Source organism: Methylobacterium sp. 37f (assembly GCF_023093475.1).
GTDB lineage: Bacteria > Pseudomonadota > Alphaproteobacteria > Rhizobiales > Beijerinckiaceae > Methylobacterium.
In genome coordinates, this window is the sequence record NZ_JAGHKN010000008.1 from 1 (window position 1) to 57,493 (window position 57,493).

The following is a 57,493-nucleotide window of genomic DNA, read 5'->3' on the forward strand; positions in this document are numbered from 1 at the left end:
CCCCACCGATCCCCGCCAAGGCCTCTTCGAACCGGCGTCGGTTCGGCAACCCGGTCAGGGCGTCGGTGCGCGACAGGCGGACCAGTTCCTCCTGCATCCGGGCGCGCCGCCGCAATTCGCGCCCGAACAGCAGCGACAGACCGGCGGTGAGCCCACACAGGATCAGCAGCACGCCGCCCAGCACCGCCGCCCGCCCGCGCCACTCGGCCTCGATCTCCTCCGGCGCCAGGGTCACGTCGAGGGTGAGGGGCAGGTCGCCGATCCGCATGAAGGTGTGGAGCCGCGACCCCATGTTCTGGATCGTGGGGCCGACGAAGCTGCCGTGCCCCACCCGGACGAGGTGCTGGAAGACGGGCGAATCGGCAACGCTCTTCCCCAGCGTTCCGTCCCAGGGGGGATACCGCACCAGGCGCGTGCCGTCCGCCCGGTAGAGGTTGATCGCCCCCTTGGTCCCGAGCGCGAGGTTTTCGAACAGGCTGCTGAAATAGGTGAGCTTCAGAGAGGCCTGCACCACGCCGCCGAAGCTGCCATCCGGCTTGGCGATCCGTCGGCTCAGCACCACCACCGGAACGCCGAGGAACCGGGAGACCACCGGCTCGCTGATGTCGAGCCCGATATCGGGATGTTCGCGATGGATGCGGAAATAGGAGCGATCGGCGTTGTTGAGTTGGCGCGCCGGCACGGCGTTGGCGTCGTAGAGGGTGTTGCCCGCCTCGTCGATCACCAGGATCACGCCCATGTCGCGGGTGGTGACCGCGCGGTCGAACAGGATGAGCTGGCGCAGCTCCGGGCTGAGGGCGGCAAAGCCCGGCGCCGACAGGTTCTCGACCGCGCCGCGCAGGGCCAGGTCGATCACCTCGATGTTGCGGGCAATGTCGCGCTCGATCACCTGAAGCAGGTTGCGCGACGTCTGCTGCGCCTTCTCCCACGCGTCGTCGCGCAGGTTGAGCAGCATCGTCCCGGAGACGACGAGCATGCCGAGGGGCGCGAGAATGCCGAGGCCGATCCAGGCGCTGGTCGCATCGAGACGACGCCAAAAGCCGGCCACCAGGCGCATCGTCGGAATCATCCCCTGGTTGTAAAGCCCAGAAGGCGATACCACGCACAGAACGATTCCAGCCTGCGCTCAGGCCGGCCCACCACCCCTTTTGGTAACGACAACCTCAGCGTGTCTCACGACACCCTTCCCCGTGTCGCGCCGTGCCAGCGTCCGGGGGATCGTAGCCCGGGGATCGCCCGAACCGCGCTCCAGGCCCCGCGCTATCGCCGGCCCGCGCGCGTGGTCTCATCCCGGCAGGGCCGGATCGAAGCCGGGTCCGGCCTGTCCTCGGGTCGCGGCGCCGCGAAGATCGCGAGGTAGCCGACGCCGCCCTCGAGCACGGAAAACCCGGTCTGGCGGTATCCGGCGGCGGCCAGTTCGCAGGCCAGCAGCTTCGGCGGCGTTCCATGGCGCGCGGGAACGTCGTCCGCATCGACGATGCCGACCTTGCCACCCAGCTTCATCATGGGGCCGAGATTGTGCAACAGGCCGAAGGGCTGGGCGATCTCGTGATACATGTGGACCAGCACGGCGGCATCGAGGGAGCCCGCCGGCAGGCGCGGATCGTGCGGCTCGCCGCGCACAACCGTCACGTTGGTCAGGGCGCCCTTGGCGATCCGGGTCTCGAGCCCCGCCAGGTAGCGTGGCGTGACATCCTCGGCATAGACCTGCCCCTGGGGGCCGACCCGCTCGGCCATCCGCACCGTGTAATAGCCGCTGCCCGCCCCGATATCGCCGACGCTCTGGCCAGGGGCGATGCCCATCAGCCGCATCACCTGCCCGACCTCGTCGACCGAATCGCGCTGCGATTCGGAGGCCCAGAGCGGCGCCACGATCTCGGCGACGGGCCGGTCGGGCTTGGGAAACGCGGTCGCGGGCGCGCCGGGCGGCGCCAGCGGTTCGGCCGCCTGCGTCGTATCCGGTGTGATCACGCCGGCCCCGGAGAGCGCCGCCGCCAGGGCGAGCGATCGGACGAGGGGAGAGCGGAGATGGGCAATGCCGGACAGGACCATGGCGGGACAACCCACCCCGAACGGTTCGGTGCCACGTTGACCGGGCGCATCTCCGCGCGCCATCAAGCGGCATGACCGTCCCCTCCCCCGTCGCCGGGTCCAGCCGACCCTGGACCGCCACGATCCTCACCCTCTACCCGGAGATGTTTCCCGGTCCGCTCGGGCTGTCCCTGTCCGGCGAGGCGCTTGCGCGGGGCACCTGGAGCCTGGAGGCGCGCGACATCCGCGAGCACGGCCTGGGGCGCCACCGGGCGGTGGACGACACCCCGGCCGGGGGCGGCGCCGGCATGGTGCTGCGCTGCGACGTGCTGGCATCGGCCATCGACGCCGCCGCCCCACCCGACGACCCGCGCCCGCGCCTGCTCATGAGTCCCCGAGGGCGACCGCTGACCCAGGCACGGGTCCGGGCCTTGAGCGAAGGCCCCGGCCTCGTCGTCGTCTGCGGCCGGTTCGAGGGCGTCGACGAGCGGGTCATCGCCGGTCGCGGCCTGGAGGAGGTGTCGATCGGCGACTACATCCTCTCCGGCGGGGAGATCGCCGCCTTGGTGGTGCTCGATGCCTGCGTGCGCCTGCTGCCCGGCGTGATGGGCAAGCTCGCCTCGGGGGTCGAGGAAAGCTTCGAGACCGGGCAGCTCGAATATCCGCACTACACCCGCCCCCGCGACTGGGAGGGCCGGGCCATTCCCGACGTGCTGACCGGGGGCAACCACGGCGCCATCGCCCGCTGGCGTCAGGCCGAGGCCCTGCGCCTCACACGCGAGCGCCGGCCGGATCTGCTCCGGCCGGCGAAGGGCTGACGTCCCGCTCGGACCCGTCCGCCTGCGGCGGGACCCGACGCGGATCGAACCGCGTCGGGCCGGGGGATCAGAAGCGCCAGACGAAGTTCCCCTTGACGGCCTGGTCCTGAGCCCGGCTGCCAGTCTGGCCGGTATAGGCCACGCCCAGGCTGGCATTCGGTGCCACCGCGACGTCCAGGCCGACTTCGGCCACGAACGCGTCCCGGTCGATCGGCACGCCCGCGCTGAGGAAGGCCGGACCGGTGGCGAAGGTCAGCAGCGCCTTCGGCACCACGTCCCCGAACGCCCGCCGGTAGCCCGCGAGACCCCGCACCGTCACCGGCAAGCCCAGCCCGAGATCCAGGCCCGTCTGTCCCCGCACGCCCACCGTGGTGGCGCCGACGCCGTAATCCGCCGCCGCGCCCGCCAGTGCGGCCGCGCCGCCCGTCTCCGCGAAGGCATCGCGCCGGACGCCCACATAGGCTCCGCCCACGAAGGGCTCGACATAGGTCGCCACCAGCGGCACGCCGGCACCGGTCCCGCCATCCTTCGACACCAGCACCGCCGCGATCGGCGCTCCCAGCGCAATCTTCCAGCCGATCTCGCCAAAACCCTGGACCGTGTAGCCGCCGCCGTGGCCGCCCAGCGTGCTCGACAGCCCGTACGGCACCGCCCGTCGGGTGCGCGTGTCGGTGCCGGCATAGATCGCGCCCAACCGCAGCGAGAGCGGGCCGACCGCGTAGCCGCCATAGACGCCGCCGAACCCGCTCTTGAGCGCGGCGCTCTCCGCGTCCCTGGTGCCGCCGGCTCGTCCGGCGCTGTCCAGGTAGGCCTCGGTGTAGCCGCCAACCACGCCCAGGCGCAGGCCGCTCGGCAGTTGCAGGTCCGCACCGGTGGCGAAGCCGGCGATCTGCCGGTTCATATCGAAGGCGTTGCCGCCGCCCTTCGCGCTGCCGAACGCGCCGAAGCCCTGGCCCCAGAGCCCGACCACCTGCGGGTCCAGGATCCGCATGGGCACGCTCGCCACCGCCGGCGAGCGGCCCGGCAGATCGGCCGTGTAGGCGGACGGCAGGGTGCCGTAATCCAGGCCGGTGCCGGGGTTGCCCCAGCGCAGGCGGTCGAGGACCGCTTCACGCACGAAGAAGGCGGTCTCGTAGGCGGTGGAGACGGTGCTGGCATGGATGCCGCCCGCGAGGGCACGGAAGCCGCCCGCGGCCTCCGAGGCGGTGAACCCTACGGCAGCGTCGTAGATCCGGCCCGTCCCGGCCGCCTGGATCGCGTTGGCGACCGCCATGCCGTTGCGGGAGGTGGCGCTCGCGGCGAACGGCACGTCGTTGCGGGTGAGCGTCAGGTCGACGTCGGACAGGCTGTAACGAAGGGTCGGGGTTAGGAAGGCGAGGTTGGAAGTCACCCCGGCGAACTGGCCCGAGACGCCGCCCGTGGCGGTGAGGATCGTGTAGGTGGTGCGGGGGTTGTAGGCACCGGAGGCGGCCAGCACCTGAACGGTGCCGCCCGACAGCGTCGCCTGACCTCCGGCAGCGATCCGGTCCGCCTGCCCGGCGGCATTGGCCTCGACCTGATAGGTGGCGCCGGCCGCGAAGGCGACGTTTCCGGCCACGGACAGAGTCCCGATGGAATTGCCCGGCGCGACGGTACCGCCCGACAGCGCCGTCACGGTCCCGATCGTCCCCGTGCCTCCGAGGCTCGCCCCGGACCCGACCATGACGGGCGCGTTCGCGAACGATCCGTTGACCGCGAGACCACCTTCCAGCACCGAGAGGGGACCGGAAAGGGTGCCGCTTCCGGTGAGGGTCAGCCGACCGGCATTGATCTTGGTCAGGCGGCCGGTGCCGTTGATGGTGTTGGCCATGGTGGCATCCGCGGCCTGATCGAGGATGACGACGGCGTTGTCGGTGATCGTCCCCGTACCGAAGGCGCGGGCCTGTCCGATGAGCGTACCCCCGAGGACGGTCGTCCCGCCCGCGTAGGTGTTGTTGCCGCTCAGCGCGAGCGTGCCGGTGCCGTCCTTGGTCAATGAGCCGGACCCGCCGATATCATTGCCCCAGTTGTCATAAGCCGAGAACCCGCCCTTGGCCGCATCCATGACGACCCGGATCGGGCCGTTGAACGCACCGTATCCGTCGGCGGCCGCAAACAGGTTCAGCCGGGCCCAGCCGCTGCCGTCATCGAGGGGTTGACCCGAGGCGAGTTCGGTGGTCGCGAGCACGTCGCGGCGCTGTTCGGCGCTGAGATAGGGAAAACGGGTGGCCAGGAGGACCTCGGCGCCCACCGGGACCACCGGCGCGAGGTCGGTGGGGCCGACCGGACTCAGGCCATAGGTCAGCGTGTTTTCGTAGAAAGCCTTGTTCTTCGCCTTGTCGCTGTACTCGTTCGGGCTCTGCGCGGCGCACTCCCCGGCGCCGAGGCCGCATTGCGCCCGGATATAGCTGTTCAGCGCCTGGGCAGATTGCGCGACGGTTGCCGCAAAATCTTCGCCGGGCTGCAGATAGCCGGGCGTATTGTTCAGGAGCTTCGTGGTTTCCTGGAAGGCGAGAATCCGGCCGCCGATGACGTCGAGGGCATAGTGCACGCCGAGCACGAGGCGGCTGTTCTGGAACTCGGCCGCTTTCGTCAACGAACGCTGGTAGAGTTCCGGTACCATCACCGCGTAGAGGAGGGCGTTGGTGTTGGCGGCGGTCGAGTGTCCGCTGGGAAAGGCCGCCGAATTGCTGCTCTGAACCAGGCCGTAGCGCGGGTCGAGCTTGATCTCGCTGCTGACCTGGAACGGCCTCGGATTGCCCTGGGAATTGGGAACGCCCGGCTGAGTCAGGCCGAAGACCGTGCCGTAGGTGTTGATGGCTCCATAGTACAATTTGAGCACGCCGCTGTCACCGCCGACGCGGCCGTTGGCGGTCTTCGAGATGAAGTCGAGCGCGTTGCCGACCGGGGTCGGGCTGCCGCTCGGGACCGCCTGCAGGAAATTGGCGGCCTTCGTCCCGAAGAAGCGGAGATCGTAGCTGTTGGCATCGATCACCGCCTTGTCGAATCGCGCCGGGCTGGCGCTACGATTGAACTCGATCGTGCGCTGCAAGCTCTCCAGATAGGTCTTCCGCGGAAGGCTCAAGATGCCGTTCAGCACCTGGGCCCCCTCCCGCTGCGGTAGCGTGTTCAAGCTTTGCGCTTGCGCCGGACTGAAGGAAGCAGCCAGCACAAGTGCGGACACGCCAGACATACGAAGAAGCATTGTAGTCTCTTTCTCAGATCGAGTTTTATTCTGTTTCCGGGGATGGCGTGCAGCGTTTGGAGATATTTTCTGATCGTAAAATATTTTATACTGATATAGATTTGGCTATAAGAAAATCTTGGTATGGAATTTGTCTAGCGAACATTTGTGAAACGCTGGTGACGGTCGACAAAAGACCGTGGAGGCTCGGGCGCCGAAAGTACCGTCTGGGCGATAGTCTGGCGTTTGTGGCCGCTTGAACCGTGGGCTTCGGCGCCCGTATCGCCTCGCGGGCGCGGCAAACGTCGCGGCTGGAGAATGCGCGCAGGAATTGCCGCGCGGGTCCGGCATCCGAGCCATGCCGAGCGCGCATCGATCATGCGATCAAGCGGGATCGAACGAAGGTTTGGCGCAGGCCCATCGCCACAATCTCCACACGCCTGTCGAACGGCGCAGGCATTCCTAACGCCGTGATCTTTCCTTCGGTGACGCTGTCACCAGAAATGATCAAACAGAACATCGAAAGACAAACCCGACACTTGGTTCGACGATCGATTGTCGACGATCTTTGATCAGGCGTCTGGTTTGTGACTCGACCCGGACGAACCCGAGAGCGGCAGAGCGCACAACAGGACGGATACGCGCGGAATTGCTGAACCAGGATCAATAGAACGCGGCCGAGTCGAGAACACGACAATCCTCGCCCCCTTCGAGCGGCCTATTTCTCACGTGCAAACCTGCTATACACATGACAGTTCAGCCTATAGTCATGGCCGGAACGGCGATGCATCCGGACCGCTCTGCGCAATCCGATCTCGCGGATTCTCGATGTCGGATAGCCCTCACCGACTGTGCGGCCCCGATTCCATGATGGGTTTCCCACCCCAACGGCGCGCCAATCGGGACGACATCGCATCCGTCGGTTCCGCATATCGAGCAGGACAAGGTGGGGATGCCTGAAGGACCGGAAAGCGAGCGCCGTTTCTGGCTGCTCCTGCTCGTATCGACCGGCGCGTTCATGCAAGCCGTCGATGCCACGATCGTCAATGCCGCGATTCCGATCATCGCGTCCGCGTTTTCGACCGTCCCGCTGGAACTGCATCCGGTCCTCACGGCCTATGTTCTGACGCTGGCCGTCTGTATTCCGGCGACACCGTGGCTGTGCGAGCGCTACGGAACGAAGCGCATCTTCGGCGGCGCGATCGTCGTCTTCACCGCCGCCTCCCTTCTCTGCGGGCTCGCCACGAGCGTGTCACAGCTGGTCGCCGCTCGGGTCCTTCAGGGGATCGGTGGCGCCGCCCTCCTTCCCGTCGGCCGATATGTCATGGTCCGCAGCATCGATCCGAAGAGGCTGATCGCGTCGATCAGCACCGTCGCGACGGTGGGACTGGTCGGAGCCACGATCGGACCGTTCGCGGGCGGGTTTCTGGCGCAGTACATCTCCTGGCGCATGGTGTTCTTCATCAATGTCCCGATCGGGATCTTCGCGCTGATCGTCAACAATCGGCACATGATCGACGTCCGGGCGGTCGCGTGGAAACGGTTCGACACCCTTGGCTTCGCTCTCTACGGAGCGGGATCGGTCCTGCTCCTCGACAGTTCCGAGACCGTGGTGGCGTCCCGGTGGCAAGGGGTGACCGGCTTGGCCGGCGCGATCGTCCTGTTCGCGATCTACATCGCCTGGAGCCGACACTGTCGGCATCCTCTGGTCGACCTCGCACTGTTCCGGGTGCGCAGCGTCGCCGTCGCGATGGCGGGAAACCTGCTCGCACGGCTCGGAATCTCCGGCCTGTTCTTGATACAGGTGATCTTCCTTCAGGTCGGTTGCGCATGGTCGCCCGCGGAAGCGGGCCTGATGCTTGTTCCGCAAGCGATCGGATCGATCGTTGCCAAACGGTTGGTTGATCGACTGCTGGTCCGCTACGGATACAAACCGTTCCTGCTGGTGAACACGACGCTCGTGGCCTTATCGGTCGGCGGATTCGCAGCATTGAGCCCAAGCACGGGCGCCCTGGTTCTCACCGTTTACATGTTTCTCTACGGCTGCCTCACAGGGCTTCAATACACCGTGATGAACACGCTGATTTATACCGATATTCGTGAGCACGATATCGCCATGGCGTCTTCCATGGCATCGACGATGCAGTATTTTTCGATGAGCTTTGGAATCGCCATCGCAACGCTGCTGATGAATGCCTTCCTGCTCGACGAAACGCCGCTGGGTTACGTTCATGCCTTTCGCGAGACCGTCGTCATTCTAGGAATTGTCACGTTTCTGGCGGGCGGCATCTTCGCGACCTTGCCCAACCGGGCTGCACAGCCTTGAGGCGGGCGCGAAGTCGGGGCGGCCTCGTCTCGGCCCGGGCCGCCGGCACTCCCCGGCGCTGCGGTGCCGCCCGGCCCTGGTCGAGTGTCGGTTCGCCCATCGGCGGTCCGGCGAGCGCTTGCGTCCGGTGCGACGCGGGTCCATTGGCGTCTCCGGGCCACTCCTCCCCGCCTAGGAGCTCTCATCTGGAAGGATGACGTCCGTGACCAACCGACCCGCCACGCGCCCCCGCGTGCCGAACTTCTCCTCCGGCCCCTGCACCAAGCGTCCCGGCTGGAGCCTCGACGCCCTCTCGGACGCGCCGCTCGGCCGCTCGCATCGTTCGGCCGTCGGCAAGGCCAAGCTCGCCGAGGCGATCGACCTGACCCGCACCGTGCTGCAGGTGCCGGCCGATTACCGGATCGGCATCGTGCCGGCCTCCGACACCGGCGCCGTGGAGATGGCGATGTGGTCGATGCTCGGTCCGAAGACCGTCGAGGTCGTGGCCTGGGAGGCGTTCGGCCTGGAATGGGTCACCGACGCCCTGAAGGAACTCAAGATCGCGCCGCGCGTCCATGTCGGCGCCTACGGAATCCTGCCCGACCTGTCGGCGGTGGATACGCGGCACAACGACGTCATCTTCACCTGGAACGGCACCGCCGCCGGCGTTCGCGTGCCGAACGGCGACTGGATCGCCGCCGACCGCGAGGGCATCACCATCTGCGACGCCACCTCGGCGGCCTTCGCGATGCCGCTCGACTGGGCCAAGCTCGATGTCGTCACCTTCTCCTGGCAGAAGGTCATGGGCGGCGAGGCCGCGCACGGCATGATCGTGCTCTCCCCCCGCGCCGTCGCCCGCATCGAGGGCAACGTCCCGGCCTGGCCCGTGCCGAAGGTGTTCCGCCTGGCCAAGGACGGCAAGCTCATCGAGGGGATCTTCAAGGGCGACACCATCAACACGCCCTCGATGCTGGCGGTCGAGGATTATCTCGACACCCTGAAATGGGCCGAGCGAATCGGCGGCCTCCCGGCGCTGCATGCCCGGGCCGACGCCAACGCCCGAATCATCCACGACTGGGTGGCACGCACGCCCTGGATCGACCACCTCGCGGCCGATGCCGGCACCTACAGCAACACGGGCGTCTGCCTCGTCATCGCCGATCCCGACGTGCTGGCGCTCGGTGATGCCGCCGTCGGCGCCGTCGCCAAGGGCATCGCCGACACCCTCGACCGGGACGGCATCGCGTACGACATCGGCGCCTATCGCGACGCCCCCGCCGGCTTGCGGATCTGGTGCGGCGGCACGGTCGAGCGCTCGGATCTCGAGGCCCTGACGCCGTGGCTTGATTGGGCCTTTGCCCAGGAGAAAGCGAAGCTGCTCGCGCGGGCGGCGTAGACCCCGCGACCGCGACGCGACGCTCGTGTATACCACGCCCCTGAAAGGCGCTGGTATACAGGCGACGGATTCCTCGTGAACCTCCGTCGCCCGCCTCTCTCGATAGGGCGGCTCGGCCCGGCCCACCCGCACCCGGACACGCTGCATGAAGATCGACGGCAAGCCCTACCGCACCATCTTCCCCGCCGAGGACGCCGCCTCCGTGGCGGTGATCGATCAGACCCGCCTCCCTTTCGCCTTTGAGCTGAAGACCTTAGCGACCCTGGACGACGCCGCCGTGGCGATCCGCACCATGGTGGTGCGCGGCGCGCCGCTGATCGGCGTCACCGCCGCCTACGGTCTCGCCCTCGGCTTGCGGGCCGACGCCACCGAGGCAGGCCTCGACCATGCGGTCGACCGTCTCGCCGCGACCCGCCCCACCGCGATCAACCTGCGCTGGGCCCTCGACCGGGTCGCCGCCAAGCTCCGCACCGTGCCGGAAGCCGACCGCGCCGCCTTCGCCTATGCCGAAGCCGGGCGCATCGCGGAGGAAGATGTCGCGAGCTGCCACGCCATCGGGGTGCACGGCGCCGTGATCCTGAGCGATCTGCATCGCGAAAAAGGCAGGCCGATCAACGTGTTGACCCATTGCAACGCGGGCTGGCTCGCGACGGTGGATTGGGGCACCGCTCTGGCGCCGATCTATGTGGCGCACGATGCCGGTGTGCCGATCCATGTCTTCGTCGACGAAACACGCCCCCGCAACCAAGGTGCGGCGCTCACCGCCTTCGAACTCAACGGCCACGGCGTCCCGCATACCGTCATCGCCGACAATGCCGGCGGGCATCTGATGCAGCACGGCGCGATCGACATCTGCATCGTCGGTTCGGATCGCACGACCTCATCGGGCGACGTCTGCAACAAGATCGGCACGTACTTGAAGGCGCTCGCCGCCAGCGACAATCACGTGCCGTTCTACGCGGCCCTGCCCTTCTCGACCATCGACTGGACCCTCGATGACGGCGTGCGGGAGATCCCGATCGAGGAACGCGATGGTCGCGAGGTCACCCACCTGACGGGCCGTCTGGCCGATGGCGGCTTCGCCACCATCGAAGTGGTCTCGCCCGGAAGCCCGGTCGCCAATCCGGCCTTCGACGTGACGCCGGGCCGCCTCGTCACCGGGATCATCACCGAGCGCGGCGTCGCGTCGGCCGATTCCGAGGGCCTGCTGTCGCTCTATCCGGAGCGCCGCAAGGCCGCCTGAGGCGTCACGCCCCAGGCGCCCACTGCCAGAAAACCGAGCCGGTGAAGGAAAAAACCGTTTCACCGCGCTGGTTTACGCCGACGTTCTGGTGGGTCGCGAGCCCCCAGCCCGGTCGTGAGGCGGTGGCCCGCTTGTCCACCAGGGTGCAGGTGTAGCGGATCGTGTCGCCGGCATAGACCGGAGCGAGCCAGCGCATATCGCGAAACCCCGGGGACGGCCCGAGTTGCGGCACCGGGCCGGTGCGGGCGGTATGGACGACGTCGCGGCCACGGGTGATGTGGAGACGCTTCATCCAGGCGGCCGCCGTATGCCAACCGGAGGCGCAGAGCCCCCCGAAATGCGTCTGCCGGGCCGCCTCGGGGTCGAGGTGGAAGGCTTGAGGGTCGTAGGTCCGGGCAAAGGCCATGACGGCCTCCGGCGTGAACCGATGCGCCCCAAGTTCCCGGGCCGCGCCAAGGGGCGCCGTTTCCAGGAAGCACAAGGGTTCGGCGTCAACGGACTCGATGAGAGGTGCGTCGTCTGGCGCTTCGACCCTGCGTGGCGGCAGTGGTGTCGCTCCGCGACGGGCAAACATCACCGTGAAGTTCTGGGTCATCACCGGCTCGCCATCCTGGTTCAGGATGGTCATCGCAAAGACGACGAAGCCGCGATCCGGCTTGGTGTTGGATGCCCGGCACGACTCGACGCGAACCGATATGCTGAGGGCGTCCCCCGGCAGGACAGGCCGGAGCCAGCGAAGTTCGGCGATCCCGGGCGAGCCCATCGAGGTCGCTCCGCGGAACGCATGCCGCTGAAGGAGCTGCATGCCGAACCCGGCGGTCTGCCATCCAGAGCCGATCAGCCGACCCACGAACGTCGCCTGGGCCGCCTCGGCATCGAGATGGAACGGCTGCGGATCGAATTCCGCCGCGAAAGCGACAATCTCGGCCTCGGTGACCGTCAAAGGGCCACCGTCGATCGCCATCCCGGAGGTGAAGTCTTCGAAGGTGATGCCGGGCATGCGGGGCCTCTCTGGCTTTGAACGTCTTCGCACCTGGACGACGCGAAACCGATGCCGCCCCGCAGAGTGGCACCCGTTTCACGCGCGATCCGGCCCGGATTGGCTCAGTTGGCGAAGCGGAAGTGCAGGACGTCACCGTCCTGGACCACGTACTCCTTGCCCTCGAGGCGGAACTTACCGGCTTCCTTCGCACCGCTCTCACCCTTCAGGGTGGTGTAATCGTTGAAGGCGATGGTCTCGGCCCGGATGAAGCCCTTCTCGAAATCCGTGTGGATCACGCCGGCAGCCGCGGGCGCACGGGTGCCCTTTTCGATGGTCCAGGCGCGCGCTTCCTTCGGACCCACCGTGAAGTAGGTGATGAGTCCGAGAAGTTCGTAGCCGGCGCGGATCACGCGATTCAGCCCGGGCTCCGCGAGGCCGACCGCCTCCAGAAAATCTCCCTGGTCGGCCAGCGGCATCACCGCGATCTCACTCTCGATCTTGGCCGAAACCACCACCGCCTTGGCGCCCTCCGCCTTCGCGCGGGCCATCACCGCTTCAGAATAGGCATTGCCCTTGTCGGCATCGCCCTCGTCGACATTGCAGACGTAGAGGACAGGCTTGGCTGTCATCAGACCGAGGCTCTGGAAAAGCTTCTCCTCGTCGGGCTTGCGCTGGACCAGACGGGCCGGCTTGCCCTCGCGCAGCAGCGGCAGGGCGCGCTGGACGAGGTCGAGTGTTTCCTTGGCCTCCTTGTCGGCACCCTTGGCCTTCTTCTCCAGAGCGATGACGCGCTTTTCCAGGCTATCGAGGTCGGCAAGCATCAACTCGGTCTCGATGGTCTCGATATCGGCAGCCGGATCGACCTTGCCCTCGACATGGGTCACGTCGCCGTCGGTGAAGCAGCGAACGACATGGGCGATGGCATCGACCTCGCGGATATTGGCTAGGAACTGGTTGCCGAGGCCCTCGCCCTTCGATGCGCCGCGCACGAGGCCGGCGATGTCCACGAAGGTGAGACGCGTCGGGATGATCTCCTTCGAGGCGGCGATCTTGGCCAGATCATCCAGACGCGCGTCCGGCACCGCTACCTCGCCGACATTCGGCTCGATGGTGCAGAACGGGTAGTTCGCCGCCTGAGCGGCGGCCGTCTGCGTCAGCGCGTTGAAGAGGGTCGACTTGCCGACGTTCGGCAGGCCGACGATGCCGCATTTGAAGCCCATGGGTCACCTGTCCGTTCGCGAAGCCGACCGCAGCCTGCCCGCGTGAAATTTGATGTCGCGGCCGCGGTCAATCGCGGGCGTTGACCTGCTTGACGTCGTCCCAGCCCCGCCCCGCCATGGCGAGGTGGACCTTGTTCTGGAAGCTCGCGTCCTCGCCGGCCGCCAGGAGCGGCGCCTGGTCTGCCACCGCCCTGCAGAGGTCGTCGACCCAGGCTTCCTCGCCCTTACCGAAGTCGTTGAGCACATAGGCGTGTACGAGGGCCTTGTCTCCTGGGTGACCGATGCCGAGGCGGACACGCCGGTAATCGTTGCCGCATTGCGCGGTGATCGAGCGCAGGCCGTTATGACCCGCATTGCCGCCACCGGTCTTCACCCGCAGCTTGGCCGGAGCGAGGTCGAGTTCGTCATGGAGCACGATCACCTCGGAGAGCGCGATCTTGTAGAAGCGCTGAGCCTCCTGAACCGCGCGACCGGACTCGTTCATGAACGTCAGCGGTTTGAGGAGGATCGCACGCTCCGGCCCGAGCGCTACTTCGGCGATCTCACCCTGGAATTTGCGCCGCCACGGACCGGCCCGGTGGATACGGGCGACTTCGTCGAGGGCCAGGAAGCCGATGTTGTGTCGGTTCTTCGCGTAGCGAGGGCCGGGATTGCCGAGACCGACGATCAGGCGCATGGCGCGAATGGATCCCTGCGAGTTTGCGGCCGGACCCGCGAGAGTGAGCGGATGCCGGCGTAGGCCTCGAAATAGAGATGCCCCAGCCTGCTGGCCGGGGCACTGTCATGGATGACGTGAAGCCGGGCGCGAGCCCAGATTTCAGTCTTCCTTCTTCTCGTCTTCGGCAACGGCCTCGGCGGCCTCTTCCTCGGCCTTCTCGTCGGCAGCTTCGGCGGACTGCGCTTCGGCGATTGCAGCCTCCTCGGCCTCGACCTCGGCGCCGAGGACGGTCGGCGGTACGATGTTGGCGACGGTGGCGTCGGGCTCACCCGTGAAGGTCGCGCCAGCAGGGAGCTTCACATCGGTGATGTGGATCGCATCGCCGATCTCCCGACCCGTCAGGTCGATTTCGATGGCATCCGGAATCGCGTCAGGGGCGACTTCGAGGGCCAGGGTGTGGAGGACGACGTTGAGCGTACCACCCTTCTGCTTGATGCCGGGCGCCGCATCTTCGTTGGCGAAGTGCACCGGGACCTCGACCGTAATCGACTGACCGGCGACGACGCGTAGGAAGTCGACATGGATCGGCACGCCGGTCACGGGATCGAGGTGGAAATCGCGCGGGATCGCACGGGTCTTCTTTCCGCCGGCGTTGATCTCGAACAGGGTGGTCTTGAAGCCACCAGCGTAGATCAGCGTGCGGATGCGGATGAGGTCGACCGCGATCGATTGCGGGGCCTGGCCGCCTCCGTAGATGACGGCGGGAACGTGACCCTGGCGACGAACGGCCCGGGCGGCCCCCTTGCCGACCCGGTCGCGTGCCACGGCCTCAAGCGTCTTGACTGCGCTCATGGCGTGATCCTTTTGCGTATGAGAATGAACGGAAAACGCGAAAGGCCGCCCGAAACGGACGGCCAAGCCCCGAATCCCGAAGCGCCCGTGCCTCCAAGGGTGTCTGGCGGGCGCTGGCGCGGCCTATACCCGCAAGTGCTTCCCGGCGCAACCGCAGGAGCAACACAGGTCATTCCATCCTGAAGGCAAGCGCCGGTCGCGCTTCCGTTGATCCATCGGGTAGCAATCCGCTCGCAAGAGCGTGGCCGCGCTCGTTCGAGGAAAGCGCGACATAATTCGGCGCCGGGAGAGACCGCTGACCAGGATTATGGTCAGAGGATCAGCTGATAAGATCGTGACCGCCGACTGTGAATAGGCTTTCCGGCGAAGCATCGTCCGCCGGAGCGCAGCCCTTCTCGATTGCCGGCATATTCGAGCGAGATCGAGACTAGCGAACCGATGCCTCGGCCGTCTTCGCAACGAGCTGCCGAGTTGCCGGTGCACGCGGTGTGATGAACGGCGTGGTGATCAGTTCAGAAGCCGGACGCACGGTTGCCGTGGCGCGCGCCTGCTCACGATACAGGGGAGGGGTGAGGTAGGTCCGGTCATCCGCCAACGCAGTGGTGATCAGGGTCAGAGATGCGAGTGCGCTTAGGACGATGGTACGGGTGGTCATCGTGAGCTTCCTTCGGAATTTTCGGGGCGACAGCCCCGTTCGATGATCCGAAGATATTTTGCACCGCATCATGATTCAAACAAATGGATTCAATATCGCATATTGATTCTATCGATTTCAATTTTGGTGTTGAACCCGCCTCGGTATAGGCAAACCCTCCGAAAACGCTGTGAGAATACGAAAAGGGCGATGCTGGCTGTCGATTGTACACGATTGCCGCAGTCACGAACGCTCGCCCCTCACGACTGGGTTGAAAGCTATCCCAGCGCTGTATGCCGGCGTTTCGTGCCCCGATCACAAGAGGCCGAATAGCCGAAACGGGTGGGATCTCTGGAACTCGCTTCGCCACGAGGCACGGAACAATGGGCGCCGTATGAACAGGTCTTTGCAGGTCGCCGATACTTTTTGCAAAACCTCCGACGTCGCTTTCTCAATCTGACGAACTCCCGCTCGGGCCGCCTATCCCGATCCCCATGCGCGAACGGGAGCGGCGTCAATGCGGTCCGCTGCCGACGGCCTTGAGGCGGTACAAGGCCTCCAAAGCTTCGCGTGGCGTCAGCGTGTCCGGGTCGATCGCATCGAGGGCTGAACGCAAGGCATCATCCGAAACCTCCGGAACGGGCTCCGGCATCGGCGGAGGAGCAAGGTTGGCGAAGAGTGGCAAGTCGTCGATCCGGGGGCGGGACGGCCGGTCCCGCTCCGCCTTCTCCAAGTGCTTCAGGATCGACCCTGCCCGCGCGATCACCCCGGCCGGAAGGCCAGCGAGGCGGGCAACCTGCAACCCATAGGAGCGTTCGGCCACACCCGACACCACCTCGTGCAGGAAGACGACCTCGCCCTTGTGTTCGGCAACCCGAAGGGTCGCATTGTCGAGGTGCGAGAGGCGTTGCCCAAGAGCGGTCAGTTCATGGAAGTGGGTGGCAAACAGGGCCCGGCAACCATTCTGTTCGTGCAGGTGCTCAAGACAGGCCCACGCGATCGAAAGCCCGTCGAAGGTCGCCGTACCACGACCGATTTCGTCCAGGATGACGAGGGAGCGACGGGTCGCCTGATTCAGGATCGCAGCGGTCTCGACCATCTCGACCATGAACGTCGATTGACCACGGGCAAGATCGTCGGCGGCACCGACACGCGAAAACAGGCGGTCGACAAGCCCGAGCCGGACGCGGGCCGCCGGCACGAAGGCTCCGATCTGCGCCAGGACGGCGATGAGGGCGTTCTGGCGCAGGAAGGTGGACTTACCGCCCATGTTCGGACCAGTGATCAACCGGATGCGTCCACGCCCCTCCCCTGACAAGTCACAGTCGTTGGCAATGAACGGCGCTCCCGACGCGCGCAGGGCAGCCTCGACAACCGGATGTCTCCCACCCTCAACCACGAAGGCGTAGCTTTCATCCACGATTGGCCTGCGCCAGTCGCGCTCGACGGCCAACTCGGCATGCGAGGCCGCCACATCGAGGCGCGCCAGCGCCTCAGCCACATCCGCGATAGCGCTCGCCTGCTCCAGGACGCGCCCTGACAGGGCATCGAACACCGCATTCTCCAGGGTCAGCGCGCGGTCGGATGCGCCGGAAATGCGGCTCTCCAACTGCCCGAGTTCGACACTGGTGAACCGCATGGCGTCGACCATGGTCTGGCGATGGATGAAGGTCTCGCGCATTACCCCTTTGAGGCAGGCCTCGCCCACCCCCTGTGGGACTTCGATGTAGTACCCAAGCATGTTGTTATGCTTGATCCGAAGCGTACGGCAGCCCGTTTCTTCGGCGTAGCGCGTCTGCAAGACAGCGATGACTTTGCGCGAATCCTGGCCGAGGAGGCGGTTCTCGTCGATCTCTGCGTCATAGCCGGCGCGGACGAAGCCGCCGTCCTGGCGCTTCAGTGGAAGATCCTCGGCGAGGGCCGCCCGCAATGTCTGCACAAGCTCGCTATCGACGGAAGCAAGACAGGTGGCTAGGGCCTTCAAATCCTCGGGAAGCCTCTCCAAGCCGTCGCAGCGGGTCGCGAGCTCCTGGGCAGCGTCCAGACCATCACGCAAGGCTGCCAAATCCCGCGGGCCACCCCGGCCGAGCCCGAGGCGCGACAAGGCGCGGGCAAGGTCAGGGGCACGGGCGAGGCTAGCGCGGAAGGCGGACCGGGTCGGCCCGTCCTCAACCAGAAACTCGACAGCGGCGTGACGATGCCGGATCGCCTCAAGATCGGTCAACGGACCCGCCAGATGCTCGGCGAGCATCCGGGCGCCGCCCGCGGAGACGGTTCGATCGATGGCGTCGAGGAGGCTGCCCTTGCGCTCGCCCGACAGGGTCCGGGTGAGTTCGAGATTGGCCCGGGTCGAGGCATCGATGGACAGGGTCGCGCCAGCGCTTTCGCGCGACGGCGGCGACAAGGTCGGGCGAGCGCCGATCTGCGTACGCTCGATGTAAAGCAGGACCGCTCCTGCCGCTGCGATCTCGGCGCGGCCGAACTGCCCGAAGCCCTCGAGCGTCGAGACTCCGAATTGTGCCTTGATCCGCCGCTCCGCCGAAGAGGGCTCGAGTTCAGCTTGTGCGAGCGGCGTGACGGGAGCGGAGCATTCGCGCCAGAACCGGGTCAGAGCCGGATCGGCATGGATCGCTTCCGACATAACGATCTCGCGCGGATCGTGTCGGGCAATTGCGGAGGCAAGCTCGGCAGCCGGGACTTCACTGAGGGAAAACCGCCCGGTCGAGATATCGACTGCAGCCAACCCGTAAACCAAAGCAGTCTCACCAGCCTTGCGTCGGCCGATCGCCAACAGAACGTTGGCACGGGCGGGGTCAAGAAGACGATCCTCGGTGATGGTACCGGGCGTGACCAGGCGGACAACTTCCCGGCGAACCACGGATTTCGGGCCGCGCTTCTTCGCTTCGGCGGGATCTTCCGTCTGTGCGCAGACAGCCACGCGGTGGCCGAGCGCGATCAGGCGGCTAAGATAGTCGTCGGCGCGGTCCACCGGAACGCCGCACATCGGAATGTCGGCACCGCCATGCTTGCCGCGCTTTGTCAGAACGATGCCGAGCGCGCGCGAGGCGATCTCGGCATCTTCGAAGAACAACTCGTAGAAGTCGCCCATACGGTAGAACAGGAGGCAATCGGTATTGGCCGCCTTGATCTCGATATACTGCGCCATCATCGGCGTGGCACCGGTCGTGTCGAGAACGGCAGCGCTCGTCGTGTAGTCCGAGGGGGCGGAGCCGGTCTTGGCGACGGATCGAGCGGGGCGCTGTGACATGGTCCCAGCATAGCAGACCTAGCTGGCAAGAATCAGCGCGGTAGCCCGTCTGGCCTGGGGAGAAAGCTGATACGTCTACGACCAGTGAGAACGCAGAGCCACGCATCGCCACATGAAAAGGGTCGGCCTGCCTGCGCAGACCGACCCTCGTCGAAGCCGATTGAAGGGACTGAAAGGGAACTCAGTAGCGCGGACCGCCCGTGGTGCTGCCCTTCTGCTGCTGGTAGCCGGGCTGCGAGGGGTTGCGTGAATTCGGATCGCTCATCATCCGCGAACGCGGCATGCGATGCATCCGGCGGTGATGACGATGATGGCGCATCCCATGGTGATGGCGCCGATAGGCGACCTGATCGAGCGCCTGATCACCTGCGACAGCAACGGCCGGAGCCGGCATAACGGGGGCGGCCGATGCGGACGTGAGCCCGAATGCACCGAGCAGAGTGCTGGCAGCCAAAGCGATCGCAAGCTTGTTCATGAATTCCATCTTCCGTCGAAGCGCCACTTGCGCTGCGAGCGATCAAGTCCTTCGAAGTGAATCCGTTCCCATGTGATCCAACAGAATGATGGAATTGGCCCCGGTCATGGCAAGTATGGTGGAACATTCGTGACTCGACCTGAACCGCAGCGGGTTGCGGATCGTCCGCGATCGCGTCACCAGCATTGGAATGGTCCACCCTGCACCCGCGCCTCTCGTCTCCACCCTCCCCATCGAGGTCGTCCTTCCAGCACTTCGTGACGCTCTTGCGGTCCGTCCGTCGGTTGTCCTCGTGGCACCGCCCGGCGCCGGTAAAACCACCCGGGTGCCGCTCGCCCTCCTCGAAGCACCCTGGTTACGGCCGGCGGACAAGATCATCCTGCTGGAGCCTCGCCGTCTTGCAGCCCGCGGCGCTGCCGAGCGTATGGCCGCGACGCTCGGTGAGAACGTGGGTGAAACCATCGGACTGCGTGTCCGCCTCGGCTCGAAGGTTTCGAGCCGCACCCGAATCGAGGTCGTCACCGAGGGCGTCTTCACCCGAATGATTCTGGAGGATCCGGAACTCACCGGCGTCGGCGCCGTCCTGTTCGACGAGTTCCACGAGCGCTCGCTGGATGCGGATTTCGGTTTGGCCTTGGCCCTCGAAAGCCAAGGTGCTTTGCGGGAGGATCTTCGCATCCTCGTCATGTCGGCGACGCTTGATGGCGCCCGTGTCGCCACGCTTCTCGGCGGAGCGCCGGTGATCGAATCCGAGGGGCGCGCCTACCCGGTCGAGACCCGATACTCGGATCGAGACCCGAGCCGACGGATCGAGGACGTCGTGGCGGAGGCGATCTTACGGGCACTGCGGGCAGACCCGGGTTCGGTGCTCGCCTTCCTGCCGGGTCAAGGCGAGATCCGTCGCGTGGCATCTCTTCTGGCCGACCGAGTCGATGCATCCATCGAGGTGGCTCCCCTGTATGGCGCTCTTACGCCTGTCGAGCAGGACCGTGCCATCGGCCCCGCGCCGCTTGGCCGGCGCAAAGTGGTGCTCGCCACCAGTATCGCCGAGACTTCGCTGACCATTCAGGGCGTGCGGATCGTCGTGGATTCCGGTTTGTCGCGGGTGCCGATCTACGAGCCTGGCCTTGGACTGACTCGTCTGGTCACCGCCCGTGCCTCACGCGCCTCGGTCGATCAGCGCCGAGGCCGTGCCGGCCGAACTGAGCCGGGCATCTGTCACCGACTGTGGTCCGAAGCTGCAACAAACGCCCTGGAGCCCTTTACCAGTCCCGAGATTCTGGCGGCCGACCTCTCGGCCCTACTTCTGGATTGCGCAGCCTGGGGTGTCACGGACCCGACGACCCTGGCATTTCTCGACACGCCTCCTGCCCCAGCCCTCGCCGAAGCCCGAGCGATGCTGAGCCACCTTGAAGCGATCGACCCGGATGGTCGCCTGACCAGAACTGGGCACGCTCTGCGCGCACTTCCTCTGCCTCCACGACTCGCCCGTATGGTTGTCGAGGCAGCAGGCTACGACAGGGCTCGCGAGGCGGCAGACCTTGCAGCCGTGCTGGTAGAGCGGGGGCTCGGTGGCGACGACACCGACGTTAGGTCCCGGCTCGACCGCTACACGCGGGACCGGGGGCAAAGGGCGAGCGACATGCGCCGGCTCGCACAGAGCTGGGTACGACAAGCCAATGCGTTCGCGGGAACCCGTGACCATGCTTCGGTTGGCCTCGACATGAGCGAGGCCGGAACGCTGCTCGCCCTGGCCTATCCCGATCGGGTTGCCCGAGCCCGTGGCCGCGATGGCGAATTCGTCATGGCCAACGGACGAGCTGGACGGGTCGATCCGAGCTCTGCGCTGGCCCGCGAGCCGTTCCTCGTCGTAGCGGAAATCACCGGGACAGCGGCCCAGGCTCGCATTCTTGCTGCGGCTCCGATCTCCCTGGGGGCGATCGAAGCGCTGTTTGGGACTGCAATCGAGGCGAAGACAGAGATCACCTTCGACCGGACGGCACGTGCCCTACGCGTGCGGTCGATGCGACGACTTGGATCAGTGACGCTGGGCGACCACCCGCTGCCTGTGCCGGTGGAGATTGCCGCGGCCGAGATACTCGCCAATGGCGTCGTCGAGATTGGGCTACACGCCCTGCCATGGACGCCGCAACTAACCCAATGGCGCGCACGCCTACGCTTCCTGCGAGAGGCTGACCCCGCGAACTGGCCCGACGTGTCAGACACTCAGCTGCTGGCAGACATCCAGCATTGGTTGGCACCGGAAATCATCGGGCGCACGAGCCTCGACGCCATCACCGCCGACGATCTCGCGCGCGCCCTTCAAGCGTTGCTGCCCTGGGATCGGCGCGCCCGCCTCGACGCGGATGCGCCCACCCATTTCGAAGTGCCAACCGGATCGCGCATCGCACTCGACTATGAGTCCGAGACCGGGCCGGTGCTGGCCGTCCGAGTGCAGGAGCTTTTCGGTCTGGAACGCCATCCGAGTATCGCCGGTGGGCGAATCGCCCTCGTGTTGCATCTGCTCTCACCAGCCTCGCGACCCATCCAGATCACCCGTGACCTTCCAGGCTTCTGGCGTGGATCGTGGAGCGCCGTACGCTCGGAGATGCGCGGGCGCTACCCACGCCATCCCTGGCCGGAAGATCCTGTGGCCGAGCCTCCGACGCGGCGTGTCAAGCCGAGGGGGACATGAGCAAGGAACTTCGTCGCGCCTGGGCTCTGTTGGATCCAAGCGGTCGCCTCTCGGCCCCGGCCTATCGCGGCTTTCTGATGCGTATGATCGTCCTCGGGTTTGGCCTGCTCTGCCTGGGGATCTGGCTCGCCGCCCTTGGCCTCCGCTGGTCGGGTATTCTCGTGGCCGCCGGCACGCTCCCCGTCATCCTGGCAACCTCGATCCAGACGGTCCGACGGCTACATGACCGCAACCGCAGTGGCTGGTGGTTGGGGGCATACATTCTCGCGGAGGCAACCAGCCTTCTGCCGCTCGAGGGGATGGTCGACAGCTATCCCATCCCGGTCATTGGGCTCGTCCTGGCAATGCTAGGCTTCTTCGTTTGGTTCTTTCTCGAGACGGTCTTTCGATCCGGAAGCCCGGAGGCCAACCGCTACGGCGCAGTCCCATTGGATTGCAAACGGCTCACGCTGCACGCTTCGCTTTGAGGACAATGCGCGCTGCGCTTCGGCTCGGCAGATCATCGTCCGGCAAGCGCATGAGGCTGTCGATCTGCGCCAGAGCCGCCACCTGCGCATCGCGCTCCGAAGCGCCGGCCAGCAAGGGCTCGAGGGCTGCGGCGAGCCGTGGCGCAGTACAATCGCTCTGAATGAACTCCGGCATCGCGTTGTGGCCCAGGATCAGATTCGGAAGCACGATGGTCGGGACCTGGATCAGGCGTCGCGCGACGGCCTCCTCGATTCGCGAGACCTTGTAGGCAACCACCATCGGAACGCCGGCCAATGCCAGTTCGAGCGTGACCGTACCCGACGCGGCCAGCGCTGCCCGGGCCCGGCGAAACGCGGTATGCTTGGCCGCTTCGCCGTGAACGAGCGTGACGGGATTATCCCAGGCGAGCACCGACCGCTCGATCAAGGCTCGGTGCCGCGTCACCGCCGGCAGCACCGCCTCGATCGGTCCGAAGCGCGCCGTGAGACGCGCCAGCGTGGCCCCGAAGACCGGCATCAGACGCTCGATTTCCGATCGGCGGGAGCCGGGCAGGATCGCCAGGACCGGTGATCCTACGAGGCGTGCCTCGGCTTCGGTGCGGGACGGGCGCAATTCCGAGAGTCGCTCGATCAGCGGATGACCGACATAGGTACAGGCAGGGCCATTCAGGCGTCGGTGTGCCTCTGGTTCGAAGGGCAGAAGGGCGAGGACGTGATCGATGAAGGGGCGCATCTTCGCGGCCCGCCAGGGGCGCCAAGCCCAGACGCTCGGCGACACATAGTCGACGATGGGAAGGTCTGGCATTCTCTTACGGACGCGTGCAGCCACGGCATGCGTGAAACCGGGACTGTCGATGATGACAAGCACATCGGGCCGAGCTTCGATGACGTCACGCACCGTCTGGCGAATACGGCGCAGGAGGGTCCGCAGCCGCGCGGCGACGGGCAGGTAGCCCATGACCGCCACGTCATCGATGGGGAAGAGGGACCGAAAGCCTTCTGCCGCCATCGCCTCGCCGCCGACCCCTCCGAAACGAATCGGGCGATCCGACAACTCACGCAGTCCGCGCATCAGCTTCGATCCGAGTTGATCCCCCGAGTCTTCGCCTGCCACCAGCCAGATGACTCGCTCAGGATGGGGCTCGTTCATGCGTCCGGTCCCGTTCTGGCATCGAGATTCAGCCCGACGACGAAGAGTCCTATCCGATCCGCCGCCGCAATCGTCGCTTGGCGATCGATGATCAGCGTGTGGCCAGCCTGGACGGCCACACCTGCGCAACCGGCCGCAGCGGCATTCACCACGGTACGGGGTCCAATTGCCGGCAGGTCGACGCGAAGATCCTGTCCGATCTTGGCGCACTTCACCAGCACGGTGCCGGGCTGCGCGTTGCCGTAACCGAAGGGGCGGCGGCCGAGTCCCCGGGCGCGGGACAGCATTCGGTCGGTGCCTTCAGGTCCCTCGATGGCGAGCGCCCGTTGACCCACCACAACCGTTGCCTGCCCGACATCGTATCGAGAAAGCGTAGACAGCAGAGCCTGGCCGGTTTCGATCGACTCGCGTGCAGCAGTGTCGGGCGCATGCAGACCGAGCACTCCTTCGGGGCTGAGAAGATCGGGCGCGACTTCGTGGACGCCCATCACACCATGGCCGTGCTCCTCCAGAAGCAGAAGAGCGCTGCGCAGCAGCCGGTCGTCGCCGCCGGCAGAGATCGCCCTCAGGGCGTCGCGGTTCCGTAACGCCGCCGCGGCATTCAGAATCGCGGCGGGGTTCGGCCGGGACACGCCGCCGGCCGGGATGACACAAGCGGGTCCCCATGCCTCAAGGACGGACAGGATACCGGCGATGTCGAGGAGATCGACCGTCGCTTCGGCCCGTCTTCGCATCGCCCGCTCGGCGAACCCGCGAATTGCCAGAACGCGAAATGGGCGCCCGGCGCGGTCGAGCGATGCCGCCACCAATTCTGGCAGGTGACCGGCGCCCGCCACCAGGACCAGTAACGGTGCCCCGGTGATCCGCGCAGCGGGCGCTGGGTTCGCGTTCAAGAGGTGCTCGGCGTCTCGCGCGGGGTGCAGAGGGAGCGCTTGCCGCCAGCGCGGATGAAAGCAACGATTTCGGCGACGGCGCGGTGGCTCTCGAACTCCGCGGCCACGTCTTCCAGACGCTCCATCAGCGTCCCCTCATTGGCAAAGAGAAGGCGATAGGCTCGCCGCAACGTGTGAATATCCTCACGGGCGAAACCGCGCCGCTGCAATCCAATGATGTTCAGGCCGGAGAGGTAGGCGCGGTTCCCGAGCGCCATGCCATAAGGAATGCAGTCATTCTCCAACCCGGAAAGCCCGCCGACGAAGGCATGGGCCCCAACGCGGGCGAATTGGATCACGGCTGCACCACCGCCGAGGATCGCGTAATCGCCAACGCTGCAATGCCCGGCCAGCATGACGTTGTTGGAGAACACGACTCCGTCACCGACGCGGCAATCATGGCCGACATGGGAGTTGGCGAGAAACGTGCACTTGTCGCCCACCGTCGTCTCCAACCCCCCCCCGGCGGTTCCGGGGTTCATGGTCACGCCTTCGCGGATCACGCAATCGGCGCCGATGGTCAGAACGGAGGCCTCACCCCTGAACTTGAGGTCCTGGGGTGGATGTCCGATCGAGGCGAAGGGATAGAGCTGTGTCCGTTGGCCGATCGTTGTCCGGCCGGCCACCACGACGTGGCTCACGAGTTCGCACCCATCACCGAGAGCGACGGACGGCCCGACATGGCAGAACGGCCCGACCCGGACGCCTTCCCCGAGGATCGCGCCGTCCTCGATCACAGCGCTCGGATGGATCTCGCCGACAGTGCTCACTCGGTCACCAGCATGGCGCCGATCTCGGCCTCGGCCACCAGGGTACCATCCACCCGCGCCTCGCCCCGGAACCACCACATGGTCTTTCGGTGATTGATCTTCGTCATGTGATAGCGAACGGTGTCGCCCGGAACGACGGGTTTGCGAAACTTGCATTTGTCGATGGTCATGAAGAAGACCTGCTTGGCACGCAGTTCGTCGCTCATGATGTGGCGGCAGCAGATGGCCCCCGCGGTCTGAGCCATACCTTCGATAAGAAGGACCCCGGGGAACACTGGCAGTCCGGGGAAGTGTCCTGTGAATTGCGGCTCGTTAATCGTGACATTCTTGATGCCGACGCAGCTGCGGTCTCCGTCGATCTCCACGATCCGGTCGATCATCAGGAAGGGATAGCGGTGCGGCAGCAGTTCCAGGACCTTCTGGATGTCAGCCGAGCCGAGCTCACGCGGCATGTCGTTCATCGATTCGATTACCTCACTGCGCGTCGACGCCCCCGCCGCCCCGCCTCGTTCCTATCAGCCGCCAACTTGGAGGATGCGCCTTCATTCGGCAGAAGCGGACGGGATGCAAGCCCTGCGGATCGAATGGGATACAGGGAAGGATCGCCGGCCTTCGGATCGAGGCGGTAGTCCTCTACGGCCTCAATCAGGCACGTAGCGATCAAAAGATCCCCGATTTGGACGGGGTCGTGCACCGGCTCAGGCTGCGATCATCCAGCTTTGTCGACACATTATCGGCTGGGATCAGGCCGCTCGCATGGCGTGTGAACGCTGTGGACGAGAGCCGTATCGTCGGGCTTTTCCCAGAGCGCTCGGATCCGCTCTCGCTACGCGCTCTTAGTCCAGTTTGTACCCGCGGAACAGACGCCGTCAGCTCCCCGGTTCGTCGCCGGACGTCGAACGCTCGGCGAGACGTGCCAGGGTCGTGAGTTCACGGAACCACGCTCGGACCGGCTTTGCGGGTGTCCCCCCCCATCGACTTCCAGGAGGAACGTCCCGGTTCACATTGGACGAACCGGCGATCTGCGATCCCATTCCGATTCGAAGGTGGCCGACGACGCCCACCTGTCCGCCAAGGACAACATAATCCTCAAGGGTGGTCGAACCGGAGATTCCCACGCCCGAGACGATGACGCAGTGCCGACCGATGACGACGTTGTGGGCGATCTGTACAAGGTTATCGATCTTCGTCCCCTCCCCGATGATTGTATCCCGGCTGGCCCCCCGGTCGATCGTCGTATTGGCACCGATTTCGACATCATCCTGGACAATGACCCGGCCAATCTGCGGCACCTTCAGGTGTCCCCCCGGGCCCATCGCGAATCCAAATCCGTCCTGGCCCAAACGTGCGCCGGGATGGATAATCACCCGATTTCCGATCAGCGCATGGGTCAACGTCGCACCGGCCCCGATGGCGCAGTCCCGTCCAATGCGAACGGACTGTCCGATGCTCGCATTAGCGCCGATGATCGTGCCCGAGCCAATCTCTGCACCCGGGCCAATGACCGCACCGGGATCGATTTGTACGCCGGGCTCGAGGCGTGCCTCAGGGTGGATGTGAGCGCCGGGGGCGACACCGGCAACACCGAAGAGTGAGCCGGGACGAATCGCATCCGGGTGGAGCCGCGCCAATAACCCTGCATAGACCCGATAGGGATCTTTAAGAACCAAACTGATCGTGCCGGAAGGAACACGCGGCGCAAAACGTGGGGAAACGAGGCAGAGCCCTGCACGTGTCTTCGCGAGCGCATCGCCGTAACGGGCATTGTCCATATAGGCGACATCAGACGGCGACGCGGATTCGAGCGGTGCGGCGCCGGTAATCAGGGCATTGGAGTCAGCCGTCGCTGGCAATGAAACGCCAGCAGCCTCGGCGATGGCGCCGAGGCTGAGGGTGGAGGTCGCGGAGAAGAAGATCGGATCTGACATTCGGTCACAACGCGCCGCCTCCCGAAAAGGAGACGGCGCTCTGACTTAGAAGCGTGAGCCGCCGGAGAAGCGGAAGGCCTGGAGCTGATCTTTTCCGACCCGTCCCAGATAGCTGCCGTTCGCGTCGTAGGCCTTCACGCCTTCGTCCTTCGAGAGCGCATAAGCATAATCGAAGCGGATCGGTCCGAGTGGCGAATTCCACAGAATCGAAGCACCGACGGATGAGCGGATCGTCATCTTGTCACGAACGTTCACGCACTCGGGCTCAACGCCGATGGTAAGCTGGTTGAAGTTACAGGCACCACCGGGAGCGATACCGTTGATGAAGCTATCGCCGTTCACGTTAAACTGCGTTCGACCGTTATAGCCGAACAGCGTACCGGCATCAGCAAAGACCGCGCCCTTCAAGCCGAGATCACGCGGCACTCCGGGAAGCGGGAACTGAACTTCGACGGTTCCGCCGAAGTAGGTCGAACCACCGATCGCGTTGGAGCGGCTGTCGCTGATGCCGACGTCACGCGGCCCGATGCCGTTCGGCGCGAAGCCGCGGACGAGCGACGGTCCAAGGAAGAACTGGTCGGTGATCCGCAGCGGCTGGTCATTCAGAGCTGAGATGTGACCGCCCTGGAACCGGACGAAGCCGACCACGTCCTCGTAGAACTCCTTGTAATAGCGGGCATCGCCCGTCACGCGGAAGAACTTCGAGTCGCCACCGAGACCCGCGAGATCAGGCTTCAGTTCGGCGTAGAGGCCGTTCCGCGGCGAACCGAGGTTGTCGAGGGTCGAGTAGGCGAGCGTAAGTCCAGCCAGCGAGGTCAGGGTGTTGCCCTGCGATCCCTTCAACGCGATCGAGGCTTCACCGTCGAGGGCGCAAGCCGGATAGATCGACTGTCCGCCGACATTCCGCGTCGGATCCCCCGGGTTAAGACCAGGCAGCGTTGCATTTGCGGCGTAAGTCGCCGTGTAACCCGCGATGGGGTTCGAGCAGTCGTTATACGGCCGCTTGACGGTATTCGGAACCTTGAGTTCGGTATTGTAGACCGAGTAGCGGAGCGTAATGCCGAACTCTTCGGTGATCGGGAGGCCGACACGAAGCTGCCCACCATAAACCGTGGTCTCGTAACGCGAGTAACGGGTCTGGTCGCTGTACTTGTAGAAGGCATCGAAGCCTGCAGCGAGACGATAGCCGAGGAAGTACGGTTCCGTGAACGAGAAGTCGAAACCGCGCGAGTACTGACCGCCGGTACCAGCGACACGGACGTACTGACCACGACCCAGGAAGTTCGATTCGGAGACCGAGACCTCACCGATGATACCGTCCTGGGTGGAGTAGCCGCCAGCCACCGAGAACGAACCCGTGGGCTGATCCTCGACATCAATGTTGATGATCACGCGGTCGGCCGAGGAACCTGGCTCGTTCGAGAAGCGAACCTTCTTGAAGAAGCCCAGACCGTTCAGGCGGCGCTCGGCGCGATCGGTGAGCACCCGGTTATAGGCGTCACCTTCGGTGATATCGAGCTCGCGGCGAATGACGTAGTCGCGGGTCCGAGTGTTACCGCGGATGTTGATGCGCTCGACATAGACGCGCGGACCATCCTCCACCACGAAGCCAAGAGCCACGGTGTGGGTTGCACGGTCGCGCTGGCCAGTGGGGCGCACCTGCGCGAAGGGATAGCCCTGGCGGCCGACCTGATTGGTCACGCCGTTGAGAGTCCGCTCCACGTCCTCGGCATTGTAGACGTCGCCGACCTGGGACCGGATCTCGCCGTCCAATGTCTGCGTATCCAGACCCGGCAGACGGGAATCGATCGCTACCGCACCGACGCGATACTGCTCGCCTTCGTCGACAGTGACGGTGATGACCCAACCGGCATCTCCCTCGCCCTCGACATAGCGCGCATCGGCGTTGACGACCCGGAAATCGGCGTAGCCATTCTTCAGGTAGTAGCGCCGGACAATGTCGAGGTCGTTGGTGATACGGTCCGGATCGTAAACGTCAGATGTCTTGATGAAGCTGAGGAAGTTCATCTCGGACGACGACATCAGCTCCCGGAGCTTGGATTCCGAGTAGGCACTATTCCCAACGAAATTGATCGCCTTGATACCAGTCTTGTCACCTTCCTCGATGACGTAGATCACGTCGAGCCGACCATTCGGCAGGTCGACGGTCCGATAGGTCACCTTGGCCGTACCGCGACCGGCGCGACGATAGACTTCCTTGATGCGCTGAATATCGGCCTGAACAACAGCCTCGCTGAAAGCGCCGCGCGCTTTGGCCTCGACCTCGCCCTCAAGGGTCGCTTTCTCGATCTTCTTATTACCCTCGAACACAACCCGATTGATGAGGTTGTTCTCACGGACGCTGACGACGGTGCTGGCGCCGCTACGAGAGACCTTCACATCGGAGAACATGCCGCTCGCCAGCAGGTTGCGGCGGGCTTCCTCGGGGGAGCCGGAGGCGGTGCCGGTCACATAGGACCGGATGGTGTCGGCATCGACACGCTTGTTTCCCTGAACGACGATCTGCTGCGCCTGGGCGGTTCCACCGAGAACGAGGCCAGCGGCCGCCGCGGCGACTAGGACGATGGTCTGTTCCACCGACTTACGCCGGCGCTTCCCCGTCATCGACATCATGTAATCGCCCGTCTCTTTATATCTTCAGCGCGAGTTTGCACCCGCAGTCAGGCGTCCGTTTTCCGGACGTCCTGACACCTGGTCCCAAGCTCAGCTTCTATCGGGATTCCGGCGTTAAGGAAACGCCGGCAGGTCCCGCACTCTGGGGATTTTGGGGAGACGTGGCCTTCCGGTCACTTAACGCCCCGGACCGATCGTCGAATAGGGTCAACAAACGGTTGCACGCGAAACGCAAGGTTCCGCGCGCAATGGGGATTGTGGTTAAGATCGAGGCGTTTGCGTGTCTCGCAACGGGACGGCCGTCATAGTCCTCAGGTCAGGCGCAAGATCAGGTGGACAAGCTCAGGTCCCACGTGCGCCCCAGGATGCACCGAGGTTGAGGATATCGTTCCACGCAGCGAACAGCATGAGGAACAAAACCAGAGCCAGGCCGATCCGGAAACCGATTTCCTGTGCCCTCTCGCTCAAGGGCCGGCCGCGAATCGCTTCGAAGGCGTAAAACAACAGATGCCCCCCATCCAGCAAGGGTACGGGGAACAGGTTCAGCAGCCCGATCGAGACGGAGAGCAGCGCGATCAGGCCGATCAGACCGCCGATACCACCGACCTTTGCGACTTCGCCCGAGACCCGCGCGATCCCGATGGGGCCCGATAGCTGGTCGGGGGATTCTCGTCCGGTCACGAGCTTGCCGATATAGTCTATGGTGCGGTCAACGACGAAATAGGTCTCGTAGACGCCCAGGCCCACCGACTGCAGAGGGCCGTAGTGCACAAGTTTCGCCTCTGTCCCCTTCGGCCCCTGGATGCCGAGCCGCCCGAAACGATGACGCCCGAACGGGGTCACGTCCTCCTTGCTCTCCGGCACGGCGACCAGTTCCCTGGTCTCACTGCCACGTTCGACCGTGAAGGTCAGGCTCGAACCTGCGGCACCCGAAACCGTGCGCTGCATGTCGGTGAAGCTATCGATCTTTGATCCGCCGATGGCCCGGATCACGTCGCCGGGTTCGAATCCGGCGCGGGCCGCGGCACTGTCTGGGATCACGGCCTCGACACGGGCAGGGGTCTCGTAACGGCCACCGAAATAGATCGCGCCGGAGAACAGGACGATGGCGAGGATGAAATTAGCGATGGGCCCAGCCGCTACGATCGCGGCCCGCTTCGGCAACGGTTGGGTCGGAAAGCTGATGGCACGCTCCCGTGCCGTCATCCGTGCCACCGCTTCCGGGTCGGGAACGCTGGCGCCGTTGGCATCACCGTGAAACTTGACGTAACCGCCGAGGGGAATGGCTGAGAGTTTCCATCGCGTCCCATGGCGATCGTTAATGCCGAACAGTTCCGGTCCGAAGCCGAGGGAGAACGCGTGAACGCCGACCCCGCACCAGCGGCCGACCAGGAAATGCCCCATCTCGTGGACGAACACGACGATGCTCAGCACGATCAGGAAGGGAATCACCGCACCTAAGAAACCGGTTGCCGTGCCGCCCATGGCATTCAGGAAATCCATACGTCGATCCTCTCGGCCTCTCGCGGGGCCGTCGTCCCGCTGTAGCAGATCGGATGCGTCGAACGCGAACGCAAACCCGGCGGACGTGATTCGAGGTCGCAGCAGAACACTTTCGTCGGTCTATCCCCGCATTCCCAGCCCGTTGGTAAAGGGCATCTGCCTCAATGGCCGCCCCCTGCCCCCGCTGCCGCACGCGGCCGCCGAATAAACGGTACGGCACAAGCCATCGCCACGAACAGGAAGGTCAGCACCAGGAACACGTCGGCGAAGCCCATCACCAATCCCTGGAGACGAACCGTGTTCATCATCGCTTTCAGAGCCATCGCGTCCGCACTGCCACCGAACCCCTCGAATTGCCGGCGCGTCATCTCAAGTCGTTCAAGGACAGCGGTGTTCGTCCAGGTGAAGCGTTCGTGCAGCCGGGCGAGGTGGAGGTCCCAGCGGTCGTTCAACACGGTGTTGATCAGCGCGAGGCCAACGGCGCCACCGAGGTTGCGGGTGAGATTGTAGAGCCCGGACGCGTTCTTCATCCGCGCCGGCGGCAGCGTTCCAAGAGCGATGTTGTTGATCGGAATCATGCACAGCATCAGCGAGCAACCGCGCAGGACCTGCGGCACCAGCAATTCCCAGAAGTCCCAGTCCTTGGTCAAGCCGGTGACCATCCAGGTTCCGGTGGCGAAGCCGAGGAAGCCGAGACCCATCATGATGCGGGGATCGACCTTCCCCGAGAAACGGCCCGCGATGGGAGCTGTCGCAAACATGCACAGCCCTGAGACGAACATCGTCTCGCCGATCTGCAGTGCGGAGTAACCGCGCACTCGTCCGAGATAGACCGGGTAGAGGTAGGTCAGACCGTAGAGGCCGATGCCGAGGACGAAGCTGAAGATGCAGCCGGCGGTAAAATTGCGGTCGGAGAAAGCGCGCAGATCGACAATCGGCTCGGCGGCCGTGAAGGCGCGCCAGAAGAAGGCCGGCCCCGCGATGAGACAGACCACGGCGCTCGCGAACACTGCCTCGTCGGCCAACCAGTCGTGGTTCGGCCCTTCTTCCAGTACGTATTCGAGGCAGCCGAGCATCAGCGCCATGAAGACGAGGCCGAACCAGTCGAAGCGCTTAAACAAGGCAAGGTTCGGTTCATCGAAATCAACCAGTAGATAGGTCGAGACCGTTACGAAGATGCCTGGCACGACGTTGACGAGGAAAAGCCAGTGCCAGTCGAACAGATCGGTGAGGTAGCCGCCGACTGTCGGCCCGATCGTGGGAGCAAGCGTCGCAACCAGTCCGATCATCGGGGAGAAGATGGAGCGCTTCGAGGGCGGAAAGATCGTAAAGGCCGACGCGAAGACCGTCGGAATCATACCGCCGCCAATGAAGCCTTGAGCGGCGCGCCAAATGATCATCTCGTTGATCGAGGTCGATGTCGCGCACATCAGGCTCATCAGCGTGAAGCCACCGGCCGAGATCACGAACATCCACCGCGTGGACACCACCCGCGACAAGAAGCCGGAGAGTGGGATCGAAATCACCTCGGCGATGAGGTAACTGGTCTGGACCCAGGGAATTTCATCACCCGAGGCCGAGAGACCAGCCTGGATCTCAGCCAGGGAAGCCGAGACGATCTGAATGTCCAGGATCGCCATGAACATCCCGAACACCATGCTTACGAATGCCACCATTCGGCGGCGATCGAGCGGCGGCTCGGTGGCCATCGCGGACGGCCCCGGGACGGCATCAGCGGTCATGGGCGTCTCTAGCGCCGTGAAGCCCTGCGCACGGGATTGTCCCCGCCAGCCGATCCACTACCCTCTCGAGTATCCACCCGAACGGTGACCGACAGGCCGGGACGCAGAATTCCCTCGCTCGCGACCTCCGCCGGTACGTGCACCCGCACTGGCAGGCGCTGGACGATCTTCGTAAAATTGCCGGTGGCGTTGTCGGGAGGCAGCAGGCTGAAAACCGAACCGGAAGCGGGCGAAAGCGACTCGACCTCGCCCAGGATGTCGCGATCGGGATAGGCATCCACTGCGATATGGACGCGCTGGCCCGGGTGCATACGCTCGACCTGCGTCTCCTTGAAATTGGCGTCGATGCGAACGCTCTCGAGGGGGACCAGGGCAGCGATGCGAGAGCCTGGCGCGACATAGGCGCCAGCCTCCACGGCCTTGTTGCCGACGACGCCGTCGAAGGGCGCTCGAATCGTCGTGAATGCGAGATCGCGAGCCGCCCGCGCCTCGGCCGTGTGCAGTTCGGCGGCCAGCCCTTCAGCCTCCTGGGCCTGCGCTCGAAGCACCTCGACATTGGCGCGCATCGCAACCAGCGAGGCTTCGGCTCCCTTCACCGCGGCGTCGGTCCGGTCGCGGTCGGCTCGCGCCTGCTCGATGCGTGCCTTAGCGACGAAGTCGACCTTCTCGAGCTGTTGCTGGCGGGCGTAATCGGCCGCTGCTCGTACCGCATCGGCCTTGCTCGCGTCGATTTGAGCCGAGGCCTGGAGCATTTGCGCCTGCGCGGCTTCGACCTGCCGGCCGATGCGGACGATGGCTGCTTGCTGGGTCACCAGCTTGTCATGCGCCGCCTGGGCGGCAAGGCGGTAGTCGCCGTCGTCGATCCGCGCGATCACATCACCCTTGTGCATCATCTGCCCATTCACGACCGGCACTGCCGCAAGATAGCCGGGGACCTTGGCGGCAAGCACCGAAATGTCGGCCTGCACGTAGGCGTCGTCGGTCGTCACAAAGAAGCGTCCCACCGTCCACCAATGATGCGCCTTGTAGGCTGCGCCACCGAGGCCGGCGAGCAACAGGGTGGCAAATACCAGCTTGCGCGCGCGCCGCACCCTGTCTGTCGGCTCCGTCGCGATCAGTGCTGGCGTCTTTGGCACAAGCGGGACGGCCGCTGAGAGCTTCCCAGTCATCCCGCCGGCATCGAGCTCAGGCGGCTGAGGCGAATATGTGTCGTCTTCGCGCAAGCTCATGGCGAAAATCCTGACCTCCGCGGCAATGACCGAACCGTTCGGTCATTGCTGAGACTGCGCATGCTGAGCTGAGACTGCGCATGCTGGCGCTTTCCAAGAAATTTAGATATTGTGACTGAACCGTTCGGTCAATCAGGATCAGCTTCATGGCGACCGTAGAAGCCCCCATGAATGGGCGTGAGCGCACCATGCCGGAAACCGACAAGCGTCGGCAGATCCTCAATGGCGCCCGTGCGGTCTTCATGGCCTCCGGCTTCGACGGAGCAAGCATGGGCGAGATCGCCAAAGCGGCTGGCGTCTCAAAGGGAACGCTCTACGTCTACTTCGACAGCAAGGAAGCTCTATTCGAGGCGCTGGCGCTGGCCGAAAAGCGCGGGCTTGCCGAGGTGCTGTTTCGCCTCGATGCCGACGATCCCGATGTGCGAGGCGTGCTCACGCGGCTGGGACTGAGTTATCTCACCGAAATGGTCAGGCCCGAGCACATCACCGTAGTCCGGATGGTCATCGGTGCCTGCGAGAAATTCCCGCGCCTTGGCCAAGCTTTCTTCGAGGCTGGCCCTATGCAGGGTACGACCCGGCTCGCCGCTTACCTTGATGCGCAGGTGGCGGCAACGCGGCTCCGCCCAGCGGACACCAATCTCGCCGCGCGCCAATTTCTTCAGATCTGTCAGGCCGGTTTGCTGACCCGGCTCCTGTTCAACGCCGGGGACAGGGTCGCCCCAGCGGAGATCGAACACAATGTTCGAGAGGCAGTGCGCGTGTTTCTGGAGGGCTACGGCCCAGAAAGCTGACAGCCTCGCTCAGGCCGCCGCGAGGGCCTGGCTGCTCCAACGCCGAACCTCGGCGTCGATGGCCAGGGCCGCGTCGACATCCTCGGGTGCGGTCCTGTATTGGACGGCGAAGTGTTCACAGGCGCGTTCAACCAGATCGGCGATGCCGTAGAAACCGATGGCACCCTGGATGAACGCCGCCACCGCAATCTCGTTGGCAGCGTTCATCACGGTCGGCGCCGCGCCGCCGGCGGCCAGGGCCGCGCGGGCAATGCGCAGGCAGGGGAAGCGCACCTCATCGGCTGCTTCGAAGGTCAGGCTGCCGGCGGCCGCGAGGTCGAGATGACGTCCGCGCGCGATCGACAAGCGCTCGCCGAGCCCGAGGCAATGGGCGATCGGCACGCGCATGTCTGGCATGGCCAAGCCCGCCGTCACCGCGCCGTCCCGCCAGTAGACCAGACCGTGCACGATGGATTGCGGGTGAACGATCACGTCCAGACGATCGGGCTCCAGGGCGAAGAGATGGTGCGCCTCGATCAACTCCAGCCCCTTGTTCATCAGGGAGGCGGAATCGATGTTAATCTTCATGCCCATCGACCACGTCGGATGGGCCGCCGCCTCCGTTGGGGAAGCATTCGCAATACGCTCACGGGTCCAGGTTCGGAACGGGCCGCCGGAGGCCGTGATCGTCATCTTGGCCACATCGTCGAGGCGGCCGTCGCCGAGAGCTTGAGCCAAAGCGTTGTGCTCGGAATCTACTGGCAGCAGAGTAGCTCCGTAGCGCTTGGCGTCCCGCATGAAGGCGTCGCCGGCGCAGACGAGGCTTTCCTTGTTGGCAAGTGCCACGGTACGGCCGAGCTTCAGCGCCTCGTGCGTGGGCCGCAGCCCGGCAGCTCCGCTCACGGCTGCCACGACGATATCGGCATCCCGTGCCACCGCCTCCAGCACGGCACCCTCCCCGGCTCCGTTGCGGATCCCAGTGTGAGCGAGCGCGTTGCGTAGGGCCGGACCGGCGGTTTCATCGGCGAGTGCCACAAAATCCGGCTGCAGGTTACCTGCGAGCCGAACAATGGCGTCGACATCGCGCCCGGCTACGAGGCTGCCGATGCGAAAGCGGTCCGGATGCTGAAGCAACAAGTCGATGGTCGATTGGCCGATGGAGCCTGTGGCGCCGAGAATGGTGACGGTCAGCAACGGGAGGGTCCTTCAGGGCGCGACGAAGCGGCGTACGATAAGATAGAAACCGGCGAGGATGGCGACGGCGAAGAACCCGTCGAGACGGTCCATGACACCACCGTGTCCGGGAATCGCACGGCCCGAATCCTTCACGCCGTACCGGCGTTTGAGGGCGGACTCAACGAGGTCACCCCCTTGGCTGAGAACCGAGGCTGTGGCGCTTAGGAGGGCGACGCCGGCAAGCGATGTCGTCGAAAGACTGCTCCAGCCATGGTCTCGGGCGATCAGCACGAGCGCTACTCCAGCGAGCGTTCCTGCGGCCAGCCCACCGATGGCACCGGACCACGTCTTCTTCGGGCTGACCCGCGGCATCAGCTTCGGGCCGCCGAATGTCCGCCCCGTGAAGTAGGCGATGATATCGGTGGACCAGACCACGGCGAACATCCAGGCGGGACCCAGAATCCCGATCCCGGGATCATCACGCAGAGCTGTCGGCACCAGAGCGATCACAGCGGCGCTGGCGAGACCGCCCAAGGCACGAAGGCGTCCGGCGGGTTCCTTCGCGATGGCCGTCACGAGACTGGCCCCAACGAGTCCCACCAAGGTCATTGGCAGCGGAGCAACGTCGCCGTGAAGACAGAGAACGAGGCCGAATAGGGTCGCGGCCGTCACCGAGAGAACGAGGCGCCGCGGCGCGATCGCGCTCATGCCGATCCACTCGGCGGCAAACACGATGCCTGCGGCGAGCCAGATCATTGCGAAGGGCCAGCCTCCAAGGATCAGTGCCGACACTACGATAGCGCAGAGCAAAATTGCCGAGACGAGGCGAGCCCGGAACTCTCGGCTGGCAAAAAGTCCGCGCCGGGAGGCGGGAGCCGCCTCTTCAGGCACCACGATTAACCGACCTTGCCGCTCAAGCCGCCGAAGCGGCGGTCACGGCGATGATACTCCTCGATTGCAGCGTGGAACGCCGCATGATCGAAGTCTGGCCAGAATTCAGGGACGATCACGTATTCCGCATAAGCTGTCTGCCAGGTCAGGAAATTCGACAACCGCTGCTCCCCCGACGTGCGGATGACGAGATCCGGATCCGGTATCCCGGTAGTGTCGAGGGCGCCGGTCAGGACATCCAGATCGATGGCGTCCGGCGCAAGGGCGCCTTCGGCTACGGACCGTGCGAGATTTCGAACCGCCCGAAGGATTTCCTGACGACCGCCATAATTGAAGGCCACGATCAAGGTGAGCCCGGTATTAGCCTGCGTGCGGCACTCCGCTTCGTCCAGGAGCCCAGCAATGTCGGAACTGAGTCCCTCCCGCTCGCCGATGATGCGGACCCGAACGTTGTTCCCGTGCAGGTCGGCGAGATCGCGGCGGACGAAAAGCTTCAGCAAGCCCATGAGGTCGGCGACCTCGGCCGGCGGGCGGCGCCAGTTCTCGGATGAGAAGCTGTAGATGGTCAGGAAGTGCACGCCGAGTTCGATCGCCGAACGTACCGCGCGCCGCACCGCGTCGACACCACGGCGATGACCTTCGACGCGCGGCAGGCCACGACTTGCCGCCCAGCGTCCATTTCCGTCCATGATGATGGCGACATGAGCCGGCGCGGTTTGCAGACCTGTCTTAGATTGATGAGAGCCTGCATAAACCGTCGCGGCACCATCCGCGGGCTCACGACCAGACGATTCAACGCCGTGCACCCTTGCCGCCTCGATCTGACGCGCGCCTTCTGAGCGACCCAACGCGCTTCTCCCCCAACCGTCTTTCGTGTCGATCACACGTGATCTCGAACCCGGACCAGCAAATCCTAGACCTGCATGATTTCCTTCTCCTTGGCGGCGAGCACACCGTCGATCTCAGCAATGAACTGATCGGTGGCCTTCTGGACTTCGCCGGCCTGACGCTTCTCATCATCCTCGCTGATGGCGCCGTCCTTCTCCAGCTTCTTCAGATGGTCGAGCCCATCACGCCGGACATGGCGGACCGCAACGCGAGCCTCCTCCGTGTATTTGTGCGCGACCTTGACCATTTCCTTGCGACGCTGCTCGTTCATCTCAGGAACACGCAGGCGGATGGTCTGACCTTCGGTTTGCGGATTCATGCCGAGGTCGGATTCCCGGATGGCCTTCTCGACGGCACCGATCATGCCGCGATCCCAGACCGAGATGCTGAGAAGGCGGGGCTCGGGAACGCTCACGGTTGCGACCTGGGCCATCGGCATCATGGCGCCGTAGGCATCGACCTGGATCGGATCGAGGATGCTCGGCGTGGCGCGGCCGGTACGGAGCGACCCGAGATCGCCCTTCAGCGAGGCTACGGCACCCTGCATACGGCGCTTGATGTCATTCAGGTCGAATTCTGGAATGGCTGCCATGCTGGACTATCCCGACGCGAACTAGGGGAAATTGGGGGCCGAGCCGCGAAGGCCCGTTCGTGCGCCTCAATGAACCAAAATCAGAGAGGCCGCAAATGGGGCTACGGCGCTTATGCGTCGGGGTCAGCCCGAAGCAGAATCCATCGGCGCCGTCCCACCTCGTCATAAGACGCAGACCGATCAATCCGCGGCGACTGCAAGAATTGCTGTCGCGAAAGCTGTCATGATCCGGAACAGATTGCGACATTCATCATAGGCACTCAGTTCACGAATTCAGCGGCTTCTCGGCTAGAGATACGTTTCCAGCTCCAGGTGAGAGCGTCGAATTTCTAACATGTCATTTCGTCGGACTCATGCAGATAGCGCCGTCAACCAAGCAAACGCACCCCATCATTTGAGAAAAATCTGTTCGATAAAATCAGCAACCTTGATGGCATTGATCGAAAAGAGTGCTGCGAGGCATCGGCGCTGAAATGATCGACAAGATTTCTGATTGCCGTCGCTGCGTGTCTACCCTCGCGCCGTGTCAGTCGTGGTCTATGGGACTACCTGCGTGGCCGGCGCCGAACCGGTCAAAATAGCCAGGACCGAACTCGGGGCATGGATGGAGCCGACCACGATCGAAAGGCGGCTTTCGCGAGCCAGCGCGAAGGCCGCGGTGTCCATTACTTTCAAGTCGCGAGCGATCGCCTCATCATGGGTCAGACGATCGTAGCGTGTCGCGGTCGGATCGCGCTTCGGATCGGCGGAATAGACCCCGTCCACCTGGGTCGCCTTCAGCACCGCGTCACAGCGCAACTCGGCGGCGCGGAGTACGGCGGCGGTATCAGTCGTGAAGAAGGGATTACCGGTGCCCCCAGCAAGGACAATGACCTGACCCTTGTCGAGGTGGTGCAGGGCAGGCTGACGCGCAAAGGTTTCGCAGATGGTCGGCATTGAGACGGCGGACATGGTGCGTGCCGGCACGCCCGCAGCATTCAGGGCCGTTTCCAGAGCCAGAGAGTTCATCACCGTGGCCATCATGCCCAGGGAATCACCAGTAGCCCGGTCGATCCAACCAGCCGCCGAGATACGGGCACCGCGGATCATGTTGCCACCTCCCACCACCAGGGCGATCTGGAAGCCGGCCTCGCGCGTGCGGGCGATGTCGTCGGCGATGCCCGCGAGCGTCGGCGGGTGAAGCCAATAGCCATCGGGAGCAGCCAGCGCCTCGCCCGAAAGCTTCACGAGTACGCGGCGAAACGGTGCGGTCTCCGGCATCGAGCCAGTCCCCTCTAATCCGGCCTGGATCAGGTCGGAGAGCCAATCGGAAGCGGGGGGTGTCTAGCCCAACGGAGGCCTAAACGTCGAGGGGCAGCGGCATCCCTGCCGCTGCCCCTCTCATTTCCGAAGCAAAAAATGCTCGAAATTTCAGATCAGCGTGAAAGGCTCGCGACTTCAGCCGCGAAATCCGGCCCCTCGTCCTTCTCGATACCCTCGCCGAGCGCATAACGCACGAACGCGGTGAGCTTGACCGGCGAACCAGCCTTGCCCTCGGCTTCCTTCAGAACTTGGCTGATCGTCTTGGAGCCGTCGTGGACGAAGGGCTGCTCCAGGAGGGTCACCTCCTTGTAGTAGCTCTTCAGGCCGCTCTCGACGATCTTGGCGAGCACGTTCTCGGGCTTACCGGCGTTTTTCTCGCGCAAGATGTTAATCTCGCGGTCGAGCGTGCCCTGATCGACGCCAGCAGCATCGAGAGCCACCGGGTTAGTAGCGGCAACATGCATGGCGATCTGGCGGCCGAGGGTGGAGAGCACCTCGACATCGCCCTCGGACTCGAGCGCGACGAGCACGCCGATCTTGCCAAGACCCTCGACCACCTGGCCATGGACGTAGGAGGCGATAACGCCCTTGGTCACGTCGAGCTTAGCAACTCGGCGCAGAGTCATGTTCTCGCCGATAGTAGCGATGAGGTTGGCGAGACTTTCCTTAACCGTGGTCGTCGCACCCGGGAACGTGGCGGCCTCAAGGCCCTCCAGCGTGCCGTCGGTGTTCAGCGCAAGCTTGGCGGCTTCACGAACGAAAGCCTGGAAGCTGTCATTGCGGGCGACGAAATCGGTCTCCGAGTTCACCTCCACGATTGCGGCATGGTGACCCGCCGACTCGACGGCGACAAGGCCCTCAGCGGCCACGCGGCCAGCCTTCTTCGCGGCCTTGGCGAGACCCTTCTTGCGCAGCCAATCGACCGCAGCTTCGATGTCGCCGTCGGTCTCGTTCAGAGCGCCCTTGCAGTCCATCATGCCCGCGCCGGTCTTTTCGCGGAGCTCTTTCACCAGTGCGGCGGTGATGTTGGCCATGGCCGGTCCTTTCCGTGTCGTATGAAATACGAAGTGTGATGAAGCGCGGGTCGTTCGAAACTTGTGTCCGGCGAAACGCGTCGTGTTTGGTAGGCAAGACACTCTGGAAGTGAATGAGCCCGGCGCTCTTGGAAAGCACCGGGCTTCAGCTTCGATTGTCGGATCTGCCGATGGCAGCCCAATGACGGGCCGCCGATGCGGGATCAGGCGGCGGCAGCGGCCTCGACGAAGCCGCGAGCCTGATCGACCCAGCCATCGCGCCCGATGCGGCCGTTCAGCTTCAGATCGGCATCGACCTTGGCGACATCATCCGCGCTCATCGCGGCAAGCTGCCAGTAGTGATAGATTCCCGCCTCGTTGAGCTTCTGAACAATCTGCGGACCAGCGCCATGGAGCTTGGACAGATCGTCCGGAGCACCACGAGGGGCCGAAAGCAGTTCGAAGTGCTCGGTCGACTCCACGAGGGCAGCAACGTCGGCCTGCGTGACCGAACCGGAGACGACGGAAGCCGCCGCGTCGTCGTTGGCCGGAAGCTCCTCGGCGACCGGCTCCTCGGAAGCACCGAGATCAATACCCATCGAGCCCTGGCCGCGCGAGATGCCGTCGATGGCAGCACGAGCGATCAAGTCGCAATACAGCGCGATGGCGCGGCCCGCGTCATCGTTGGCCGGCACGACGTAGGTGATGCCATCCGGGTTGCAGTTGGTGTCAACGATGGCTGCCACCGGGATACCAAGACGCTGGGCCTCCTTGATCGCGAGCTGCTCCTTATTCGTGTCGATCACGAACAGAAGATCAGGCACGCCACCCATATCCTTGATGCCGCCGAGGGCCTTCTCAAGCTTGTCCTTCTCACGGGCCAGCATCAGACGCTCCTTCTTGGTGAGGCCCTGGGCCCCGCCGTCGAGGGTCTCGTCAACCTTGCGCAGGCGCTGGATCGAGCCCGAGATGGTCTTCCAGTTGGTGAGCATGCCGCCGAGCCAACGGGAGTTGACGTAGTACTGGGCCGAGCGCTTGGCCGCCTCCGCAATCGTGTCGGCCGCTTGGCGCTTCGTGCCGACGAACAGCACGCGGCCGCCCTTGGCCACGGTGTCGCTCACCGCCTGAAGGGCCTGATGGAGGGCCGGCACGGTCTGCGCGAGATCGATGATGTGGATATTGTTGCGCGTCCCGAAGATGTAGGACTGCATCTTCGGATTCCAGCGATGGGCCTGGTGTCCGAAGTGGGCGCCGGCCTCGAGAAGCTGACGCATGGTGAAATCAACGGCCATGTCTTTGTACTCTCCGGTTGGTACCGCCGCGGAGGAAGCGATCGCGCCTAAGGGCAACGACCACCGGAAACGCCTCATTCAGGCATGAGGCCGACTCCGCGTGTGGAATGGGCGGGGCCTTACCAGAGACCGCACGCTGAGGCAAGATTTCCCCGGTCAGTTCCTCTCAGGGCAAACGCATCGGATACAGGACGGCATCAGCGGATCGATGCCGCGATGGCCTGCTGAATCCCCAGTATGTTGGCGCCCCGCTTCAAGGTCTTGCGGATCGGCTCGGCTCGACCCGAGACCCAGATCGCGAGTTCGGACTCAAGGTCGAAGCTTCCCGCAGTCTCCACCGAGAAGGAGGTGATCGCCCGATAGGGGACTGTCAGGTACGAGACTTTGCGACCTGTGATGCCCTGCTTATCCACAAGGATCAGGCGGCGGTCCGTGAAGACGATCAGGTCGCGAATGATCCGGAAGGCGATCTGAACCGGCTCGCCCTCCGTAAGAATTCCAGCCAGTTGCTCGTTCACCTCCCCGGGCGAGAGGTCGCTGCCATGGCCGAGCAGTCCGTCAAGAAATCCCATAGCGTGTCATATCCCCTGCGACCCAGCATCTCCTATGTAGTGACGCACGCGCCCTTCCATCAGGGTGCAGCGATCCCCTTCGGAGCTATCGGCGATGTCATCCCGTGCCCTGCCTTCAGATCGTCTCCGGCTCGGCGTCAATATCGATCACGTGGCCACAGTCCGGAATGCCCGCGGCGGGACGGCACCTGATCCGATCCGTGCCGCTCGCGAATCGGTCGCGGCAGGAGCCGACGGCATCACCGCACACCTGCGTGAGGATCGCCGGCACATCCGCGACGCCGATATGGAGACACTCGCCCGCACCCTCACGATTCCGCTCAACTTCGAGATGGCCGCCACCGACGAGATGATCGAGCTGGCAACTCGATTGAGGCCACACGCCGCCTGCCTCGTGCCCGAAAAGCGCCAGGAGCGTACCACCGAGGGCGGGCTCGACATCATCGGGGCTCAGGATTCACTGAGGCCTCGCATCGCACGCCTCACTGCGGCAGGCATCCGCGTGTCGCTTTTTGTCGAGCCAGACTTGGCCGTGATGGACACTGCCAAGCGCCTGGGTGCACCCGTCGTGGAGCTTCACACCGGCAGCTATTGCGAAGCGGTCGCCGAGGGGAATACGGCCAGGACCGCGCGAGAGCTCGCGCGCATCACCCATGCGGCAGCCTATGGCTTTGGCATCGGCCTTGAGATCCATGCCGGCCACGGCCTCGCACTCGACAGCGTCGGGCCGGTGGCCGCCCTGCGCGAGATCGCCGAATTGAACATTGGTCATGCCCTCATCGGCGAAGCTATCTTCGTTGGCTTGGGCCAAGCGATCCGCGATATGCGCGCGGCCATGGAAGAGGCACGCGCATGATCGTCGGCATCGGCTCCGACCTTTGCGACATCCGGCGGATCGAGAAGTCGCTGGAGCGCTACGGCGAACGCTTCACTCACCGGATCTTCACCCAAGCGGAGCGGGCCAAGTGCGATGCTCGCGCGGCGCGCGCTCCGTCCTATGCCCGGCGTTTCGCGGCCAAGGAGGCCTGCTCCAAAGCCCTCGGCACCGGTATCGCGCAAGGAGTGTTTTGGCGCGACATGGAGGTCGTCAATCGACCGGGCGGACGCCCGACCCTCCGGCTCACCGGAGCGGCGGCCGAGCACCTGGCGGGGCTCATGCCGATCGGTCACCGGCCCAAGCTCCACATCACGCTCACGGATGACCCCCCCCTGGCACAGGCCTTCGTGATCATCGAGGCAGTGCCGGACAGCACGCCCGGAACCCAGCCGTGAAGCCGCGTGCGTTGCGGCGCCTATCCGCATGGTCTATGCCGCCGGTCGACCGTCAACGACGGAAGTCGCCCGGAATCCGGGTGCGCGCGTCGGACCGGAGATGGCAGCCAGATGGAACGTGCCCACGTGGATCAGCAGACAAAGCGTGACCTGAAGGCTGCTGACACCAGCATCTGGGCGAGCATCAAGGAGACGCTGAAGGTCGGCGGTCAGGCGCTTCTCATCGCGCTGGTGGTTCGAACGCTCCTGTTCCAGCCCTTCAACATCCCTTCGGGCTCCCTCGTGCCGACGCTTCTGATCGGCGACTATCTGTTTGTATCAAAATATTCCTACGGATATTCGAAATATTCGTTGCCCTTGAGCGAATATCTGCCCTTCACGGCCGACGGAAGGATCTGGGCGGCGGAGCCGAAGAGAGGCGACATCGCCGTCTTCAAACTGCCGAAGGACAATTCCACCGATTACATCAAGCGCGTGATCGGTTTGCCGGGTGACAAGATCCAGATGAAAGCCGGCCTTCTCTACATCAACGACGTGCCGGTGAAGCGTGAGAAGATCGCACCCTTCGAGACGACGGGCCCCTACGGGGAACAGGCCAAGGCGGAACAATACCTCGAAACCCTGCCCAACGGGATTACCCACCGCGTTATCGAGCGCGATGGCGATAACGGCTACTGGGACAATACCGAGCCCTACACCGTGCCGCAGGGGCGCTTCTTCATGATGGGCGACAATCGCGACAACTCGACGGATTCGCGCGATCTCGCCAGTGTCGGCTTCGTGCCATTCGAGAATTTCGTAGGACGGGCGGAGATGATCTTCTTCTCGATCGACGAGGGCACGCCGGCGTGGCAGATCTGGAACTGGCCGGCGAAGGTTCGCTGGAACCGGCTGTTCACGGCCATCCATTAGGACGTTACGCATTGTGACCGAAGAGGCGCGTCCCTCCAGCCGGGCGCGGCGCGCGCCCCGTCCGAAGCCCGACCTCGCGGTACTCGAGGCGCGGATCGGACATGCTTTTGCCAATCCGAAGCTTCTGCTCCACGCCCTTACGCACGTGAGTAAGGCCGGTGGGAACGGCCGACTCGGCAGCTACCAACGCCTGGAATTCCTCGGCGACCGCGTCCTTGGGCTTGCCATCGCCGACCTCCTCTACGAGGCCTTCCCGGGCGCCGACGAGGGCGAGCTGTCGCGACGCCTTGCGGGGCTTGTGCGGCGTGAAACCTGTGCGTCCGTCGCGACGAGCTGGGACGTCGGTCCGCACCTCGCACTTGGCCCCGGCGAGGTCCAGAGTGGTGGACGTCGCAATCAGACCATCCTGGCCGACGTCTGCGAATCAATCCTTGGTGCAGTGTTCCTCGACGCCGGCTACGAGGTCGCCAAGGCGATCGTCAACGCGGCCTTCACGCCGGACACCGACACCGCCGCGCCGCGCGGTCGCGATGCGAAATCGTCGCTTCAGGAGTGGGCGATGGCCCGCGCTCTGCCGATCCCAGTCTACGACGTGGTCGAGCGCTCGGGTCCCGACCATGCGCCGGTGTTTCATATCGCGGTGCGCGTCGAGGGTCTTGAGGTCGGTATCGGCGTCGGTCCCTCGAAACGCCTCGCCGAGCAGGAGGCCGCCCGCCTCGTGCTCGAGCGCGAGATAACCGGCTCCGATCCGGCCCGATCCAAGGAGACGTCGGCGGACGTCGATGAAGGACACGCCTCCGATGCCTCAAGATGATCACGACTTCGACGACGATTTCGCCCCGCCGCCGCTGATCCCGCTGCCGGCCGTGACGATGCCGGAGAATACCACGGCCGGCTTCGTCGCACTGATCGGTATCCCCAACGCGGGCAAGTCGACCCTTCTGAACAGCCTCGTTGGCACGAAGGTCTCGATCGTCTCGCGGAAAGTGCAGACCACCCGCGCCCTCGTGCGCGGCATCGTCATGCATGAGACCGCGCAGATCATTCTGGTCGATACGCCCGGGATCTTCGCACCCAAACGCCGCCTCGATCGCGCTATGGTCCATTCGGCCTGGAGTGGAGCCTCGGACGCGGATGCGGTTTGCTTGCTGATCGATGCGCGCAAGGGTGTCACCGAAGAGGTCGATGCGATTCTCGCCAAGCTTCCCGACGTGAAACGCCCGAAGGTTCTGATCCTGAACAAGATCGACCTGATTCCCCGAGATCGGCTACTCGCCCTGGCGGCCTCGCTGAACGAGCGTATCTCCTTCGAACACACCTTCATGGTCTCTGCGCTGAACGGCGATGGCATCGAGACGCTGAAATCGACGCTGGCCGGCATGATGCCGAAGAGTCCCTGGCTCTATCCGGAGGATCAGGTCTCGGATGCGCCGATCCGCATGCTGGCGGCGGAGATCACCCGGGAAAAGCTCTACGACCGCCTGCACGAGGAACTGCCCTACCGCTCCACCGTCGAGACCGACCAGTGGCAGCCGCGTCCGGACGGGTCCGTGCGTATCGAGCAGACTATTTTCGTAGAGCGCGAGAGCCAGCGCTCCATCGTTCTCGGCAAGGGCGGGCAGACCATCAAGGCCATCGGACAAGCGGCGCGTCTCGAAATCGCAGAAGCGGCCGAGCAGACGGTGCACCTCTTCCTGCACGTGAAGGTACGAGAGAACTGGGCCGACGATCCGGCCCGATACCGGGAGATGGGTCTGGAGTTCCCGCGCGGCTGAGCATGGGCTAAGAGAATGGGAGACCGACCCCGGCGGCGATTCTTGTCGCCTGGTGGGCCGGGCCTCCCGCTTTCCTTTCACGCCCTGAGCCGTCGAGGCGCGCGCGCCGTCGCGCCGGATCCCGTTACGATGTCCACAATGCCTGTCTCGGAAGCCGTTTACGGCGCGCCGCCGCTGGAACTGGTGGAGGTGCCCGACACTGCCGTGCAAGTCTCGCCGTTGGTTCCGGGCGCGGCGCGCTTGGAGGATGTCGCGCCTCATAGCCTCGACCGACTCGACATGCTGGCACCGGCCGGCACGATCGAGCGGCGCTACGTCCTGGCTCTCGCCCTGAAAGCCCTGAAGCCGGGCGGATTCCTCACGGCTCTGGCGCCGAAGGATCGCGGGGGAAGCCGGCTGGTCAAGGAACTCACCGGCTTCGGCTGCGCAGTGCATGAAAATGCGCGCCGCCATCATCGGATCTGCACGGTCGCGTGCCCCGAGAACCTTACCGGTCTGCACGAGGCCATTCACGAGGGCGGGCCGCGTCACATCGACAATCTCGCCCTCTGCACCCAGGCCGGGATCTTCTCCTATGACCGCCTTGATCCCGGTACGGCTCTTCTGCTGGCGAACCTGCCGCAGCTCGCAGGTACCGGCGCCGATTTCGGCTGCGGCCTCGGCATTTTGGCCCGGGCGATTCTGGCCGCGCCGAAGGTGACGGAGCTGACCCTGATCGACATCGACCGGCGTGCCATCGAGATGGCCCGCCGCAACGTCAGCGATCCGCGCGCGAGCCTGCGTTGGGCGGATATCCGCGCCGGTGGCCTCGGGCTGAGCCGTCTGGATTTCGTGGTGATGAACCCGCCCTTCCATGACGGGGGAGCGGAAGACCAGGCCCTGGGCCAAGCCTTCATCGCCCGAGCCGCGGAAGCGCTACGCCCCGGTGGCACTCTCTGGCTGACGGCCAACACCCACCTGCCCTACGAGGCGCCCCTGAACGCGGCCTTCAAGAGCGTGGCACTGAAAGCCTCGGCGGGAGGCTACAAGATCTACGAGGCCCGCCGGTGACGAAACCGACGAAAATCGTTCACGCACGCCTCGATCGGCTGCTGGCGAATATGGGATACGGCTCCCGCCGCGAGATCGCGCTCCTGACCGGGGCCGGGCTTGTCGTCCTCGACGGTGCGCCGCTGCGCGACGCCGACCAGCGCATCCCGGTTACGCCGGATTTGGCGCAGCGGATGACGGTCGATGGCGCCCCCCTCGATCCTCCGCCAGGGCTGACCCTGATGCTGCACAAGCCCCTGGGCGTCACCTGCTCACACAAGGAGGCAGGCCCCCTCGTCTATGCTCTGCTGCCGGAGCGCTGGCGCCGGCGCGATCCGGCACTGTCGACGGTCGGACGCCTCGACAAGGAGACCTCGGGCCTGTTGCTCCTCACCGATGACGGCGCGTTGCTGCACCGGATCATCGCGCCCAAGGCCAATGTCGCGAAACGCTACCGCGTCACCCTCGACCGACCCCTCAAGGGCAACGAGGAAGCGGTTTTCGCCTCCGGGACCCTGATGCTCGACGGCGAAGACAAGCCGTTGCTGCCCGTCGAGTTCGTCGCTGAAGACGAGACCGGCGCCGTGGTGACCCTGCACGAGGGGCGCTACCATCAGGTCCGGCGCATGTTCGCGGCCATCGGCAACCACGTCACCGCGCTGCATCGGGACCGCGTCGGTGGTCTCGCCCTACCGGCGGATCTGGCACCCGGCGAGCACCGCATCCTCGGCGAGGCTGAGATTGCGCACGTGTTTGCGGGACCGGACGAGACCTGATCCGTCCGGAACCGGACGTTTTGCACCCGGTTGGATCAGACAGCACTGATCCAGAGGTGATCCATGATCCGTTTTTCGGCACTCCTCCTCGCCGTGACGCTCAGCGCCGGGGCAGCGACCGGTGCGCTGGCCGACACGCCCGGTCCCGACTGGATGCCAGCCGATCAGGTGAAGCAGAAGCTGATGGCGGCGGGTTACTCCAGCATCACCAAATTCGAGGCCGATGACGGCCATTGGGAAGGCGAAGGTTTGAAGAACGGCATGAAGATGCAGTTCCACGCCGACCCGAAGACCGGCGCGATCCTGTCGGAGAAGCCTGACAAGTAGCCGGTTCGGCGGTGGACCGGTTGCAGCGGCACAGCAAGTCTTCGTCCATGTTGATCTCCCGGCATGTTGATCGTCGAGCATGCTGAGCAATCTCGATATGATCGGCCGTCTGCTGGTAGCCGCCCTCCTGGGAAGCGTCATCGGATTCGAGCGGGAGCGGCTGATCTGGGCGGCCGGCATGCGGACCCATATGCTGGTCTGCGTCGGCTCATGCCTGCTGATGATCGTCTCGGCCTTCGGCTTTTCGGACGTTCTGGGACAGCCGAACATCACGCTCGATCCGTCCCGTGTCGCCGCGCAAGTCGTTTCAGGCATTGGCTTTCTCGGAGCCGGTACCATCCTGCTGCGCGGCGAGGTGGTGAAGGGACTGACGACGGCGGCCAGCCTCTGGGCGGTGGCGGCGATCGGCCTGGCGTCCGGCGGCGGGCTGTTCGTGCCGGCGATGGCGACCACCGCCATCGTGCTGGCGATCCTGGCCGGGATGAAGCCGTTCGAGGAGCAGTATCGCGCCCGTCGCCAGAAGCTCGATCTGCGGATCGTCGCCGCCCACGGCGCCCTCACGATGGAGATGATCCGCGTGCTGGCGGGACCCTGCGCGGCGAAGCTGCGGCAGACTGAAATCGCTCGGGGAATACCAGAGGGTTTCGACGAGGTCACACTGTCTCTGGTGCATGTCGACCGACGCGCGGTCGATGCGTTCGCGGAACGGTTGCGTCGCCGCGACGGTGTCGGCAGTGTCGAATCGATCACCCGCGAATCGATCGGACGCGAACCAGACGCCTGATCCGGGCAAGACCCTTTTCAGGTCCAGCGAAATCCCCCTGGCTTCCGCGACATCCCGCCAACCGCAGCATGCCCTTTCGGTTTGCCAAACCTTGTCACTCCGAAAAAATTGGTTTATGCGCCAGCCCTCGCGTTCGCTCCGGCTGGGGGCTGAACGGACGGTGTCGATTCCATCGGCATAGGACAACCCGGAGACGGAGTGTCCATCGTCCCGTGTCTCCGCCTTCGATCAACCGCTCGGGCCTTCAAACGGCTCGAAGGGCTTGGCGCCGGGCGATCTCGCGTGTGAACCGGCCCGACGCTTCCTTTTCCGCACTCCTGCAGTGCCGTCGGGTCCCTTTGGATATGAAGGGCCCGTTAATGCCTCTCTACGAACACGTCTTCCTGGCGCGCCAGGACGTGACGGCCCAGCAGGTCGAGACCATGGTCGAGACCTACAAGGGCGTCATCGAAGCCAATGGCGGCAAGGTCGAGAAGATCGAGATGTGGGGCGTGAAGTCCCTCGCCTACCGCATCAAGAAGAACCGCAAGGCGCACTTTACGCTCCTCAACGTCGACGCCCCCCCGGCGGCGCTCGCCGAGATGGAGCGTCAGATGCAGATCTCCGAGGACGTCCTCCGCTTCATGACCGTCCGCGTCGAAGAGCTCGAGTCCGAGCCGTCGGCGATGATGCAGAAGCGCGACCGCGACGACCGCAAGGATCGTGAGCGCGGCCGTCGTCGTGACGACGAGGGCTTCGGCGGCGGTGGTGGATTCGGCGGCGACCGCGATCGCGGCGACCGTGGTGATCGCGGCGACCGGGGTGACCGCCCCGAGCGCAGCTTCGGCGGGGAGGCTTAAGTCATGGCATTTGGTGCTGGACCCGGTGCACCCGCCGCTGGCGGTGCTGGTGGTGGTGCGGGCGGCGGACGCCGTCCCTTCTTCCGTCGTCGGAAGACCTGCCCCTTCTCGGGCGCGAACGCGCCCAAGATCGACTACAAGGACGTCAAGCTCCTGTCGCGCTACGTCTCCGAGCGCGGCAAGATCGTGCCGTCGCGCATCACGGCGGTGTCCGCCAAGAAGCAGCGCGAGCTCGCCCAGGCGATCAAGCGCGCCCGCTTCCTCGGCTTCCTCCCCTACGTGATCAAGTAAGCGCCCCGGGGCACGCGCGAGCGGCCCCGAGAGCCTGCATCAGCATGTCCCGGATCGGTCCATCCGGTCCGGGACAGGAAATTTCGTACCGGCCGATCCGACAGGGCGGCCGGGAGTCGTTGGGGCGACAGGCGCCTCTAACCCTGCCCGGATCGGGACAGTGGGACAGCGGGATGTGATGGTACAATACCTCGGCATCGGTATCGGCGCGGGCCTCGTCTCCGCCCTCCTCTTCGGCGTTCTGCTGAAGGCGACAGCGCTCGCGATCCTGCTCTACCTGCTCGCCCCGCTCCCGATCCTGATCGTGGGCCTCGGCTGGAGCCACCGGGCCGCCCTGGTCGCCGCCATCACGGGCGCGCTGGCCCTGGCTGTCGTCGTGCAGCCCTTCCTCGGCCTCGGCTTCTTCGCCTACCTTGCGCTGCCCGCTTGGTGGCTCGCCTACCTGGCGCTCCTCGGCCGTCCCGATGCGGGTGGCACGATGGAATGGTATCCGACCGGCCGCCTCCTTGCCTGGACCGCCGGGACGGCCGGCATCGCTTTCGTGGCCATCGCGGTCATCGCAGCCCCGAGCTACGAGGCCTTTCAGGCGCAGCTCCGCGGCATGACCCGGACGCTGATCCAGGTGCGAACCGACCGGGCCGCCAACCCTTCGGCACCGATCCCGAATCCGGCGACGCCGAAACCCGACGCCGGCACACCGACCGAATCGGGCCAACAGGGCTCGGCGCAGCAGGACTCCGCTCAGCAGGACGCCCCCCAACAGGACTCCGCGTCACAAGATCCCGCAGAAGCCAGTCGTACCGAGGTCGCCAACGCCCTGGCGGCGATCGCGCCGGGCCTCGCCGCCCACGGCCTCACGGTTCTGCTCACCTTCTATCTCTGGGCGGCGGCCCGAATCGTCCGCGTCTCCGGGCGCCTGCCACGGCCGTGGCCGGACCTCGCCGCTACCATGATGCCACGACGCGTGCTGGCCGTGCTGCTCGGTGCCCTCCTCCTCGCCCTGGTGCCGGGTTTTCCGGGGGTCCTCGGCATCGCCGTCGCCGGCGCCCTGAGCGCCGCCTTCGCCATGCAGGGGCTCGCGGCCTTCCACGATCGCAGCCGGGGCCGGCCGGGGCGCCTCGCTCTGCTGTTCGGCCTCTACCTGATCCTCTTCTTCACCCAGGGCGTCGCCCTCGCCGCCCTGACCCTGTTCGGCATCGCCGATACCGCCCTCGACCGCCGCCGCCCCACGGGCGCGGCCGGACGACCCTGACCAACCCCAGACCCCAAAGGACGAACACCATGGAAGTCATTCTTCTCGAGCGCGTCGCCAAGCTCGGCCAGATGGGCGAGACCGTGAACGTGAAGCCGGGCTACGCCCGCAACTTCCTCCTCGCCCGCGGCAAGGCCCTGCGCGCCACGGAGAACAACAAGAAGCACTTCGAGACCCAGCGCGCCCAGCTCGAGACCCGCAACCTCGAGCGCAAGTCCGAGGCGCAGGCCGTCGCCGAGACCCTCGAGGGCAAGAGCTTCGTGCTCATCCGCCAGTCGGGCGAGACCGGCGTGCTCTACGGTTCGGTCTCGACCCGCGATCTGGCCGAGGTCGTCACCGCCGACGGCTTCACCGTCGGCCGCGACCAGTTCGCCCTCAACCAGCCGATCAAGACCCTGGGTCTGCACACCGTTCCGGTCGTGCTGCACCCCGAGGTCGAGGTCAGCGTCACCGTCAACGTCGCCCGTTCGCCGGAAGAGGCCGAGCGTCAGGCACGCGGCGAGTCGACCACCGAGCGCGAGGCGTTCAACCTCGACGACCTCGGCCTCGAGGTCGGCGCAGCCCTGGCCGAGGCTGGCGACGACCGCGAGTAAGCGGACCACAGACCCGGTGAAGAACGGGGACGAACAGCCTTAATGGTTGACTAGTTCCTCGTTTGTTCCAGCATGGACGCCCGTCATCCGCAAGGATGGCGGGCGTTTCTGCGAGGGGTTTCGCCGGATCCTCCGGGGCGACGCATCCCTGAGAAGAGACGGGCTCGGGAAGAGACGTGGCCGTGAAAGACCGGTCAGCAAAAGACGGGCCCAAGCGCGAATCGGCTAAGGTTCGGCTAACCATGCCGGCGCCATGGTCGGCAGATAGAGAGGCGCGGTGGCGGACCGCCGCGCGGACCATGAAACGAAGAGTCGGAGCCTCGAATCAGCCCATGGCCCTGCCCAACGCCCTGACGGCCAACCTTCAGCCCGTCGCGCAGGAATTCCGCGTCGCGCCGCACAACATCGACGCGGAGCAGGCGCTGCTCGGCGCGATCCTGGTGAACAACGATGCCTATTACCGGATCTCGGACTTCCTCCTCCCCGAACATTTCATGGAGGACGTCCACCGCAAGATTTTCGAGGTGGCCTCCCAGCTCATCAAGGCGGGCAAGCTCGCGACCCCCATCACCCTGAAGACCTACCTGGGCGACGCCGACCTCGGCGGCCAGACGGTGATGCAGTACCTCGCGCGCCTCGCGGCGGAAGCCACCACCGTCATCAACGCGGGCGATTACGGCCGCACCATCTACGACCTCGCCATCCGGCGCCGGCTCATCACCATCGGCGAGGACCTGGTGAACGGCGCCTACGAGGCGCCGGTGGAATCCTCGCCCCGCGACCAGATCGAGGGCACCGAGCGCCGGCTCTACGAGCTCGCCGAATCGGGCAAATACGATGGCGGCTTCCAGAAGTTCTCCGACGCCCTGACGGCGGCGGTGGACATGGCCGCCAAGGCCTACCAGCGGGAAGGCAAGCTCTCGGGCGTCGCCACCGGCCTGTCCGACCTCGATGCCAAGATGGGCGGCCTGCAGCGCTCGGATCTCATCATCCTCGCCGGCCGCCCGGCCATGGGCAAGACCTCGCTCGTCACCAACATCGCCTTCAACGTCGCCAAGGCCTACCAGTCCGAGAAGCTGCCGGACGGGCGGACCGAGACCAAGAACGGCGGCATCGTCGGATTCTTCTCCCTCGAAATGTCGGCCGAGCAATTGGCGACCCGTATCATCGCCGAGCAGTCGGGCGTGCCGTCCTACAAGATCCGTCGCGGCGACATTCAGCCGGCCGACTTCTACAAGATCACCGACGCGGCCCGGGACATGCAGACGATCCCGTTCTACATCGACCAGACCGGCGGCATCTCGATCGCCCAGCTCGCCGCCCGTGCCCGTCGCCTCAAGCGGCAGAAGGGCCTCGACCTGCTGATCGTCGACTACCTTCAGCTCCTCTCGGGCTCCGGCAAGCGCAGCGACAACCGCGTCCAGGAGATGACCGAGATCACCACCGGCATGAAGGCCCTGGCCAAGGAACTGGCGGTGCCGATCATCGCCCTGTCCCAGCTCTCGCGTCAGGTGGAAAACCGCGAGGACAAGCGCCCGCAGCTCGCAGACCTACGCGAATCGGGCTCGATCGAGCAGGACGCCGACGTGGTGATGTTCGTCTTCCGGGAGGAATACTACGTCAACAACAAGAAGCCCCGCGAAGGCACGGAAGAATTCTTCGCCTGGGAGGCCGAGATGAACCGCGTCCACGGCAAGGCCGAGGTGATCCTGGGCAAGCAGCGCCACGGCCCCACCGGGACCGTCGAACTGCAGTTCGACGCCAACATCACGCGCTTCTCGGACCTCGCCCAGTCCGACCGCCTGCCGGAGCAGATGTGATCTGCCGACCGGAGTGATCAGGAGGGCAGTTGTCCCGAAAGATCGAAGGGACATGAGACGGCCGCAGGTGAATATCCCGAAGTCTGGGAAGCCATGCGCCGTTCGGCCTCTCCTTCCCGCAAGGGCGATGGCATATGAAAACGCGCCGTCATTCCGAGGCGCCGCAGGCGAGCCCGGACCCGAAGGGGCGCGCCACCGGCGTGCAATCCATTGCCGCTAACAGCGCAAGTCATTGCGCCACCTGTGTTTCAGGATCCCGGGCTCCGCTGCGCGGCCCCGGGATGACGGGGTGCTCCGGAGGACTTTTGGGCTCGCAGGTCCCCATATGCGATCACCTTACCGCAATGGGTCCCCACGGTGCGCCCGGCATCCTACTCTGTGGAAAGGTGAGGCCATGAACCAGGAGATCGTCATCCCATCGACGCACGGCGCTCTCCTGACCATCGACCTCGCCGCCCTCGCGGAGAACTGGCGCCGGCTGGCGGCGCAGGCTCCGGAGGCGGATTGTGCCGCCGTGGTCAAGGCGGATGCCTATGGCTGCGGCCTTGCGCGGGTGCTGCCGGTGCTGTGGGCGGCAGGGTGCCGGACGTTCTTCGTCGCCCACCTGAGCGAGGGCGTGGCGGCGCGTGCGATCCTGCCCGAGGCCAGGATCTACGTGCTCAACGGGCTGCTGCCCGGCCTCGGCCCGACCCTGGCGGCCCATGACCTGCGGCCCGTGCTCGGAAGCCGGGACGAACTCGCCGAATGGGCGGCTCTCGCTGAGGCGTCCGGCCGGACCCGGCCGGCGGCGCTCCACGTCGATACCGGCATGAACCGCCTCGGCCTGTCCGTGCCCGAGGCGCTGGCGCTGTCCGGCGATCCGCTGATCGGGCGGGCCGGGATCGCCCTGCTGATGACTCACCTCGTCAGTGCCGAGCTGGCGAGCGATCCGATCAATGCGCGCCAGATGGCGGATTTCGCGGCGGTGCGTGCCGCCCATCCGGGCGTGCCGGGGTCCTTCGCCAATTCCTCCGGCATCTTCCTCGGGGTCGCCGCGCATCACGACCTGCTGCGTCCGGGCTATGCCCTGTTCGGCGGCAATCCGACTCCGTGGAAGCCGAACCCGATGCGGCCGGTGGTGCGCCTGGAGGCGCAGATCGCGCAGATCCGCGACGTCGCTGCGGGTGAGACCTGCGGCTATAACGGGCGCTGGCGGGCGGCCGAGCCCCGGCGGCTCGCGACCCTGTCGATGGGCTACGCCGACGGGTATCCCCGGGCGGCGAGCGGGCGCGGCATCGCCCTGGTCGGCGGCGTGCGCTGCCCGATCCTCGGGCTGATTTCGATGGACCTCATCATCCTGGACGTCACCGACGCGCCGGCGGCGGCGCGCGGCGCGACCGCGACCCTGATCGGCGACGGCCTCGACGTCGACACGGTCGGCCGGGCCGCCGGCACCATCGGCTACGAGATCCTGACGGGGCTAGGTTCTCGCTATGTTCGCCATTATGTGACAGGAACCGGGGCCTGACCTCCGCCTGATTCGGGCGAGTCCTCCGGCTCCTCCAGCGGAATCGCGATGGCCAAGATCCAACAGAGCTTCGTCTGCCAGTCCTGCGGGGCGGTCTACAACCGTTGGCGCGGGCGCTGCGAGGCCTGCAACGGCTGGAACACCATCGTCGAGGAGACCGGCGCCACCGGCCCCCAATCGGGTCCGGTCAAGACGCGGCCGAGCCGGGCGCGCGGTCGGGTCTTCGCCCTGGAGGGCCTGACCGGTGAGGTGCGGGAAGCGCCACGCATCCCGTCCGGGATCAACGAACTCGATCGGGTCACCGGCGGCGGTTTCGTGCGCGGCTCGGTGATCCTGCTCGGCGGCGACCCCGGCATCGGCAAGTCGACGCTGCTGATGCAGGCCTCCGCCGCCATGGCCCGGACCGGCGAACGCGTGGTCTACATCTCGGGCGAGGAGGCGGTGGCGCAGGTGCGGCTGCGGGCCGAGCGCCTGGGCCTGACCTCGGCGGCGGTCGAACTGGCGGCCGAGACCAATGTCGAGGACATCGTCGAGACGCTGTCGCAGGGGCGCCCGCCGGCGCTGGCCATCATCGATTCGATCCAGACCATGTGGACCGAGACGGTGGAATCGGCCCCCGGCACCGTCACGCAGGTGCGCGGCTCGGCCCAGACCCTGATCCGCTTCGCCAAGACCAGCGGCACGGCGGTGATCCTGGTTGGGCACGTGACCAAGGACGGGCAGATCGCCGGCCCCCGTGTGGTCGAGCACATGGTCGACGCGGTCGCTTCCTTCGAGGGCGACCAGGGCCACCACTTCCGAATCCTGCGCGCGGTGAAGAACCGCTTCGGACCCACCGACGAGATCGGGGTGTTCGAGATGACCGATCTGGGGCTGGCCGAGGTGCCGAACCCCTCGGCCCTGTTCCTGGCCGGGCGCGACCACGCCGCGCCCGGAACGGCGGTGTTCGCCGGTATGGAGGGGACGCGGCCCCTGCTGGTGGAGATCCAGGCCCTGGTCGCGCCCTCGTCGCTCGGCATGCCGCGCCGGGCCGTGGTCGGCTGGGACCCGAACCGCCTGTCGATGGTGCTGGCGGTGCTGGAGGCCCATGGCGGCATCCGCCTCGGCACCCACGACGTCTATCTCAACGTGGCGGGCGGCCTGCGCATCTCCGAACCCGCCGCCGACCTCGCCGTCGCCGCCGCCCTGGTCTCGTCCCTCTCCGGCGCGACGCTGCCGCCCGAGACGGTGTATTTCGGCGAGATCGGACTGTCGGGCGCCGTCCGCCCGGTGGCGCAGGCTCCGGCCCGGATCAAGGAGGCGCTGAAGCTCGGCTTCGCCAAGGCGGTGATGCCGCAGGGGCGCGGCGAGGGCGGCGACGGCGGCCTGTCGACGGAGGCGCTCCGCCACATCGCCGACATGGTGGCGGGCATCGCCAGCGGCGGCCCGCGCCGGGTCGGATCGCGCCGGGGCCACAACCCGCCGGATTATGGCGACGACGATTGACGGGACAGACTTGGCGCGACGCGCGCCGGAACGGGAAGATCGCGGCAAGACGATCTCGTCGGCACCGAAGATCAGGGCCTCCCACCGGACCACGGAGACCGGGGCACGATGTCATGTTGCCAGGGACGATGCATCGCGACGCCCCCCCGACCGGGGTCAAACCTGGCCGGACCCCGGCCGGGGATGGCATCCCGCGCCAGG

General features: G+C 65.4%; 49 protein-coding genes and 1 pseudogene. 23 read left to right on the forward strand and 27 right to left on the reverse strand.

Annotation, left to right across the window (positions count from 1 at the left end; translation table 11 throughout):
* Positions 1–1,057 (reverse strand): annotated as a pseudogene (locus tag J7U37_RS07315) (GGDEF domain-containing protein); the annotation flags it as partial.
* A gap of 203 nt (positions 1,058–1,260) precedes the next feature.
* Entirely contained in the window at positions 1,261–2,052 is a 792-nt protein-coding gene (locus J7U37_RS07320) for a methyltransferase domain-containing protein (RefSeq protein WP_247635292.1), read from the reverse strand.
* Positions 2,053–2,123: 71 nt separating this feature from the next.
* Here J7U37_RS07320 and trmD point away from each other — a divergent pair, with 71 nt between their 5' ends.
* On the forward strand, positions 2,124–2,849 hold the full coding sequence (trmD, locus tag J7U37_RS07325) for a tRNA (guanosine(37)-N1)-methyltransferase TrmD (RefSeq protein ID WP_056478984.1): 726 nt from the start codon (positions 2,124–2,126) through the stop codon (positions 2,847–2,849).
* A gap of 67 nt (positions 2,850–2,916) precedes the next feature.
* Here the strand turns inward: trmD and J7U37_RS07330 are convergent, their stop codons facing one another.
* Positions 2,917–5,967 (reverse strand): autotransporter domain-containing protein, encoded by a 3,051-nt coding sequence (locus J7U37_RS07330; protein ID WP_056478980.1) that lies wholly within the window; start codon positions 5,965–5,967, stop codon positions 2,917–2,919.
* 1,036 nt (positions 5,968–7,003) lie between these two features.
* On the opposite strand from J7U37_RS07330, the gene J7U37_RS07335 reads away from it, so the two are divergent.
* The 3 genes from J7U37_RS07335 (at position 7,004) to mtnA (ending at position 10,995) form a co-directional block, all read left to right on the forward strand.
* Positions 7,004–8,377, forward strand: a complete 1,374-nt coding sequence (locus J7U37_RS07335) for an MFS transporter (protein ID WP_247635293.1) — start codon at positions 7,004–7,006, stop codon at positions 8,375–8,377.
* A 193-nt stretch (positions 8,378–8,570) separates the two neighbouring features.
* Positions 8,571–9,752, forward strand: a complete 1,182-nt coding sequence (locus tag J7U37_RS07340) for a phosphoserine transaminase (protein WP_056478977.1) — start codon at positions 8,571–8,573, stop codon at positions 9,750–9,752.
* A 145-nt stretch (positions 9,753–9,897) separates the two neighbouring features.
* The gene (mtnA, locus tag J7U37_RS07345) at positions 9,898–10,995 is read left to right on the forward strand and encodes an S-methyl-5-thioribose-1-phosphate isomerase (RefSeq protein ID WP_247635294.1); all 1,098 of its coding nucleotides are present in this window, start codon (positions 9,898–9,900) and stop codon (positions 10,993–10,995) included.
* A gap of 4 nt (positions 10,996–10,999) precedes the next feature.
* On the opposite strand, the gene J7U37_RS07350 is transcribed toward mtnA, so the two are convergent.
* The 7 genes from J7U37_RS07350 to J7U37_RS07380 all read right to left on the reverse strand — a co-directional run bounded on the left by J7U37_RS07350 (position 11,000) and on the right by J7U37_RS07380 (position 19,093).
* Positions 11,000–11,995 (reverse strand): MaoC family dehydratase, encoded by a 996-nt coding sequence (locus tag J7U37_RS07350; RefSeq protein ID WP_247635295.1) that lies wholly within the window; start codon positions 11,993–11,995, stop codon positions 11,000–11,002.
* A gap of 104 nt (positions 11,996–12,099) precedes the next feature.
* On the reverse strand, positions 12,100–13,197 hold the full coding sequence (ychF, locus tag J7U37_RS07355) for a redox-regulated ATPase YchF (protein WP_056189579.1): 1,098 nt from the start codon (positions 13,195–13,197) through the stop codon (positions 12,100–12,102).
* 67 nt (positions 13,198–13,264) lie between these two features.
* Positions 13,265–13,873, reverse strand: a complete 609-nt coding sequence (pth, locus tag J7U37_RS07360) for an aminoacyl-tRNA hydrolase (RefSeq protein ID WP_247635296.1) — start codon at positions 13,871–13,873, stop codon at positions 13,265–13,267.
* Between the two features lie 141 nt (positions 13,874–14,014).
* Entirely contained in the window at positions 14,015–14,707 is a 693-nt protein-coding gene (locus J7U37_RS07365; RefSeq protein WP_056478967.1) for a 50S ribosomal protein L25/general stress protein Ctc, read from the reverse strand.
* A gap of 427 nt (positions 14,708–15,134) precedes the next feature.
* The gene (locus J7U37_RS07370) at positions 15,135–15,362 is read right to left on the reverse strand and encodes a hypothetical protein (RefSeq protein WP_056189589.1); all 228 of its coding nucleotides are present in this window, start codon (positions 15,360–15,362) and stop codon (positions 15,135–15,137) included.
* Between the two features lie 493 nt (positions 15,363–15,855).
* Complete coding sequence (gene mutS, locus J7U37_RS07375) at positions 15,856–18,510, reverse strand: DNA mismatch repair protein MutS (protein WP_247635369.1); 2,655 nt, start codon at positions 18,508–18,510, stop codon at positions 15,856–15,858.
* Between the two features lie 280 nt (positions 18,511–18,790).
* On the reverse strand, positions 18,791–19,093 hold the full coding sequence (locus J7U37_RS07380; protein ID WP_056189596.1) for a hypothetical protein: 303 nt from the start codon (positions 19,091–19,093) through the stop codon (positions 18,791–18,793).
* A gap of 181 nt (positions 19,094–19,274) precedes the next feature.
* On the opposite strand from J7U37_RS07380, the gene hrpB reads away from it, so the two are divergent.
* Positions 19,275–21,779, forward strand: coding sequence for an ATP-dependent helicase HrpB (gene hrpB, locus J7U37_RS07385; RefSeq protein ID WP_247635370.1), 2,505 nt, complete (start codon positions 19,275–19,277; stop codon positions 21,777–21,779).
* On the forward strand, positions 21,776–22,246 hold the full coding sequence (locus J7U37_RS07390; RefSeq protein ID WP_247635297.1) for a DUF805 domain-containing protein: 471 nt from the start codon (positions 21,776–21,778) through the stop codon (positions 22,244–22,246). Before hrpB ends, J7U37_RS07390 begins: the two co-directional genes overlap by 4 nt.
* Here the strand turns inward: J7U37_RS07390 and lpxB are convergent.
* The 9 genes from lpxB to J7U37_RS07435 form a co-directional block, all read right to left on the reverse strand.
* A complete protein-coding gene (gene lpxB, locus J7U37_RS07395) occupies positions 22,224–23,396 on the reverse strand; it encodes a lipid-A-disaccharide synthase (protein ID WP_247635298.1) in 1,173 nt (390 codons plus the stop codon). The two genes, J7U37_RS07390 and lpxB, sit on opposite strands and share 23 nt — an antisense overlap.
* A complete protein-coding gene (gene lpxI / locus J7U37_RS07400) occupies positions 23,393–24,289 on the reverse strand; it encodes a UDP-2,3-diacylglucosamine diphosphatase LpxI (protein ID WP_247635299.1) in 897 nt (298 codons plus the stop codon). The genes lpxB and lpxI overlap by 4 nt, the downstream gene beginning before the upstream one ends.
* The gene (gene lpxA / locus J7U37_RS07405; RefSeq protein WP_247635300.1) at positions 24,286–25,098 is read right to left on the reverse strand and encodes an acyl-ACP--UDP-N-acetylglucosamine O-acyltransferase; all 813 of its coding nucleotides are present in this window, start codon (positions 25,096–25,098) and stop codon (positions 24,286–24,288) included. The genes lpxI and lpxA overlap by 4 nt, the downstream gene beginning before the upstream one ends.
* Positions 25,095–25,559 (reverse strand): 3-hydroxyacyl-ACP dehydratase FabZ, encoded by a 465-nt coding sequence (fabZ, locus tag J7U37_RS07410; protein ID WP_056189609.1) that lies wholly within the window; start codon positions 25,557–25,559, stop codon positions 25,095–25,097. The genes lpxA and fabZ overlap by 4 nt, the downstream gene beginning before the upstream one ends.
* Positions 25,560–25,967: 408 nt before the next feature.
* Complete coding sequence (gene lpxD, locus J7U37_RS07415) at positions 25,968–27,026, reverse strand: UDP-3-O-(3-hydroxymyristoyl)glucosamine N-acyltransferase (RefSeq protein ID WP_247635301.1); 1,059 nt, start codon at positions 27,024–27,026, stop codon at positions 25,968–25,970.
* A 45-nt stretch (positions 27,027–27,071) separates the two neighbouring features.
* Positions 27,072–29,660 (reverse strand): outer membrane protein assembly factor BamA, encoded by a 2,589-nt coding sequence (gene bamA, locus J7U37_RS07420; RefSeq protein ID WP_056189616.1) that lies wholly within the window; start codon positions 29,658–29,660, stop codon positions 27,072–27,074.
* A gap of 342 nt (positions 29,661–30,002) precedes the next feature.
* The gene (gene rseP, locus J7U37_RS07425) at positions 30,003–31,163 is read right to left on the reverse strand and encodes an RIP metalloprotease RseP (RefSeq protein ID WP_247635302.1); all 1,161 of its coding nucleotides are present in this window, start codon (positions 31,161–31,163) and stop codon (positions 30,003–30,005) included.
* A gap of 161 nt (positions 31,164–31,324) precedes the next feature.
* On the reverse strand, positions 31,325–32,905 hold the full coding sequence (locus tag J7U37_RS07430) for a DHA2 family efflux MFS transporter permease subunit (RefSeq protein WP_247635303.1): 1,581 nt from the start codon (positions 32,903–32,905) through the stop codon (positions 31,325–31,327).
* Positions 32,906–32,913: 8 nt separating this feature from the next.
* The gene (locus tag J7U37_RS07435; RefSeq protein WP_247635304.1) at positions 32,914–34,134 is read right to left on the reverse strand and encodes an HlyD family secretion protein; all 1,221 of its coding nucleotides are present in this window, start codon (positions 34,132–34,134) and stop codon (positions 32,914–32,916) included.
* A gap of 146 nt (positions 34,135–34,280) precedes the next feature.
* On the opposite strand from J7U37_RS07435, the gene J7U37_RS07440 reads away from it, so the two are divergent.
* Positions 34,281–34,925: a TetR/AcrR family transcriptional regulator gene (locus tag J7U37_RS07440; RefSeq protein WP_247635305.1), complete on the forward strand. Its 645-nt coding sequence runs from the start codon at positions 34,281–34,283 to the stop codon at positions 34,923–34,925.
* 9 nt (positions 34,926–34,934) lie between these two features.
* Here J7U37_RS07440 and dxr read toward each other — a convergent pair whose 3' ends face one another.
* The 8 genes from dxr to J7U37_RS07480 all read right to left on the reverse strand — a co-directional run bounded on the left by dxr (position 34,935) and on the right by J7U37_RS07480 (position 42,630).
* Positions 34,935–36,098, reverse strand: a complete 1,164-nt coding sequence (dxr, locus tag J7U37_RS07445; RefSeq protein WP_247635306.1) for a 1-deoxy-D-xylulose-5-phosphate reductoisomerase — start codon at positions 36,096–36,098, stop codon at positions 34,935–34,937.
* A gap of 12 nt (positions 36,099–36,110) precedes the next feature.
* Complete coding sequence (locus J7U37_RS07450; protein ID WP_247635307.1) at positions 36,111–36,974, reverse strand: phosphatidate cytidylyltransferase; 864 nt, start codon at positions 36,972–36,974, stop codon at positions 36,111–36,113.
* Between the two features lie 2 nt (positions 36,975–36,976).
* The gene (locus J7U37_RS07455) at positions 36,977–37,819 is read right to left on the reverse strand and encodes an isoprenyl transferase (protein ID WP_082503607.1); all 843 of its coding nucleotides are present in this window, start codon (positions 37,817–37,819) and stop codon (positions 36,977–36,979) included.
* 65 nt (positions 37,820–37,884) lie between these two features.
* On the reverse strand, positions 37,885–38,451 hold the full coding sequence (gene frr, locus J7U37_RS07460) for a ribosome recycling factor (protein ID WP_056189640.1): 567 nt from the start codon (positions 38,449–38,451) through the stop codon (positions 37,885–37,887).
* A gap of 537 nt (positions 38,452–38,988) precedes the next feature.
* Positions 38,989–39,711, reverse strand: a complete 723-nt coding sequence (gene pyrH / locus J7U37_RS07465; RefSeq protein WP_056190066.1) for a UMP kinase — start codon at positions 39,709–39,711, stop codon at positions 38,989–38,991.
* 155 nt (positions 39,712–39,866) lie between these two features.
* Positions 39,867–40,787, reverse strand: a complete 921-nt coding sequence (tsf, locus tag J7U37_RS07470) for a translation elongation factor Ts (protein ID WP_056190064.1) — start codon at positions 40,785–40,787, stop codon at positions 39,867–39,869.
* Between the two features lie 203 nt (positions 40,788–40,990).
* Positions 40,991–42,058 (reverse strand): 30S ribosomal protein S2, encoded by a 1,068-nt coding sequence (locus J7U37_RS07475; RefSeq protein ID WP_247635308.1) that lies wholly within the window; start codon positions 42,056–42,058, stop codon positions 40,991–40,993.
* 197 nt (positions 42,059–42,255) lie between these two features.
* On the reverse strand, positions 42,256–42,630 hold the full coding sequence (locus J7U37_RS07480) for a PH domain-containing protein (RefSeq protein ID WP_056478922.1): 375 nt from the start codon (positions 42,628–42,630) through the stop codon (positions 42,256–42,258).
* Between the two features lie 94 nt (positions 42,631–42,724).
* Between J7U37_RS07480 and J7U37_RS07485 the strand changes: the two genes are divergently transcribed.
* The 16 genes from J7U37_RS07485 to radA all read left to right on the forward strand — a co-directional run bounded on the left by J7U37_RS07485 (position 42,725) and on the right by radA (position 57,292).
* A complete protein-coding gene (locus J7U37_RS07485; protein ID WP_247635309.1) occupies positions 42,725–43,486 on the forward strand; it encodes a pyridoxine 5'-phosphate synthase in 762 nt (253 codons plus the stop codon).
* Positions 43,483–43,902: a holo-ACP synthase gene (gene acpS, locus J7U37_RS07490; protein WP_247635310.1), complete on the forward strand. Its 420-nt coding sequence runs from the start codon at positions 43,483–43,485 to the stop codon at positions 43,900–43,902. Before J7U37_RS07485 ends, acpS begins: the two co-directional genes overlap by 4 nt.
* Positions 43,903–44,013: 111 nt before the next feature.
* Complete coding sequence (lepB, locus tag J7U37_RS07495; protein WP_247635311.1) at positions 44,014–44,814, forward strand: signal peptidase I; 801 nt, start codon at positions 44,014–44,016, stop codon at positions 44,812–44,814.
* A 13-nt stretch (positions 44,815–44,827) separates the two neighbouring features.
* Entirely contained in the window at positions 44,828–45,628 is an 801-nt protein-coding gene (gene rnc / locus J7U37_RS07500) for a ribonuclease III (RefSeq protein WP_247635312.1), read from the forward strand.
* A 58-nt stretch (positions 45,629–45,686) separates the two neighbouring features.
* Entirely contained in the window at positions 45,687–46,589 is a 903-nt protein-coding gene (gene era / locus J7U37_RS07505) for a GTPase Era (protein ID WP_244476789.1), read from the forward strand.
* A 129-nt stretch (positions 46,590–46,718) separates the two neighbouring features.
* Complete coding sequence (locus J7U37_RS07510; RefSeq protein WP_247635313.1) at positions 46,719–47,639, forward strand: methyltransferase; 921 nt, start codon at positions 46,719–46,721, stop codon at positions 47,637–47,639.
* 14 nt (positions 47,640–47,653) lie between these two features.
* Entirely contained in the window at positions 47,654–48,394 is a 741-nt protein-coding gene (locus J7U37_RS07515) for a pseudouridine synthase (RefSeq protein WP_247635371.1), read from the forward strand.
* Positions 48,395–48,457: 63 nt separating this feature from the next.
* Positions 48,458–48,721: a PepSY domain-containing protein gene (locus J7U37_RS07520; RefSeq protein ID WP_247635314.1), complete on the forward strand. Its 264-nt coding sequence runs from the start codon at positions 48,458–48,460 to the stop codon at positions 48,719–48,721.
* 79 nt (positions 48,722–48,800) lie between these two features.
* Positions 48,801–49,505: an MgtC/SapB family protein gene (locus J7U37_RS07525; protein ID WP_247635315.1), complete on the forward strand. Its 705-nt coding sequence runs from the start codon at positions 48,801–48,803 to the stop codon at positions 49,503–49,505.
* 359 nt (positions 49,506–49,864) lie between these two features.
* Entirely contained in the window at positions 49,865–50,344 is a 480-nt protein-coding gene (gene rpsF, locus J7U37_RS07530; protein ID WP_056190048.1) for a 30S ribosomal protein S6, read from the forward strand.
* A 3-nt stretch (positions 50,345–50,347) separates the two neighbouring features.
* A complete protein-coding gene (gene rpsR / locus J7U37_RS07535) occupies positions 50,348–50,635 on the forward strand; it encodes a 30S ribosomal protein S18 (RefSeq protein ID WP_056173092.1) in 288 nt (95 codons plus the stop codon).
* A 178-nt stretch (positions 50,636–50,813) separates the two neighbouring features.
* Complete coding sequence (locus J7U37_RS07540) at positions 50,814–51,887, forward strand: DUF2232 domain-containing protein (protein WP_247635316.1); 1,074 nt, start codon at positions 50,814–50,816, stop codon at positions 51,885–51,887.
* 29 nt (positions 51,888–51,916) lie between these two features.
* The gene (rplI, locus tag J7U37_RS07545) at positions 51,917–52,480 is read left to right on the forward strand and encodes a 50S ribosomal protein L9 (protein ID WP_056190044.1); all 564 of its coding nucleotides are present in this window, start codon (positions 51,917–51,919) and stop codon (positions 52,478–52,480) included.
* A 332-nt stretch (positions 52,481–52,812) separates the two neighbouring features.
* On the forward strand, positions 52,813–54,300 hold the full coding sequence (locus tag J7U37_RS07550; RefSeq protein WP_056190043.1) for a replicative DNA helicase: 1,488 nt from the start codon (positions 52,813–52,815) through the stop codon (positions 54,298–54,300).
* A gap of 394 nt (positions 54,301–54,694) precedes the next feature.
* A complete protein-coding gene (alr, locus tag J7U37_RS07555) occupies positions 54,695–55,807 on the forward strand; it encodes an alanine racemase (RefSeq protein ID WP_247635317.1) in 1,113 nt (370 codons plus the stop codon).
* A gap of 48 nt (positions 55,808–55,855) precedes the next feature.
* On the forward strand, positions 55,856–57,292 hold the full coding sequence (gene radA, locus J7U37_RS07560) for a DNA repair protein RadA (protein ID WP_056190041.1): 1,437 nt from the start codon (positions 55,856–55,858) through the stop codon (positions 57,290–57,292).
* The last annotated feature ends 201 nt before the right edge of the window (positions 57,293–57,493 follow it).

What these genes read in the sequence shown, in the direction of transcription:
- J7U37_RS07365 (WP_056478967.1), bottom strand. Translation starts at nt 14,707, where the DNA reads ATGAGCGCAGTCAAGACGCTTGAGGCCGTGGCACGCGACCGGGTCGGC.
- rplI (WP_056190044.1), top strand. Translation starts at nt 51,917, where the DNA reads ATGGAAGTCATTCTTCTCGAGCGCGTCGCCAAGCTCGGCCAGATGGGC.
- J7U37_RS07540 (WP_247635316.1), top strand. Translation starts at nt 50,814, where the DNA reads ATGGTACAATACCTCGGCATCGGTATCGGCGCGGGCCTCGTCTCCGCC.
- acpS (WP_247635310.1), top strand. Translation starts at nt 43,483, where the DNA reads ATGATCGTCGGCATCGGCTCCGACCTTTGCGACATCCGGCGGATCGAG.
- J7U37_RS07440 (WP_247635305.1), top strand. Translation starts at nt 34,281, where the DNA reads ATGGCGACCGTAGAAGCCCCCATGAATGGGCGTGAGCGCACCATGCCG.
- alr (WP_247635317.1), top strand. Translation starts at nt 54,695, where the DNA reads ATGAACCAGGAGATCGTCATCCCATCGACGCACGGCGCTCTCCTGACC.
- J7U37_RS07380 (WP_056189596.1), bottom strand. Translation starts at nt 19,093, where the DNA reads ATGGAATTCATGAACAAGCTTGCGATCGCTTTGGCTGCCAGCACTCTG.
- ychF (WP_056189579.1), bottom strand. Translation starts at nt 13,197, where the DNA reads ATGGGCTTCAAATGCGGCATCGTCGGCCTGCCGAACGTCGGCAAGTCG.
- bamA (WP_056189616.1), bottom strand. Translation starts at nt 29,660, where the DNA reads ATGATGTCGATGACGGGGAAGCGCCGGCGTAAGTCGGTGGAACAGACC.
- J7U37_RS07475 (WP_247635308.1), bottom strand. Translation starts at nt 42,058, where the DNA reads ATGGCCGTTGATTTCACCATGCGTCAGCTTCTCGAGGCCGGCGCCCAC.
- J7U37_RS07550 (WP_056190043.1), top strand. Translation starts at nt 52,813, where the DNA reads ATGGCCCTGCCCAACGCCCTGACGGCCAACCTTCAGCCCGTCGCGCAG.
- J7U37_RS07335 (WP_247635293.1), top strand. Translation starts at nt 7,004, where the DNA reads ATGCCTGAAGGACCGGAAAGCGAGCGCCGTTTCTGGCTGCTCCTGCTC.
- tsf (WP_056190064.1), bottom strand. Translation starts at nt 40,787, where the DNA reads ATGGCCAACATCACCGCCGCACTGGTGAAAGAGCTCCGCGAAAAGACC.
- J7U37_RS07525 (WP_247635315.1), top strand. Translation starts at nt 48,801, where the DNA reads ATGCTGAGCAATCTCGATATGATCGGCCGTCTGCTGGTAGCCGCCCTC.
- lepB (WP_247635311.1), top strand. Translation starts at nt 44,014, where the DNA reads ATGGAACGTGCCCACGTGGATCAGCAGACAAAGCGTGACCTGAAGGCT.
- J7U37_RS07510 (WP_247635313.1), top strand. Translation starts at nt 46,719, where the DNA reads ATGTCCACAATGCCTGTCTCGGAAGCCGTTTACGGCGCGCCGCCGCTG.
- pth (WP_247635296.1), bottom strand. Translation starts at nt 13,873, where the DNA reads ATGCGCCTGATCGTCGGTCTCGGCAATCCCGGCCCTCGCTACGCGAAG.
- fabZ (WP_056189609.1), bottom strand. Translation starts at nt 25,559, where the DNA reads ATGAACGACATGCCGCGTGAGCTCGGCTCGGCTGACATCCAGAAGGTC.
- J7U37_RS07430 (WP_247635303.1), bottom strand. Translation starts at nt 32,905, where the DNA reads ATGACCGCTGATGCCGTCCCGGGGCCGTCCGCGATGGCCACCGAGCCG.
- hrpB (WP_247635370.1), top strand. Translation starts at nt 19,275, where the DNA reads ATGGTCCACCCTGCACCCGCGCCTCTCGTCTCCACCCTCCCCATCGAG.
- J7U37_RS07485 (WP_247635309.1), top strand. Translation starts at nt 42,725, where the DNA reads ATGTCATCCCGTGCCCTGCCTTCAGATCGTCTCCGGCTCGGCGTCAAT.
- J7U37_RS07480 (WP_056478922.1), bottom strand. Translation starts at nt 42,630, where the DNA reads ATGGGATTTCTTGACGGACTGCTCGGCCATGGCAGCGACCTCTCGCCC.
- J7U37_RS07370 (WP_056189589.1), bottom strand. Translation starts at nt 15,362, where the DNA reads ATGACCACCCGTACCATCGTCCTAAGCGCACTCGCATCTCTGACCCTG.
- rseP (WP_247635302.1), bottom strand. Translation starts at nt 31,163, where the DNA reads ATGGATTTCCTGAATGCCATGGGCGGCACGGCAACCGGTTTCTTAGGT.
- rpsF (WP_056190048.1), top strand. Translation starts at nt 49,865, where the DNA reads ATGCCTCTCTACGAACACGTCTTCCTGGCGCGCCAGGACGTGACGGCC.
- J7U37_RS07435 (WP_247635304.1), bottom strand. Translation starts at nt 34,134, where the DNA reads ATGAGCTTGCGCGAAGACGACACATATTCGCCTCAGCCGCCTGAGCTC.
- pyrH (WP_056190066.1), bottom strand. Translation starts at nt 39,711, where the DNA reads ATGCCGGAGACCGCACCGTTTCGCCGCGTACTCGTGAAGCTTTCGGGC.
- J7U37_RS07320 (WP_247635292.1), bottom strand. Translation starts at nt 2,052, where the DNA reads ATGGTCCTGTCCGGCATTGCCCATCTCCGCTCTCCCCTCGTCCGATCG.
- era (WP_244476789.1), top strand. Translation starts at nt 45,687, where the DNA reads ATGCCGGAGAATACCACGGCCGGCTTCGTCGCACTGATCGGTATCCCC.
- J7U37_RS07340 (WP_056478977.1), top strand. Translation starts at nt 8,571, where the DNA reads ATGACGTCCGTGACCAACCGACCCGCCACGCGCCCCCGCGTGCCGAAC.
- radA (WP_056190041.1), top strand. Translation starts at nt 55,856, where the DNA reads ATGGCCAAGATCCAACAGAGCTTCGTCTGCCAGTCCTGCGGGGCGGTC.
- rpsR (WP_056173092.1), top strand. Translation starts at nt 50,348, where the DNA reads ATGGCATTTGGTGCTGGACCCGGTGCACCCGCCGCTGGCGGTGCTGGT.
- J7U37_RS07390 (WP_247635297.1), top strand. Translation starts at nt 21,776, where the DNA reads ATGAGCAAGGAACTTCGTCGCGCCTGGGCTCTGTTGGATCCAAGCGGT.
- lpxB (WP_247635298.1), bottom strand. Translation starts at nt 23,396, where the DNA reads ATGAACGAGCCCCATCCTGAGCGAGTCATCTGGCTGGTGGCAGGCGAA.
- J7U37_RS07520 (WP_247635314.1), top strand. Translation starts at nt 48,458, where the DNA reads ATGATCCGTTTTTCGGCACTCCTCCTCGCCGTGACGCTCAGCGCCGGG.
- J7U37_RS07350 (WP_247635295.1), bottom strand. Translation starts at nt 11,995, where the DNA reads ATGCCCGGCATCACCTTCGAAGACTTCACCTCCGGGATGGCGATCGAC.
- mtnA (WP_247635294.1), top strand. Translation starts at nt 9,898, where the DNA reads ATGAAGATCGACGGCAAGCCCTACCGCACCATCTTCCCCGCCGAGGAC.
- mutS (WP_247635369.1), bottom strand. Translation starts at nt 18,510, where the DNA reads ATGATGGCGCAGTATATCGAGATCAAGGCGGCCAATACCGATTGCCTC.
- lpxD (WP_247635301.1), bottom strand. Translation starts at nt 27,026, where the DNA reads ATGTCAGATCCGATCTTCTTCTCCGCGACCTCCACCCTCAGCCTCGGC.
- frr (WP_056189640.1), bottom strand. Translation starts at nt 38,451, where the DNA reads ATGGCAGCCATTCCAGAATTCGACCTGAATGACATCAAGCGCCGTATG.
- trmD (WP_056478984.1), top strand. Translation starts at nt 2,124, where the DNA reads ATGACCGTCCCCTCCCCCGTCGCCGGGTCCAGCCGACCCTGGACCGCC.